Origin of the sequence: Knoellia locipacati (assembly GCF_044791685.1) — a bacterium.
In the GTDB taxonomy this organism is placed as follows: Bacteria; Actinomycetota; Actinomycetes; order Actinomycetales; family Dermatophilaceae; genus Knoellia; species Knoellia locipacati_A.
Window position 1 is genome coordinate 2,287,537 of sequence record NZ_CP087730.1, and the last position, 57,671, is coordinate 2,345,207.

The 57,671-nt window shown below is 67.3% G+C and carries 44 protein-coding genes and 4 pseudogenes (2 of these 48 only partly in view); 22 read left to right on the forward strand and 26 right to left on the reverse strand.

All coding sequences use genetic code 11. From position 1 onward, the window contains the following. From LL946_RS10570 to LL946_RS10585, 4 genes and pseudogenes are all read left to right on the forward strand, one after another. Positions 1-158, forward strand: a pseudogene (locus LL946_RS10570) (transposase); its annotated part reaches 352 nt to the left of the window's first position; the annotation flags it as partial. A 78-nt stretch (positions 159-236) separates the two neighbouring features. After that, positions 237-1,634 carry an SIR2 family protein gene (locus LL946_RS10575; RefSeq protein ID WP_404380417.1) on the forward strand — a complete coding sequence of 466 codons (1,398 nt, stop codon included), beginning with the start codon at positions 237-239 and terminating at the stop codon, positions 1,632-1,634. A 119-nt stretch (positions 1,635-1,753) separates the two neighbouring features. Then, on the forward strand, positions 1,754-2,734 hold the full coding sequence (locus LL946_RS10580; RefSeq protein ID WP_404380419.1) for a DNA-processing protein DprA: 981 nt from the start codon (positions 1,754-1,756) through the stop codon (positions 2,732-2,734). Positions 2,735-3,556: 822 nt separating this feature from the next. Beyond that, positions 3,557-4,327 carry a hypothetical protein gene (locus tag LL946_RS10585; protein WP_404380421.1) on the forward strand — a complete coding sequence of 257 codons (771 nt, stop codon included), beginning with the start codon at positions 3,557-3,559 and terminating at the stop codon, positions 4,325-4,327. Positions 4,328-4,978: 651 nt separating this feature from the next. Here the strand turns inward: LL946_RS10585 and LL946_RS10590 are convergent. Then, positions 4,979-6,733: a recombinase family protein gene (locus tag LL946_RS10590; protein WP_404380423.1), complete on the reverse strand. Its 1,755-nt coding sequence runs from the start codon at positions 6,731-6,733 to the stop codon at positions 4,979-4,981. A gap of 606 nt (positions 6,734-7,339) precedes the next feature. Here LL946_RS10590 and LL946_RS10595 point away from each other — a divergent pair. After that, positions 7,340-8,086: pseudogene (locus LL946_RS10595) on the forward strand (ZIP family metal transporter). Positions 8,087-8,327: 241 nt separating this feature from the next. On the opposite strand, the pseudogene LL946_RS10600 reads toward LL946_RS10595, so the two are convergent. After that, positions 8,328-9,441 (reverse strand): annotated as a pseudogene (locus tag LL946_RS10600) (IS1380 family transposase); the annotation flags it as partial. Between the two features lie 1,387 nt (positions 9,442-10,828). Here LL946_RS10600 and LL946_RS10605 point away from each other — a divergent pair. Beyond that, complete coding sequence (locus LL946_RS10605; protein ID WP_404380425.1) at positions 10,829-11,185, forward strand: response regulator transcription factor; 357 nt, start codon at positions 10,829-10,831, stop codon at positions 11,183-11,185. On the opposite strand, the gene LL946_RS10610 is transcribed toward LL946_RS10605, so the two are convergent. The 3 genes from LL946_RS10610 to LL946_RS10620 form a co-directional block, all read right to left on the reverse strand. After that, a complete protein-coding gene (locus LL946_RS10610) occupies positions 11,119-13,260 on the reverse strand; it encodes a sensor histidine kinase (protein ID WP_404380427.1) in 2,142 nt (713 codons plus the stop codon). The genes LL946_RS10605 and LL946_RS10610 overlap by 67 nt on opposite strands. A gap of 1 nt (position 13,261) precedes the next feature. Continuing rightward, positions 13,262-14,629 carry a sensor histidine kinase gene (locus LL946_RS10615; RefSeq protein ID WP_404380429.1) on the reverse strand — a complete coding sequence of 456 codons (1,368 nt, stop codon included), beginning with the start codon at positions 14,627-14,629 and terminating at the stop codon, positions 13,262-13,264. A 126-nt stretch (positions 14,630-14,755) separates the two neighbouring features. Next, positions 14,756-15,424, reverse strand: coding sequence for a response regulator (locus LL946_RS10620; protein ID WP_404380431.1), 669 nt, complete (start codon positions 15,422-15,424; stop codon positions 14,756-14,758). On the opposite strand from LL946_RS10620, the gene LL946_RS10625 reads away from it, so the two are divergent. The 3 genes from LL946_RS10625 to LL946_RS10635 are packed head-to-tail and all read left to right on the forward strand — an operon-like array spanning position 15,393 to position 19,580. Then, positions 15,393-17,822 (forward strand): MMPL family transporter, encoded by a 2,430-nt coding sequence (locus LL946_RS10625; protein WP_404380433.1) that lies wholly within the window; start codon positions 15,393-15,395, stop codon positions 17,820-17,822. The two genes, LL946_RS10620 and LL946_RS10625, sit on opposite strands and share 32 nt — an antisense overlap. Positions 17,823-17,880: 58 nt before the next feature. Continuing rightward, on the forward strand, positions 17,881-18,780 hold the full coding sequence (locus tag LL946_RS10630) for an ABC transporter ATP-binding protein (protein ID WP_404380435.1): 900 nt from the start codon (positions 17,881-17,883) through the stop codon (positions 18,778-18,780). Further along, positions 18,777-19,580: an ABC transporter permease gene (locus LL946_RS10635; protein ID WP_404380437.1), complete on the forward strand. Its 804-nt coding sequence runs from the start codon at positions 18,777-18,779 to the stop codon at positions 19,578-19,580. Before LL946_RS10630 ends, LL946_RS10635 begins: the two co-directional genes overlap by 4 nt. 47 nt (positions 19,581-19,627) lie before the next feature. On the opposite strand, the gene LL946_RS10640 is transcribed toward LL946_RS10635, so the two are convergent. Continuing rightward, the gene (locus LL946_RS10640; RefSeq protein ID WP_404380439.1) at positions 19,628-20,212 is read right to left on the reverse strand and encodes a helix-turn-helix domain-containing protein; all 585 of its coding nucleotides are present in this window, start codon (positions 20,210-20,212) and stop codon (positions 19,628-19,630) included. Positions 20,213-20,974: 762 nt separating this feature from the next. Beyond that, positions 20,975-21,898, reverse strand: a complete 924-nt coding sequence (locus LL946_RS10645) for an NAD(P)/FAD-dependent oxidoreductase (protein ID WP_404380441.1) — start codon at positions 21,896-21,898, stop codon at positions 20,975-20,977. Positions 21,899-22,101: 203 nt separating this feature from the next. Between LL946_RS10645 and LL946_RS10650 the strand changes: the two genes are divergently transcribed. Continuing rightward, the gene (locus LL946_RS10650) at positions 22,102-23,334 is read left to right on the forward strand and encodes an MFS transporter (RefSeq protein WP_404380443.1); all 1,233 of its coding nucleotides are present in this window, start codon (positions 22,102-22,104) and stop codon (positions 23,332-23,334) included. Positions 23,335-23,505: 171 nt separating this feature from the next. On the opposite strand, the gene LL946_RS10655 is transcribed toward LL946_RS10650, so the two are convergent. Genes LL946_RS10655 through LL946_RS10675 form a run of 5 tightly spaced genes read right to left on the reverse strand, consistent with a single transcriptional unit; the run spans position 23,506 to position 27,074 of the window. After that, a complete protein-coding gene (locus LL946_RS10655; protein WP_404380445.1) occupies positions 23,506-24,369 on the reverse strand; it encodes an SDR family oxidoreductase in 864 nt (287 codons plus the stop codon). Then, positions 24,366-25,331 carry an NAD-dependent epimerase/dehydratase family protein gene (locus LL946_RS10660; protein WP_404380447.1) on the reverse strand — a complete coding sequence of 322 codons (966 nt, stop codon included), beginning with the start codon at positions 25,329-25,331 and terminating at the stop codon, positions 24,366-24,368. The genes LL946_RS10655 and LL946_RS10660 overlap by 4 nt, the downstream gene beginning before the upstream one ends. Then, the gene (locus LL946_RS10665) at positions 25,328-25,954 is read right to left on the reverse strand and encodes a hypothetical protein (protein ID WP_404380449.1); all 627 of its coding nucleotides are present in this window, start codon (positions 25,952-25,954) and stop codon (positions 25,328-25,330) included. Before LL946_RS10665 ends, LL946_RS10660 begins: the two co-directional genes overlap by 4 nt. Positions 25,955-25,959: 5 nt before the next feature. Then, entirely contained in the window at positions 25,960-26,673 is a 714-nt protein-coding gene (locus tag LL946_RS10670) for a DUF4386 domain-containing protein (RefSeq protein WP_404380451.1), read from the reverse strand. Then, complete coding sequence (locus LL946_RS10675; protein ID WP_404380453.1) at positions 26,673-27,074, reverse strand: hypothetical protein; 402 nt, start codon at positions 27,072-27,074, stop codon at positions 26,673-26,675. Before LL946_RS10675 ends, LL946_RS10670 begins: the two co-directional genes overlap by 1 nt. Before the next feature lie 84 nt (positions 27,075-27,158). Here LL946_RS10675 and LL946_RS10680 point away from each other — a divergent pair, with 84 nt between their 5' ends. Next, positions 27,159-30,251, forward strand: coding sequence for a BTAD domain-containing putative transcriptional regulator (locus tag LL946_RS10680; protein ID WP_404380455.1), 3,093 nt, complete (start codon positions 27,159-27,161; stop codon positions 30,249-30,251). A 183-nt stretch (positions 30,252-30,434) separates the two neighbouring features. On the opposite strand, the gene LL946_RS10685 is transcribed toward LL946_RS10680, so the two are convergent. From LL946_RS10685 to LL946_RS10710, 6 genes are all read right to left on the reverse strand, one after another. Further along, a complete protein-coding gene (locus tag LL946_RS10685) occupies positions 30,435-31,394 on the reverse strand; it encodes a lysostaphin resistance A-like protein (RefSeq protein ID WP_404380457.1) in 960 nt (319 codons plus the stop codon). Further along, positions 31,391-31,594, reverse strand: coding sequence for a hypothetical protein (locus LL946_RS10690; protein WP_404380459.1), 204 nt, complete (start codon positions 31,592-31,594; stop codon positions 31,391-31,393). Before LL946_RS10690 ends, LL946_RS10685 begins: the two co-directional genes overlap by 4 nt. 35 nt (positions 31,595-31,629) lie before the next feature. Continuing rightward, a complete protein-coding gene (locus tag LL946_RS10695) occupies positions 31,630-32,316 on the reverse strand; it encodes a DUF2306 domain-containing protein (RefSeq protein ID WP_404380461.1) in 687 nt (228 codons plus the stop codon). After that, positions 32,313-33,002, reverse strand: coding sequence for a hypothetical protein (locus LL946_RS10700; protein WP_404380463.1), 690 nt, complete (start codon positions 33,000-33,002; stop codon positions 32,313-32,315). The genes LL946_RS10695 and LL946_RS10700 overlap by 4 nt, the downstream gene beginning before the upstream one ends. A 113-nt stretch (positions 33,003-33,115) precedes the next feature. Next, positions 33,116-35,827 (reverse strand): LuxR C-terminal-related transcriptional regulator, encoded by a 2,712-nt coding sequence (locus tag LL946_RS10705; RefSeq protein WP_404380465.1) that lies wholly within the window; start codon positions 35,825-35,827, stop codon positions 33,116-33,118. A 443-nt stretch (positions 35,828-36,270) separates the two neighbouring features. After that, positions 36,271-37,230, reverse strand: coding sequence for a GlxA family transcriptional regulator (locus LL946_RS10710; protein WP_404380466.1), 960 nt, complete (start codon positions 37,228-37,230; stop codon positions 36,271-36,273). A 166-nt stretch (positions 37,231-37,396) separates the two neighbouring features. Between LL946_RS10710 and LL946_RS10715 the strand changes: the two genes are divergently transcribed. The 3 genes from LL946_RS10715 to LL946_RS10725 all read left to right on the forward strand — a co-directional run bounded on the left by LL946_RS10715 (position 37,397) and on the right by LL946_RS10725 (position 40,870). Continuing rightward, positions 37,397-38,026, forward strand: coding sequence for a DJ-1/PfpI family protein (locus LL946_RS10715; protein WP_404380468.1), 630 nt, complete (start codon positions 37,397-37,399; stop codon positions 38,024-38,026). A 98-nt stretch (positions 38,027-38,124) separates the two neighbouring features. Next, a complete protein-coding gene (locus LL946_RS10720; protein WP_404380470.1) occupies positions 38,125-39,528 on the forward strand; it encodes a serine hydrolase domain-containing protein in 1,404 nt (467 codons plus the stop codon). A 988-nt stretch (positions 39,529-40,516) separates the two neighbouring features. Next, positions 40,517-40,870: an alpha/beta fold hydrolase gene (locus LL946_RS10725; RefSeq protein ID WP_404380472.1), complete on the forward strand. Its 354-nt coding sequence runs from the start codon at positions 40,517-40,519 to the stop codon at positions 40,868-40,870. 304 nt (positions 40,871-41,174) lie between these two features. Here the strand turns inward: LL946_RS10725 and LL946_RS10730 are convergent, their stop codons facing one another. The 7 genes from LL946_RS10730 to LL946_RS10760 form a co-directional block, all read right to left on the reverse strand. Beyond that, on the reverse strand, positions 41,175-42,266 hold the full coding sequence (locus tag LL946_RS10730; RefSeq protein WP_404380474.1) for an IS110 family transposase: 1,092 nt from the start codon (positions 42,264-42,266) through the stop codon (positions 41,175-41,177). Between the two features lie 108 nt (positions 42,267-42,374). After that, complete coding sequence (locus tag LL946_RS10735) at positions 42,375-43,031, reverse strand: MFS transporter (protein WP_404380476.1); 657 nt, start codon at positions 43,029-43,031, stop codon at positions 42,375-42,377. Positions 43,032-43,256: 225 nt separating this feature from the next. Further along, entirely contained in the window at positions 43,257-44,144 is an 888-nt protein-coding gene (locus LL946_RS10740; RefSeq protein ID WP_404380478.1) for a hypothetical protein, read from the reverse strand. A gap of 103 nt (positions 44,145-44,247) precedes the next feature. Next, positions 44,248-44,586 (reverse strand): FAD-dependent oxidoreductase, encoded by a 339-nt coding sequence (locus LL946_RS10745; RefSeq protein WP_404386861.1) that lies wholly within the window; start codon positions 44,584-44,586, stop codon positions 44,248-44,250. A 572-nt stretch (positions 44,587-45,158) separates the two neighbouring features. Continuing rightward, on the reverse strand, positions 45,159-45,749 hold the full coding sequence (locus LL946_RS10750) for a YceI family protein (RefSeq protein WP_404380480.1): 591 nt from the start codon (positions 45,747-45,749) through the stop codon (positions 45,159-45,161). A 36-nt stretch (positions 45,750-45,785) separates the two neighbouring features. After that, entirely contained in the window at positions 45,786-46,121 is a 336-nt protein-coding gene (locus LL946_RS10755) for a rhodanese-like domain-containing protein (RefSeq protein ID WP_404380482.1), read from the reverse strand. Between the two features lie 275 nt (positions 46,122-46,396). Next, the gene (locus tag LL946_RS10760) at positions 46,397-46,843 is read right to left on the reverse strand and encodes a MarR family winged helix-turn-helix transcriptional regulator (RefSeq protein WP_404380484.1); all 447 of its coding nucleotides are present in this window, start codon (positions 46,841-46,843) and stop codon (positions 46,397-46,399) included. Between the two features lie 465 nt (positions 46,844-47,308). On the opposite strand from LL946_RS10760, the gene LL946_RS10765 reads away from it, so the two are divergent. The 7 genes from LL946_RS10765 to LL946_RS10795 all read left to right on the forward strand — a co-directional run bounded on the left by LL946_RS10765 (position 47,309) and on the right by LL946_RS10795 (position 54,304). Next, entirely contained in the window at positions 47,309-50,089 is a 2,781-nt protein-coding gene (locus LL946_RS10765) for a LuxR C-terminal-related transcriptional regulator (RefSeq protein ID WP_404380486.1), read from the forward strand. 187 nt (positions 50,090-50,276) lie between these two features. Further along, on the forward strand, positions 50,277-50,966 hold the full coding sequence (locus LL946_RS10770; RefSeq protein WP_404380488.1) for a hypothetical protein: 690 nt from the start codon (positions 50,277-50,279) through the stop codon (positions 50,964-50,966). 152 nt (positions 50,967-51,118) lie between these two features. Then, complete coding sequence (locus tag LL946_RS10775; RefSeq protein ID WP_404380490.1) at positions 51,119-51,700, forward strand: DUF2306 domain-containing protein; 582 nt, start codon at positions 51,119-51,121, stop codon at positions 51,698-51,700. A 20-nt stretch (positions 51,701-51,720) separates the two neighbouring features. Next, on the forward strand, positions 51,721-51,957 hold the full coding sequence (locus LL946_RS10780; protein ID WP_404380492.1) for a hypothetical protein: 237 nt from the start codon (positions 51,721-51,723) through the stop codon (positions 51,955-51,957). A 72-nt stretch (positions 51,958-52,029) separates the two neighbouring features. After that, positions 52,030-53,502, forward strand: a complete 1,473-nt coding sequence (locus LL946_RS10785; RefSeq protein WP_404380494.1) for an MFS transporter — start codon at positions 52,030-52,032, stop codon at positions 53,500-53,502. Positions 53,503-53,537: 35 nt separating this feature from the next. Then, the gene (locus tag LL946_RS10790; protein ID WP_404380496.1) at positions 53,538-53,672 is read left to right on the forward strand and encodes a hypothetical protein; all 135 of its coding nucleotides are present in this window, start codon (positions 53,538-53,540) and stop codon (positions 53,670-53,672) included. 179 nt (positions 53,673-53,851) lie between these two features. Then, complete coding sequence (locus LL946_RS10795; RefSeq protein ID WP_404386961.1) at positions 53,852-54,304, forward strand: hypothetical protein; 453 nt, start codon at positions 53,852-53,854, stop codon at positions 54,302-54,304. A gap of 474 nt (positions 54,305-54,778) precedes the next feature. Here the strand turns inward: LL946_RS10795 and LL946_RS10800 are convergent. Continuing rightward, positions 54,779-55,999 (reverse strand): annotated as a pseudogene (locus tag LL946_RS10800) (transposase). Positions 56,000-56,339: 340 nt separating this feature from the next. Here LL946_RS10800 and LL946_RS10805 point away from each other — a divergent pair. Next, on the forward strand, positions 56,340-57,671 hold the 5' portion of the coding sequence (locus LL946_RS10805; protein WP_404380498.1) for a translation initiation factor IF-2 N-terminal domain-containing protein. Its footprint extends 468 nt past the window's final position; 1,332 of the gene's 1,800 nt are visible here — the first part of the coding sequence; its start codon is at positions 56,340-56,342; the stop codon falls past the right edge of the window.

Sequence of the window (57,671 nt, forward strand, 5' to 3'; positions counted from 1 at the left end):
TTGCCACCGGGGTCAACACCGACGGCTACCGTGAAGTTCTGGGAATCAACTGCGCGACAACCGAATCCGGTGCGGGCTGGCTCGGCTTCTTCCGCGACATGGTCGCCCGCGGCCTGTCGGGGGTCGTCCTGGTCACCTCCGACGCGCACGCCGGCCTGGTCGCGATCGGCGCGACGTTCCGGATGGGACCGTCCAAGGCGCCTCGGAGTTGACGGTGGCCGTGGCAGGATTCGTCCGTGCCCATCGGTCGACGTGAACTAATCGAAGGCTTCGGGGGCGCGTGCGACCTGGGCAGCGCTGGCATCTTCGTCGGCGCGGGGCTGTCAGTAGGCGCCGGGTTGCCCGGGTGGGAAAGCCTGCTCGAGGAGCCGCGTGCGGCATCTGATGTCCCGCTCCTGAAGCACGACCTTCCGCTGATGGCTGAGTACATCCTCCTGGAGACGAGCTACTCGCGCGAACGCCTCAAGCAACACATCCTCGACAGCACGCTCGCGGCAGGCGTCGAGGCCACTGACAGCCACCAGTCGCTTGCTCGGCTGGGCGTGGATCAAGTCTGGACGACCAACTATGACCCGCTTATCGAGCGGGCTGATGATGCCGCGCTCGTCATCTCCGGCGACGACGACGTTCGGCTGATGGGGGCTACACGGAAGACCATCATCAAGATGCACGGGAGCATAAACCCCTTCGGGTCAACGCCTGTATGGGACGAACCGCCGGTGATCACACGTTCTGACTTTGAGGCTTACGAGGACCGGCATCCTCGCCTTTGGGCGCTGCTGCGTGCCGCATACCTATCCAAGACCGTGCTGTTCCTCGGCTTCAGTTTCGCTGACCCGAATATCGAGATCCTGCAACGCCTTGCCCGTAGGTACGGAACGACGTCTGGAGATCGACACCTCACCGTCATGAAGCGGCCCGATGGCTCCAGCGCGGACGACCTGAGGCGCCACACACTCAAGGTCCGCGACCTCGAGGACAGCGGTGTGCGCGTATACGAGGTCGCGCAACACGACGAGCTGCCGGGGCTCTTGACCGAGTTGGTCAGACGCACTAGGTCGCCGCGGCTGTTCATCAGTGGCAGCGAGACCGATGACACGTATCGCAGATCCTGCGAGGAGATGGCGCTGGCGCTCGCTGACCGAGTCGAGTGGGAGATCTGCTCGCTTGCAGGGCACGCGGGCTGGATCACTACGCGCGAAGTTGCCCGGATTCGACGAGCCGAGGGTACATACGACGCGTCACGACTCGTCTTCCACTCACGTCGTAAGGACGGCCCTCCGCCCGTGGAGATGGACGAGCGGATCGGGACGTCGGTCTTTGATGACCTTGAGCGAGAGCCGCTTGTCCGAGGGCTGCTCGATGAGAGCCGCGCCCTCCTTGTGCTCGGTGGGGGCAACCGGACGAAGGAGGAGATCGAGTGGGCGACCGAGTTTGGCCTAGGCGTGGTGCCGCTTGCAGCCTCCGGCGGCACCGCCAGGGAGCACTGGGAGACCCATAGAGCGAGTCCCCCTGACCTAGGCGGGCGGGCTACAGACCCGGCGATCTGGGAGAGGTTGGGAGCAGATCTAGATGTGGCTGCCCGTGCCGCTGCAACCCTGCTAGCCCAAGCGATGTACGCAACCGGAGCCTGATCCAGCCACTGGGAAGGCAGCGCTCATTCCACCCGGAGCTGCCTGGGTGGACCTGCTCTTTCGACTCGGAGTGACGCCCCCGATGATCACTGTCAGTGCTCGGCTCTACGGTGCTTGACATGGACGACATCCGGACGGCAGGTGTGATTCTTGCGGCCCTCGAGTTGACGCCCGCAGAGCCGTCGGACGTGACCGCAATACTCTTGCGGGCGTCCGATCGGCAGGTACTCCTCCGCGGCGACGGGGAGGGCTGCGCATGGAGCCCGACCGCCACATCGCGCATCACCCCGCGTGATGTCACCCCCTTGGCTCGCTACCTAGCCGATCACATGGACCGGGGTCGTATCGAGCACTGGACAAAGATCATCGATCGAGGAGCGAGTGAGGGCCGGTACCGCCCTCTCGCCGTCATGGACGTCGACTACCCCTCCCGCCTGCGTGCAGCATGGGATGCGCCGCCACTCCTCTTCTGCAGTCTCGCCGAGACCGACGACCCCCTTGGCGCCGCGTCAGGTGCCTCGACGATGCACGGGGGGCTCAATGCACGACTGTCACTTGCGATCGTGGGCTCCCGCCAGACCAGCCCACAGCTCCAAGAATCGACGGAACGCGTCGCCGCGGATCTCGCCGTAGCCGGGGTGGGGATCGTCTCAGGGCTGGCTGCGGGTATCGATGCTGCCGCCCATCGCGGCGCCTTAGCTGTTGGCGGCTATACGGTCGCCGTCATGGGAACAGGCATCGACCTCGTGTTTCCAGAATCGAACCGGCACCTCGCAACCGAGATCCGACGCGTTGGAACTCTAGTGTCACAATTCGCCCCGCCGGCTCCTCGGACGCGCACCTCGTTCCTTCGTCGCAATCACGTCATCGCCGCCATGAGCGATGCCTCCCTACTAATGGATGCGAACGAGCGCAGTGGGAGCCGGTACGAGGTGGAGCAAGCTCTTGACTACGGCCGACCAGTCCTGGCCTGGGCGCCGGCTCTCGGCCATCAAGGATGGGTGCAGGAACTGGTCAAGACACGTGGCGTACGCCTCGTAGAGTCGGCCGCTGAAGTCAGCCAATACATGGCACGCTCGGGGCATGAGGGTGGGGCGTGACGATGAGGACCGAGCGCAGATCCGTGATCTCTCGCAGCGACTGACCGCTGATTTGACGGCTCCGCTCAAGGAGGGCTCAGGCATCTGCCAAAGCTGTAGCACCTGGACCACGAACGAGGGCACGCGCAAGTCCACATTAGGTGCGGTGGAGGCGGAACCCCGCCACAGCACCGACTCCTCAGCCGGTATCTCTTCCGTCTGCTGTGAGAACTGCGACGAGGTGCGCGACGCTCTTGAGCGCGAGCCACTCGCATTGTCGATCGTCTCGCTGTATCGCAAGCCGTCCACCCTTCGAGACATACTGACTCAATACAAAGGTCGTGACCATGAGGATGACCCATTCGATCCAAGGTGTGCGACCGCAGTCCGAGCGATACTAGGCCGGTACCTTCTCGAGCAGGGCGAGCGACTGTGCCAGGTCGCCGGAGGGGTAGACGGCATCGTCGTGGTCCCATCGACGCAACGCCGCCCAACTCATCCGCTGGAAGCCGTAGCGGACTCACTGAACCTCGACTTGCCGCGCTGGTCCATGCTGGAACGTACCGACGCCCCCTTGGGCTTTCGACAGCCCAATCGCGACGGATACCGGGTGGTTATGACTCGGGAGCCCTCGCGACTCCTTCTTCTTGATGACGTTTACACCACCGGTGCTCGCCTCAACAGCGCGGCGGCGGCCCTCAGCCACGACGGACACCAGGTCGCCGCTGCGTTGGTCCTCGCAAGGCGCATCAACACCGACTACACATCCGAAGCGGCACAGCTGTGGGCTACTGCTGCGGCCGAGCCCTTTGCTTGGCACGACGGTCCTAGGACAGTGGCGTCATGAGCACACACGAGCCCGTCCCTGGACTAGCCGTCGCCAAGGATGCGGCGGAGCCGGCGCCACGCGGGCTCGCCGATCATTTGCCGGCCCTACTGCGACAAGCCCAGATTGGGACGGTCGAACTCGATCTAGTGCATAGGCGACCGTCCTTTCACGGCAGCGAGGTGTCTACTGACGCACGATCCATAACCAGCCCGGCTCGCGACGAGCACAGACGCCGCGGCTTCGGCTTCTGGGAGTTCGTGCTCGCCGAAGCCGTAGGTAGTGACCCTGAGACAAGGCGAGGCCTGCTTACGGGAGCCCTGCGACACAACAGCGACGGGGCGATTCGAGTTCGGTTAGAGCGCGAAACCTTCATCGATCGGCTGCGTGATGGGCAGTACGAGAACCTGCCGCCCCGCGATCTGGTGTCGTTCTGCTCATCGGTTTCGGTCACCGGTGATGAGCGCCAGCTACACCTCCCACTGCTCGACCTGGGCGTGAAACCCACTGCTGACGGTCAGGTGGCTGCAGTGGACGCGATGGCTTCGCTCGGACTCAATGGTTTGTTGTTTTTGAGTGGACGCTCGTACCACTTCTACGGTGCGAAGCCCGTGACGCAGCCCCAACTGGTCGCGTTGCTGGCCCGAGCGCAGCTTCTTTCACCCATCGTCGACTCTCGCTGGGCATCACACCAGTTGATTGATGGCCGTTGCGGCCTGCGGATCTCGACAGACTCAGAGAAGACCCCCTTCCAGCCGGAGTTTGTCGCACAAGTTGGTTCAGGGTAGGAACCCGGGGCTGCGGGGACGAGGGCAGTGGCCGCGTTCGGGGGATTGCCGCGCGCAGCATGCGAGAGTCAGCTCAGTTGCTCACCGTTCTGCCCGAGCTGATCACGACGTTCTGTCGTGATCAGCCAAGCGTCATAGGGCTCCACGAATTTCGGTGCTTCTCTGGCCGAATCGCCCCAGTTCAAGAGGCACTAGCAAGGTAGTCGTCCTCGACCGGCTCCTGCACCACGCCACCAGCGTCGTCACTAGCGGCCAGTCCTACCGGATACGCGAGGCCAGAACCCGGACAAGTGACAGCCCACCACGAACTGAAGAACCGCGAGGAGTGGGGACTTTTACTTGGCACCAGCGGGGACCTCAACTTGGCCATTGACACAGCCGCTGTGTCGTCGTCGGCACCGGCTGGCTTGTCGACGGCGACACAGCACCTGCCATGGAGGCCGCCGCTCATGCACGCAAACACGCCCGGTGCTTGGGGTCGGACGTGAAACGTGTTGGGAATCAATTGAATTGAGCAGTCGCGCACATTCGCGGGGGCGAATGAGCTGCCGACGCCGGGTCGGGATGCCGAATGAGTGTGACCCGGAAACGGCTCGGCTGTTGGGACAATCGAGCCGACCTTGCGCCCGGCGAAGGGGTCTCGCCGTAAGGTTATTTGGGGCTGGGCAGCTTGCCGATCCGGTTGGCGATGACGAAGGCCATGATGTTGTCGAGTTCGATGGTGAGGTCGGGGGTTTGACCTTTGAGGCATGTGGGGCAACGAAGGGGCCATCGCCGACCGTCGCCTGAGCCAAGGGGCAGGAATCCGGTTCCTTGGCATTGCTTGCAGGTGGTGTAGCCGTCAATGGTCACGATTGCGTGCAGGACGCTCAGCAGGGGGCGCCACGTGCCGACCGTGTTTTGGTTCAGTGCCTGTCGGGCGGTAGCGACGAGCTGGGCGAGCTGGACATCGTTGCGAACGTGCGCGGTCGTGGCCGCGCGTCGGTGAAGAGAGCGCAGTTCTCGCACGATGTCCTGCTGTTGACGATGCAGAGGAACCAGAGCTGCGCCGAGGGCGCGACCGCTCAGGCCTTCGGCTCGCAGAGCGGCCGAGTCTGCGCTGATTTGCTGGTCAAGGTCCAGGAGCTGGGCTTCGAGCGCGTCTGCTTCACCTTCGGGTTGGGCTGGACCCAGCAGGCAGCGTTTGGCGGCGTGTTCGAGCACCTGCGGCGCCGCAAGTACGTGTCTGACGTGTTCCAGGACGGCAGCGTCGACAACGTCGACCGGGACGTTGAGGCAGGACCCGTGCCGGTGGGGATCTGCGGTTGGTAGGTAGTGGTCCCGGCATGAGTAGGTCGGGCGTTGGGTTCCCGCGGTTCGCCCCATGGCCCCGCGCCCGCACGGCATCCGCAGAACGCCCGACAAGAGGTAGGGCCCCCGGGACTGCTGTTGCGGCCCGGTACGGGCCTGTTGCCAAGCTGACCATTGCGCAGACTCCGCTTGGGTGAGGATCGCTGGGATCGAGACGGAGATGCCATCGAAGATCCAGATTCCGGAGGCCGCTCGAAGTGGCGGTTCCCTGAGGGTCCAGCGACGCAGAGAGGCAGCGGACCAGGAAGACGCCCGCGCAGGCTTCATACCCGCCGAGTTCAGCTCTGCCGCAACGGTGGTCGCGTTCGAGCCGTCCACGATCAGTCGTTGGAAGATGGTTCGGATGGTGTCCGCTTGCGCGTCGTGTGTGACCAAGCGTTTACCTCGCTTGGAGGGCGCTGACACGACTCGATACCCGAACGGTGGCGTGGAAGAAACGAATCGTCCTTCATTTTGGGCGGCAGCGCGGCGGCCCTGTTGTGTGCGTTCCGAGATGCGGCGCCGCTCCCACCCGCCAATGACACCCAACACGCCAGAAGTCAGATCGCCGGCGGGAGTGGAGGTGTCCAGGCCTTCGTCGATGAGGACGACATGACACCCGTGTTCACGTAGCTTCTCTACAAGGTTGAGCAGGCCGACCGCCGAGCGGGAGATGCGATCGATTTTGGTGGCCATGACGGCATCCACACCACCGGCTCCGACTCTGGCAAGTAGCCGGTCAAGGCCCGGTCGGGAGTCCAGCACGCCTGAGACACCAGCATCATCAAAGTGCTCAACCAGGACCGCGGCTCGGGCTGTCACAGCTGCGGCCAGGCGGCGCCGCTGGTCGGGCAACGAGGTGCCCGTCTCGACCTGCTCGGCTGTCGAGACCCTCGCGTAGGTCACGACCCGCACCCGGTCGCTCACGACGCCCTGCGGCTCACCTTCAGTGAAAGAACCCGCTGCTCGGGAGGCAAGAGGGCTTCGATCAGACGGGTGAGGACTTGGGGATCCACCTGATCCCGAAACCTCACCCGAACCCGCACCCCGCCCACTGGTGGAAGACGCCGCTGCCATTCGCTCATACCCCCCGAAGGCCGACGAGGCACTGCGGGCGGTCAACCCGCAGCAGGCAGGGGTTTCCCTTGCGACGGACAAGTAGGCAACAAACAGGGAGCGCTCGGCGACGCTGCATCAGTACGAGTCAGCCCCGCCACCGGAAAACGGATGCGGGCCGCGCGAATCCTCGATGACGACCGCGGCGGAGCCCTTGGACGACCGAACCCGGATGAGTACACCGTAGAAGTCCCGGGCAGAACCGTCGAGAAGCGTATTGAGGATTGCCGTCCGTTCCGTTTTGATGAACCGGAAGGTGATCCGCCAGTTTCCATTCACCCTGACCGAGGCGGAGGTATATAACCCCCAGTAAGGGCTCGTTATAGCGAGTTAGGAACTTTTATAAGCGGCTTCGCACGACCGCACCCTCAGGACCGAGGTGCGAGGTGTGGCGCCGTCTCCCGGCCCGGAGTGCTGACCGTCTTCGGGTCGCCGGGCGATCACCCAGCGTGCCGGTGAGCAGCCAGCCGACCTCAACTAACTGCCGGGTGAATTTTCTGCGCTGCTAGGTCGGGGTCTGTCAGACTTTCTGCGGTAGACCTGCCATGACACGGTAGAAGGATTCTCATGCCCGTTTGGGCCGAAGCCGGACTATGGGGACTCCTCGCGGGTGGGGCGCTGGTCCTCGGCGCCGGCATCGCCTGGTTCGTCAAGGTGCCACAGCGTCGTAGCCGTCGTCATGGCGTTCGGGGCAGGGGTGCTGATCTCGGCGCTGTCCTTCGACCTCGATGACGAGGCCGAGGCTACCGGCGGGCTGGTACCCACCGCAGCCGGATTCATGGGCGGCGCCGTCATTCATGTTGCGGTCAACGTCGCGCTGGCCAAGCGCGGGGCCAGGCATCGCAAGCGTTCGCGTGGGATCCAAGGATCGGAGAAGGCAATGCGGGCAGCGGCGCGGCCATCGCGATCGGTGCCTTGCTCGATGGCATCCCGGAGTCCATCGTCTTGGGGCTGAGCTTGCTCGGCGGGGGTGGCGTCGGGGTCCCGGTCTTCGCCGCGATTTTCTTGACCGACCTGCCCGAGGGCCTTTCCAGCGCGGCAGGGATGAAGGAGTCGGGACGCGCGGCCCGCTACGTCTTCGGGGTGTGGGTGGCGATTGCTGTCACCACTGGACTGGCCGGGCTACTCGGCGTCCTTTTGTTCGAGGGCGCAAACCCAGAGACCATCGCTGCCATTACGGCCCTCGCAGCCGGGGCCATCCTCGCCATGGTCGCCGACACGATGATCCCAGAAGCGTTCGAGAAGACGCACCTGTATGCCGGCCTCGCGGCGACCGTAGGCTTTCTCGCCGCGTTTGTCCTAAGCCACGCCTAAGCGTCAGTGCTCACCCCCTCGCCGAGCGGGCGGGCGTGTCTGTGACGATCGTTAAGCCTCGATCCACCGATGGGCTGGTGGAAGACGGCGCGATCGGGCTCGCTGGGTGAGCTTTGGGTGAGGGCGCGGGTGATCGCCCCGGCCTTGCTGCCGGGGTGTCCGTGGGGTGTCGTTCGTGCCGTTGCCGGCGGGGTGGTCAGGTCCGTGCGGTCGCGGTTGGTGCTCCGCAGCCGAGGGTGAACAGGTGGGTCCAGGCGTTCTTGGCGTGGACCTGCTCGATGATTGCGTGGTGCCGGTGGACCTTGTCCGCGGTCACGGTGTCCAGCACGGCCGGGTCGGTGGTGGTGAAGAACGCGTGGAAGCGCCACACGTCGAATAGGGTGCCTTGCCCTGCGGCCTTGTTCCGTTCGGCGTTGGCGTCGGGGATGCGGCGCACGACAAGCCGGCCCGGGACCTGGTTGGCCTTCTTCTTCTGCGCTGCGAACGCGGTGAACGGGATGTCGGCGACTTCGGCGCGGGAGATCCACGTCCCGGTGGCTTCGTCGCGGATCGCGTCGGTGTAGTCGATCCTGGTCCACTCGTCGTCGTCGATGCCGGCGATCGCGGTTTTGATCGCGGCGGTCAGGCGCACGGTGACGGACACGTCCGCGCCGCCGGCCAGTGCGGCTCGAACGGCGGGGCCGCCGAAGAACGCGGAGTCCATCCGGACCAGGACGACCCGGTCCTTGCCGAGCAGGCGGCGGGCTTGTTTGACCGGCGTCACCGATCAGGCGGGCCGCGCCGCGCGGGAAACCGCACGAGCTCTTGCGGAGCCGCTGCGCCACGATGACGGGTGCGTGCCCGGTGGTGGTGAGGGTGGCCAGGATGGCGTTGAGCCCTCGCACCCGGGTGTAGCCGAACCCGGCGCCCTGCTTCTGGTGGCCGTGGACCTCGATGATCGTGTCGTCGACATCGACCAATGCCTACCCGCCGACTTCGCCGGTTGTACTGGTCGCGGGTGCCTGCGGCCCGGCGACCGGACTGAGCAGGTGCGTGCGTGCGGCCAGGGCGCGCGGGAACCGAGCAGCCACCGCGTCGAGTTGCCGTACGTGCCCGAAGGTGAACGCCCGCAGGAACGACCCCAGCGTCGAGGGCGCGTACACCGAGCTGAAGACCTTGCTCATCCCGCCGTGGCGCAGCACCGCCATGTCATCGATGCTGTCCGCGCCGGCAAGCATCCCACCGACGATCGAGGCGACCTTCAGGCCGGCGTTCGCGCCCTTGTCCGTGGCCACCGTCAGCCGCTCGTCGGTTAGCGTGCGTAGGCCAGCGGCATCCGCCAGGGCCATCACCGGTACGAGTCCGGCGGACGACACGAGGTTGGGGTCATCAAAGACCGCGGAGGTGCGGGTCCGGGTGTGAGAGAGTTTCTCTTACGAGATGCCCCTTGCGCGCGGCGTGAATTTTTGTCTGAAGAACTCCAATTCTGTTGCAGCACAGGGGCATTCTCGTGTTCCGGCGCGCCGGATCACCTCACCGCTCCGGACCTATCGGTGGATCGAGGCCAAGGTTCTAGAGCGACCTGCCTGCAGATGCCGCATTACCAGCGGGAGCGTGTCTAGGCGCTCCAGCGTCCGTAGTGCTCTTCCGTCGTCGCAATTCCTCTCACCACGGCTGATGGGAGGTGTCCAACATGCCACGCCCCGCACGAAGTGCATCGGTAAGGGCGAAGGTGCTCCCCGCGCAGGCTCTTGGCATGGGCTTTGGCCGAACTGCGGTCGGGATGCTCTCGCTTCCCTGTCGGACAGCGTCCCGTAGTCCAACGCATTGAGGTTGCGGCGCTCACAGGCAGCACTTCCGGCACCCGAGACGGTAACTGCGCATCCCGGGGTAGGCGGGCGGAGATGCCTGCCTACACTCGCGGCACACTCTCCGAAGCGTCGAAGCGCCCCACCCGAAGGCGACGACCCAAACATCTTCGAGGTCGACACGCGCTTGAGCGCGTGCCCAGGATTCGATCTGTAGGGGGATGACCGAATCAAGGTGCTGCCCGAGGCAGTGAGCGCAAAACTCTGGCTCGAGGTCGGATCTGGGACACAGCATGGAGGGCTCCTTCGGGCAACGAAAGAGCCCCCGACAAGGCGTCGGGGGCTCGCGAGGACCATGCAGAAATACAAAGGCCCTCATTAATAGGGTCCGGCAGGCCTACTAACGGACGGTCGTTACCGATTCGTGATCAGATGAACTGGGTCCTCGCAGGGTGCGCGAGCACCGCGGACGGCGATGGGCCGGTTGAGGCCGTCGTCCTCGCCCTACAAAGCAGGCGCATGTCGGCGAAGGTGTGCAGGCCGCGAGCCTTGAACTGGGTCAGGTTGCTCAACGGCGGAAGCACAAGACCTTATGCATGGATCGAGATCGCGGCGCAGATTGGATTGCTGGACGGTGCAGAGTTGCGCGCCACGAACGTGACGGTCGGCAACATGCCAAAACAAGTACTCGATCGGCGTCAGCTGGCGAGCCTTCCCCTACGCGCGCAGCCATCGTTTACGCATAGGAAAGGACGATATCCATCGCCTTGCAACGCTCGGTATCGCCACGGAAACTCTGGGCGGAGTGGAGATCCACCAGCCACGATGCGATGCATATCGTGGCGGCATCTGAGGCCAACCGGTACCAAGGAAGTGCGGCTCGCCCCATCCCATCCCACGCCCCTATGACGGCACACTCTGCTGAGGAGGTGTGCCGGAGATGACTGTCGTACGGGTGCTGCTGGTCGACGACCAACCACCGTTTCTGCGGGCCATGAGCTCAGTGGTTGAGGAGACCGCCGGGTTCGAGGTCGTCGGCGAGGCCTCCTCCGGAGAGGAATCCATCCTCGCGGCGGCTGTGCTGCTCCCAGACTTGGTGCTCATGGATGTGAACCTTCCGGGCGTCGACGGGATGGAGGCCACGAGGCGGATACGGAGGGCACAGTCTCCGCCGGTGGTGTTGTTGCTGTCGACGCATGACGAGGGTGCGGGTGCGCCCTTCGTCGCTGAGTGTGGAGCGGCGGCCTATGTCACCAAGTCGGCGCTCGGGCCAGACCGGCTCGTCGAAGTCTGGACCTCCGCGTCCGCGTGATCCCCCGGTGCCAGGCGCCGCGACTCGTCCCACGACCCGGCCAGCATCCGCGAGGTCGGCGCTCGGACCTCGACGAAGGTGCGGCCGTCTCGGCTTGTCGCTGAGACGGACCCTCCCGCCGCTTCCATCCGGTCACGCATGTGGTCCAAGGACAAGCCACCACCATCGGTGCCGCTCACGTTCAGGAGCACCTGGTCACGGTGCACGGACAAGACGACGGCAACGGGGTACTCAAACGCACGCACCGCCTCGGCGACGCAGAAGTAGCTTGCCGCCTCCACGCGTGCATCGAAGCGGAGGTCAGTCGCGGAGTCCTCGACCGTCAGGCGCGGTGGTCCAGGGACGCCGGGTCGAACCAAGAGTGACCCGAGTGCGGTGGGGAGTCCTGCGCGAGCGAGCTGGGCTGGGAACACCCCACGCGTGATCTCACGGAGCGACTGCATCGCGGTGTTCATTGATGTGAGTAGCGGCGCCAGCTGTGTGGTACCCAGCGACGTGGGAGCGTGCGGATCCGGCTCTGACAGCTGGCGAAGCCTGTCCGGGAGCGGCGCGAGGTGCGGTATCACCTGTCGCGCGATCGCCCCTTCGACCCGGCGACGTTCGGCGTCGCCCGCAGTGATCAATCGCTCCCGGGACTGGGCGACCTGGTTGGTGTGCCTGCGGAGCTGCTCCACCTCGACGGAGAGTTCGGCTGTGAGCTGCGCGTTGCGAAAGGCCATACCCGCCTGCTCTGCCAGGTCAGCGAGCAACCTGCGATCACGCGCACGCAGAGCGCGTCCGGCCGGCATCTCCACGACAAGACTGCCCAGCCGTTCCCCGTGTTCGATGACCGGTATCGCGACCCGCGCGATGACCTCCTCGTCTTGGAGCAGCGGTGGCCAGGCGGCCACCTGGTCCGGCCCGGCTTCCACATGGACGGACACGATTGCACGGCGTGCATTCACCGCACGCGCGGCAGCTTCGGCCACTGCGGGCAACAGGGCATCCGGGTCTGCCTGTTCCCCGAGTCGCCCGCTGAAGTCAGAAAGTGCCTCGTACGGCGCGGCCGCGGCACCGAAGGCCAGACTGTCCGCCAACCGCACCACTCGGCGCCGCAGCGGCTGGAAGGCTATCGCCACCACAGCCGTCGCGATCAACGACGGCCAGAAACCACCGGCCCCTCCGCTCACCGCGGATCCGATGACCACCACATTCCCATCGTAGCCGAGCGCGGCCAGCCCCGTGGCCAGGGCCAGTATCAGTGCCCGGTTCGCGATCAGGTCGATCTCCAACAACCGGTGGCGCAGCACCGCGACCGCCACGCAAAGGGGCACTGCCAGTTGTGCCAGACGCATGGGCAGACCCGCCAGCCAAGTTCCCTGCTCACCCGTCAGGCGTGGGAGGACGAGGATGATCACCACCCCAAGAGCCAGGAATACGGCCGAGGATGCGATCCACAGGATCTGGCGGCGCTCGTCGTCCATCGCTCCACGCAGACGCAGGGCCATGGAGACGGCTGACGCGATCAGACCGCTTGCCACAAGCAGGTATCCGAGGGTGAGCAGCACAGTCGACACAGTGAGTCCGTCGTACTGGTCGGCGTAGACGAAGTCCCCGGCACTCGTCGTCAGTGTCCCGAGTGTGCGCAGGACGAGACCGGCAAGCGTGGCCCAGACGGCCCAGCGCCAACCGGGAGAGGCCAGGTGCCCGGTGGGGGAGATGAGGAAGACCATGATCAGCGCAGCGAAAGCCGGCCAGCCCAGCAACGGCGATGACCAGGCGATCACGTGAGCCCAGTAGGGGGAACCGGGACCGTCACCTTCCAGAACCCAGAGGCTGTATGCGTCGGCAGCCAGGGTCACCGTGAGGAGGCTGGCAGCGCTCAGCAGCCATCCCAACATGTGCCTCGGGTAGCGCGAGATGATCAAGGCCCCCATCAGCGCGCAGCCCACGCCGGCCATGGGGGCCAGTGGCCAACCATGGTCGGCCCACGTCACCTCGCTCAGAAGCGGACGATGATTGGCGGTGAAAATGGTGTCGAGGGTGGCGGCGATCGTGGTCAGTCCGACGATGCACCAAGCGATTCGGGCTCGCATGTCACCCGACCCACTGAGGGACCAGCGCCGGGTCGCAAGCAGCCACGACGTCTCCGGTCCGGGGCACCAGGGCAGTCACGGTCGTGCCAGTGCCCCCCGACGACTCCACCTTGACCGTTCCACCGACCGCGTCCAGGCGGTCGAGCATGTTGGCCAGGCCCGCCCCGGATGCCCCTGCCGCCCGTGTCTGGTCGAAGCCGGTGCCGTTGTCGGTGACGGTGAGCTGCCAGCTGTCTGGGCCCTCGTCCACCCGCACCGATACCGCACTTGCCGCAGAGTGCTTCGCGGCGTTCTGCACGGCTTCCATGCAACAGAAGTAGAGCGCGGCCTCCACCTGTGCCGGTGGGCGCGACAAGCCGTCGGTGTAAATGTTGACCGGCATGACGCCACCCGCGACAGCGGCCCGAAGCGCCACGCCCAAGCCGTGGTCGGCCAGTTGGCGTGGGTAGATCCCGCGGGACAGCGCCGAGAGCGTCTCGATCGCCACCTGCGCGGCGACGGCCTGCTCGGAGAGCAGCGCAGCAGCACGCGTCGGCGAACGGTTGACGATGGTGTGCGCGAGACGAAGGTTCACAGTCAGGGCCACCAGATGCTGCTGCGCGCCATCATGGAGGTCGCGCTCAAGGCGAATCCTCTCGGCATCCTGGGTCTCGATCAGACGCTCTCGAGAAGCCTTGAGCTCCTCGGAGCGAACCAGCAGCTCCGCCCGACGGTTGTCGAGCTCGGCCCGAAGCCCGACCCATTTGAGCACCAGGCCGGCCTGGGCAGCGAGACCGGCGAAGAGCCGTTCCTCAACGAGAGTGAGGGCCAGACCAGGGCGCTCCTGGAGCCGGAGCACCCCCAGGAGCTGGCTGCCGTGACGCACCGGCAGGGTACGCACACCCTCGCTGGTCACGGCGAGGTTCTCGAGTCCCAGGGACGGCGGCGTCCGATCCTCGTCGACATCGGGAGGCCAGGTGGCGGCCAGGGTCACGCGCCCGGCGACATTCACCCACACCTGCGCCCACTTCGCCCCGGTTCCTTGTGCGAGCAGCATCGCCATCGTGGCCGGTAGCTCCTCGCTCGCCGACGCGCTGGAGACGGAGTTCGAGAAGTGGCTCAGCACGTCGTAAGGCGATGAGACTCCCAGCCCCCACCTGACCGTGGCACGTTCGAGCGCAGCCTGCACACGCGCGAACGACAACGCGACGACGGTGGTTGCCAGCACTGACAGCGGCACGCTCGGGGAGGCGGTGTGGCCTGTCAGGGCCCCACCGCCCAGCACGACGACCACGTAGACCCAGACCACGAACCCGGCCACGCCGAGGAGGACGAGCAGCTCGCCCGCAACGCCACGGTGCAGTCCTCGGAGCAGACGGCGCGGCCTCATGGTTCAGTGTGCTCCTCCTCGCGCAGCGCGAGCAGGGGTTTCTCCGCACCCTGAGGGTGGGGACAGCCGTAATGATCTGACCTGCCTGAACGCCTGAACGCCTGAACGCCTGAACGCCTGAACTCCTCAGCGACTCGCGCCGCTGGCCTCGAGGTAGGCCAGAACGGCCATCACCCGCCTGCTGACCTCGTGCTCGTCACCCAGACCCAGCTTCTGGAAGACCGAGCCGATGTGCTTTTCCACGGCGCGGTCACTGAGGAAGAGGGTCTTCGCGATGGTCGCGTTGTTGCGACCGGTGGCCATCGCGTGAAGCACCGCACGCTCGCGGTCGGTCAGGCCGAGCAGGGGACCGTCGGCTGCCCGCCGGGCCAAGAGGGCTTCGACGACCAGCGGGTCGAGCACCGACCCGCCGCGAGCCACTTCGTGCAGGGCATGCGCAATCTCGTCGAGATCGCCGACCCTCTCCTTGAGCAGGTAGCCGAGGCCTGCAGCTCCGTGGGCCAGCAGTGAGAAGGCGTAGTCCTCCTCGACATACTGCGAGAGCACCACCACCCCCACGCTGGGGTGTGCTTCCCGGATGCGTTTGGCCGCCGTGATTCCTTCGACGGTGTGAGTGGGAGGCATGCGGATGTCGGTGAGGACGACGTCGGGTAGGTGCTCCGCCACTGCTCTCATGAGGGAGTCCAAGTCGGTCGCGGTTCCGACCATCTCGATGTCTTCGACCTCGGCCAGCAGTGCCGATACGCCCTCTCGAACGAGGTAGTTGTCGTCGGCGACGACGACGCGAAGCGGCATGCCTTCGACTGTAGCGACCACTCGCACTGCGGTGGGCCAGTCCGCATTTGCGGTGGGGTCAGGCCCCGGCGTTGTGCTGCTCACCTCATCGTGGTGGAGCCGCCCGGTTCGTAGCGTCGATCTTGAACCGCGGGACCTACCCGACCGGGTGTGTCTGGACGGTCAAGTGAAGGAGTCCGACATGTTGGTACAGCTAGCCGACTGGTGCTACCGACAGCGCCGTCTGGTTGTCGTCCTGTGGATCGCCGCGGTGGCCGCAGCCTTCGCGCTCGCGAGCTCGTTCGGCGGAGAGGCCAGGGCGGACTACCTCCACCCCGGCTCCGAGTCGCAGACCGCCTCACAGACACTGCAAGCCAAATTCCCCGAGAGGTCCGGCGACACCCTGCAGGTCGTGCTCCACTCCGAAGGCGGCTTCGCCTCGGCCGCGGTCCGCACGCGGGCCGAGGACATCCTCGCCGACGTCGCCACTGACCCCCACGTGACGGGCGTCGCCAGCCCCTTCAGCCAAGGCGGCGCCAGCCAGATCTCGCGCGACGGCACCACGGCATACGCCCTCGTTGCGCTCGACAAGACCGCAGACGAGTACACCCCCGCGGAGGCGAAGGCGCTCGTCGAACCAGTCGTCGCCGCCGGCGACGACACCCTCAGGGTCGAGGCAGGCGGCCCGGTCGCAACTCGGTCCCAGACCCCGCCCGCCGGAGGGGAAGGCATCGGTCTCGGCGCCGCGGCCCTGATCCTGCTGTTCATCTTCGGCTCTGCGGTGGCGATGGGGCTGCCGCTCCTCACCGCAGTGTTCGGCCTTGGCATGTCCGTCGCGCTGGGAGAACTGCTCCGCCGTGTGCTGGACGTCCCCGACTGGGCGACCTACACCGCGGCCATGGTCGGCCTCGGAGTCGGCATCGACTACGCGCTCCTCATCGTCACGCGGTACCGCAGCAGCCTCGCCGAAGGACGAGACCCACGCCGGGCGACCCTGAACGCCATCGCGACGGCCGGCCGAGCGGTCGTCTTCGCCGGCCTCACCGTCGTGGTCGCGATGCTGGGCATCCTCCTGGTCGGACAACCGGCCCTGGTTGGCTTCGCCTTCACCGCGTCGCTGTTCGTGCTGGTCACCATGACCGCGTCGCTGACACTGCTGCCTGCACTGCTGGGCTTCACCGGACGCAACATCGAACGACTGCACGTGCCGTTCGTGGCCAGGAACCAGCACGCCTACGACACCACACGCTGGTACCGCTGGAGCCGGTTCGTCCAGCGCCGGCCATGGATCGCCGCTATCGGTGGCCTGGCTGTCCTCCTGTCGCTGGCGGCTCCCTTGCTCGGCATACACCTCGGCACCCCCGATGCCCAGAACGACCCGAAGTCCTCCACGACGCACCAGGCCTACAACCTGATCGCGAAGGGGTTCGGCCCCGGCTTCTCCGCACCGATGGTGCTCACCGTCCAAGGGGCGGCCGGCACCGAACTGCGCGCGGCGACCGACACGGTGGCCAAGGAGCTGGCCGAGGTTGATGGCGTGGCGGCGGTCTCCCCGGCCCTGGTGAACGCTGCCGGTGACACCGCCGTACTGACGGTGGTGCCCACCACCTCCCCCCAGGACAAGGCCACTGAGGACCTGATCGACACTCTGCGCGACACGGCCATCCCGGACATCACCTCGGGCACCGGGCTCACCGTCGCCGTCGGCGGAATGGTGGCATCGGACCTCGACGTCACCCGTGGCGTCGCAGAACGGCTGCCCCTCTTCTTCGGCGGCGTGCTGCTCGTCTCGTTCCTGCTGCTGATGATGGTGTTCCGGTCCGTCGTGGTCCCCCTCAAGGCCGTGATCATGAACCTGCTGGCGAGTGCGGCGGCGTTCGGCGTCCTCACGCTCGCGGTCAGCGGGGGACCGCTCGGGAACCTGGTCGGCATCCCGGAGGCCACGCCGGTCCCGATCCTGCTGCCTGTCGGGATCTTCGCGATCCTCTTCGGGCTCTCGATGGACTACGAGGTGTTCCTGCTGTCCCGGATCAAGGAGGAGTACGACCGGACCGGCGACAACGCTGTCGCCGTGGCCGATGGACTCGCCAAGTCCGCCCGGGTCATCACCGCCGGGGCCGCCGTGATGATCACCGTGTTCGTCTCCTTCGTCCTCGGCCAGGACGTCTTCAGCAAGATGTTCGGAATCGGACTGGCCGCAGCAGTCTTCGTCGACGCCACCATCGTCCGCATGGTGCTGGTGCCGGCCACGATGGAACTGCTCGGCGACCGCAACTGGTGGCTGCCGGGCTGGCTCGACCGCCTGCTGCCGAACATCCACGTCGAGGGCTCTGAGGTCACTCCCGACGATGACACCACACCGCCCGAGCCCCTCGTCCCGACGGCCCCGGTGCCGGCGGGCGCTGGCGCCGGCGCGTAGGGGACGTGAGCGACATGCGCAGTCCTCAACGCACCGCGTCTCAGCAGGAGGTCAGCCCGTGATCACCGTCGAAGGAGTCACCAAGGAGTACGGAAGCTTCACCGCGGTCGATGACGTCACCTTCACTGCCCGAACAGGGCGCGTGACCGGATTCCTGGGTCCCAACGGCGCCGGAAAGTCGACCACGATGCGGATCATGGTCGGCCTCACCCGTGCAACATCGGGGACCGTCACCATCTCCGGACGCCGCTACGTCGACCTGCCCAATCCCGGCCTCGAGGTCGGCGTGCTCCTGGACGCCTCCGCTCAGCATGCCGGGCGCACGGGCCGCGAGATCCTCGCCCTGGCCCAGCGGTTCATGGGCCTGCCCCGGACCAGGGTCGAGGAGATGCTGGAGATCGTCAGCCTCACCCCGCACGAGGCTTCTCGGCGGGTCGGCGACTACTCGCTAGGGATGCGGCAACGCCTCGGCATCGCGACCGCGCTGATGGGCGACCCGGAGGTTCTCATCCTTGACGAACCCGCCAACGGGCTGGACCCCGCTGGCATCCGATGGATGCGTGACCTGCTGCGTGGGTATGCCGACCGCGGCGGCACCGTCCTGCTCTCCTCGCACCTGCTCCACGAGATCGAGGTCATCGCTGACGACATCGTCATGATCGGTCACGGTCGGATCGTGTCCCAGGGAACCAAGGCAGTGCTCCTGCACGAAGCCGGGACGATCGTCCGTGCCGAGGACATCTTCCATCTCGAGCTGGCCATGACCGAGTGGGGACTCACCACACACCCCACCGGCGACGGCGGCCTCCGCACCGAAGCCGACACCAGCCTGGTCGGCAAGGTCGCCCTCCAAGCCGGGGTCGCGCTCACCGAACTGCGTGCCGCCGAAGGCGCCGGCCTCGAGGAGATGTTCCTCGAGCTCACCTCCACCACCCAGCGAGAAGGAGTCCCGAAATGACCGCCATCGTCGCTGACACCGTCCACCTCCCACGAACCGTCGCCCGACCGATCCCCCTCACTCGGATCACCGCCGTCGAACTGCGCAAGATGTTCGACACCCGGTCCGGCTTCTGGCTCATCGCCAGCATCGCCATCTCTGCAGTCCTGGCCACGGCCGGTGTCATCCTGTGGGCCCCGAACGACGAGCTCACCTACTCCACCTTTGCCACCGCCATCCGCTTCCCCGTCGCGATCATCCTGCCGCTCATCGCGATCCTCGCGGTCACCAGCGAATGGAGCCAGCGCACTGGACTCACAACGTTCACCCTGATCCCACACCGCGGCCGGATCATCGCAGCCCAGTCGATCTCCTCCGTCCTCATCGCCATTGCCGCAATGGTGCTGACCTTCGCCGTCGGGGCGCTCGGGAACCTGATGAGCGCCGCCGTGACCGGGACCGCCCTCGTGTGGGACGTGACGTTCACGCAGTGTCTGTACTACGTCCTCGGCATGGTCCTCAGCCTCCTGGTCGGGTTCATGCTCGGTGTGCTCATCCGCTCATCGACGGCAGCTCTGGTGGCCTACTTCATCCTGACGTTCGTGCTCCCGACGATGAGCGGCCTGTTGGCTACCAGCCAGCAGTGGTTCCACGACCTGCAGCCCTGGGTCGACATCCAGTTCGCGCAAAGCGGACTGTTCGTCTTCGACCAAGCCCTGACCGGCGAGCAGTGGGCCAACATCGCCGTCACCGGCATCACGTGGCTGCTCATCCCCATGGCCGTGGGGCTGGGGTTCGTGATGAGAGCCGAGGTGAAGTAGTCGGCCTGCGCCGCGTAGTGCATGCCGAAGTCAAATGACTCCGGGTGTCAGCGCTTGCGCGGCGCGGCGCGGACGTGAATGCGCTCACCCTGCCTACCGAGCAGGCTCAGGACCTCCACGGGTTGGTCACCGGCCGCACCGAACCAGTGAGGCAGATGGGTGTCGAACTCTGCAACTTCGCCCGGTCCCATCGTGATGTCGTGGTCGGCCAGGATGAGGCGCACCTGCCCGGCGAGGACGTACAGCCACTCGTAGCCTTCGTGGCTACGCAGCTCCGGTTCGCCTGCCTCCGGCGGGATGACGGCCTTCCATGCCTGTATGCCGCCGGGCTGGCGGGTGAGCGGAACCACGGTGCGGCCGTTGCGCTTGCGAGGTGTGAAGCGAACCCGGGGGTCGCCGACCTCGGGGGCGCCGACCAGTTCGTCCAACGGGATCCTGTGCGCGGCGGCAATAGGCAGGAGCAACTCGAGGCTGGGCTTGCGCTGCCCAGTCTCCAGCCGCGACAGAGTGCTCTTGGAGATGCCGGTTGCGGTCGCCAACTCCGTCAAGGTGATGTCCCGCTGAGCTCGGACCCGCCGGAGTCGGGGGCCGACGTCGGCCAGTGCAGCATTGATTGCCGACGCGCTGTCCATGCGGTCAGTTCACCATGGGTTCCGTTCCTGGCAACGTGCATTGCCATTAACGGGACCGGGCGCCGGAGTGCGATCGCTCTATTTCACCTCGGATCGGACCAGTGATCGGACGCCGACGCCCAGCGGCACAACCAGCCAGACCAAGGTCGTGAGGGCGATCCGGGCCCACTGCTCGCCCCTGAAGCCGCCCCGGAACAGGGCGTCCTGACTGAAGTTGGGTCAAGCCACGGTTCCAGGTCGACGAATCACTTCTGGTTGATGGCGAGGAAGGTCAGGAGCGTGGGGCGACGAAGGCGTAGATGAGATGTGCGACGAGGGCCGCAGTGGAACTTCGGATGAGGACCCCGAGCATGAAGCCGACATGACCACTCCCGTCGTGAGCCCTTGATGAGGGATGCGCACGAGACTTGGGCACAGGGTCACCGCCGAAGATCTATCCCGCGGACGGGGCCAGTGATGAGGCGCATTCGCACCTTGTGCAGTTGGGGCATCAGCCCATAGATCACGATGGGTACTGCAAGGGTGGCCAGGACGAGAGTGCGAACGACTGATGGCACGCCCGCCAGCCAACTGCCCAGCGCCAGGTTGAGGACGCTCAAGGTGGGAAAGACGGCCACCCAGATCATCAGTGCGAGCTGGTGCTTTGTGGGCGGCCCGACCCGCGGCGGCGTTTGCGGGTCGGGTGCCGGGGCGGACGGGGGTGTGGGGTTGGGCATGGTTGCTCCTTGGGATCGGTGGGGATGGGACGTGTGGTCAGTGAGATCAGAGGTGGAAGGCGCGGACTGCTTCTTGGACGTCCTCGTCGACCAGGTCGGCGTTGATGGCGATGCCGGCTGCGGAACCTTCGCCAGCGGCGGTGATGACCTGCGCGCGGGGGTTGGTGATGTTGCCCGCCACCCAGAGGCCGGACACGCTGGTGGCGCCGTAGGCACCGGTGACCACGAAGCCCTGCGCGTCCATGTCGGCGCCCAGTCCGAGCAGTAGCTCATTGTTCGGGAGGAACCGGGGTGGCACGAAAAGCGCGTCACGCGCAACGGACCGAGCGTCGGTGAGCCGGACAGCAGTGAGGCGGTCGTCCTCTACCTGGATCTCGGCAACCTCTCCTTCGACCATGCCGATGGCTCGCGCCACCAATTGCGAACGGTTCAGTGTGGTCAGGGTGTTGGCGGGTACGAACAGGACGACGTCGTCGGCCCACTGCCGCACGATCTGGGTGTAGCGGACAGTCTCCGGGCCGTTCCACAGAACGCCGAGCCGACGATCGCGGACCTCCCACCCGTGGCAGTACGGGCAGTGCAGGACATCGCGTGCCCACCGATCGGCTAGGCCAGGGATAGCGGGGAGCTCGTCGCGCAGCCCGGTGGCCACGAGCAGACGCCGAGCGAGGACCCTGGTGCCGTCCTCGAGCAGGACCCAGAACCCGGTCTTGCCGCACGGAACGACACCCGTCACGACGCCGTCGCGCAGCTGCCCGCCATACCCAGCCACCTCCTTGCGGCCGGCCTCCACCAACTCGCCAGGCGGCATACCGTCCCGCGAGAGATACCCCTGCATGTGGGCCGCCGGCGCGTTGCGAGGGGTGCCGGAGTCGATCACAAGGACCTTGCGGCCGGCTCTAGACAGAACCAGGGCTGCGGACAGTCCGGCGGCACCGCCACCGATCACTACTACGTCGAAATCGCTCATGCCGCAAGGGTGTACCGACGAACGCGAACTGGCGCGAATCGTTGCCGTTTCCGGGAAATCGCTCCGTTGCGGTGCGCGGTGGCACCCTTTCGTTCGCACTTCGAGCGGGCGAGGACACTACTGCGAAACGGCCCGGCAGGGCAGCGGGGTCGGAGCACACTGGGTGCATCGTCCCGACCCAATCCGACAGCACCGCCATTGGCGTGGCCACGGCGGAGCCGGACCGCGCCACGATGCCCGACGTTGGATGGCGTTTCCTCCTGCTCTACACGTTGGCCTACACAAGTACCTGCTTGGTGTTCCTCGCACCGCTGTTGGTGACCTTGGCCCTGAAGGTGAACTCGCTCGTCGGGCTCGACCGTGCGCCAAACAGCCTTGCGCTCGTCGCCGGTATCGGTGCCGCCGTGGCAGTGGTCGCCAACCCTTTCTTCGGCAAGCTCAGTGACCGGACCACCTCGCACCTCGGCATGCGCCGGCCGTGGATCGTGGCCGGACTCGTAGCCGGCTCCGTCGGTGTCCTCATCGTCGCGTTGGCACCCTCCATCCCCTTGGTGCTGCTGGGATGGTGCGTGGCACAACTGGGGTTCAACGCATTGCTGGCGACGATGGTCGCGGTGCTGCCGGACCGGGTGCCGGTCACCCAGCGCGGCATGGTGGCGGGCGTTCTCGGAGTGTGCCTTCCGGTCGCGTCCGTGGCGGGCACGTTCCTCGTCAAGCTGTTCAGCGGCTACATGCTCGCGATGTTCCTTGTGCCCTGCGCCCTCGGCGGTTTCTTCATCGTGCTCTTCGCGATCACAATGCCGGACCGTCGACTGGACCGGGCGGACAGGCCGCCGTGGTCGGTGCGGGAGCTGGCCATCACCTTCTGGGTCGACCCGCCGCAGCCCGGACTTCGCGTGGGCTTTCGCCAGCCGGTTCATGTTCGTCCTGGCCTTCGCCTTCCTGGTCACCTATCAGGCGTACTACCTGTTGGACCACCTCGGGAACGCCGAGGACGCTGTGCCGCATCAGGTCTTCCTGGGAACCCTGGTCCAGTCCGTCGTGCTGGTTGCTCCTTCTTTGCTCGCCGGGAAGCTGTCAGACCGAACGGGACGGCGGAAGGCCTTCGTCGTCATCGCCTCCGCCATCTACGGCGCGGCGACGTTCTTCATCGCCGCGGCCAGCAGCTTCAACGGCTTCCTCGTCGGCATGGAATGTACATGTACATGGCCGTCGACCTCGCCCTCGTCGTGGACGTGCTTCCCGACCCCGATACCGCCGCGAAGGATCTCGGTGTACTGAACATCGCAGGTGCTCTCCCCAGCGCTGTCGCGCCGGCCGTCGCGCCGGCCATCCTCGCCATGAGTGGGGGCAGCTACGCGATGTTATATGCCGTCGCCGGGGTCTGCGCGTTGCTCGCCGCAGCGGCGATCTTCCCTGTCAAAGGCGTGCGCTGAGGCTCGTCCGGGTCGCAGCAACAGTGCAAGGGGCGGCACTGACACCCGCTGCAGGCATCGCATGCCGGCCGGAACCACGGAGGCGATGAACCGGTCCTTCCGCCGCCGCACGGCACCACACCAGGCCAGCACCGCAGCGACTTTCGACCAGATGACCGCGCCATCCGGACCTCAGAGCGGGGCCACAAGCTCCGCGCTGGTTCGCCAGAGTCGGGCAGCCACGTCCTGGTCGTAGCTGGACTTCGAGGAGCGTTTCGGTTTGCCGTTGCGGAAGAACTGCCCCTGGACACCGTTCAGGTCCGGGCTGGAGGCGAGCAGCACCGACGTTGCTGCGCCCCGCTCGGGTGTCCGCATGAACGGGCGGACGAGGGGGACGAACACGCGTTGGGCGCGACCGGGGTCGTCGACGCCGAACGCGGTGCGAACCACCCCGGGGTGCAACGCGTTCGCGGTGACGGAAGTCCCTTGGAGCCTGCGAGCGAGCTCGTGGGTGAACAGGACGTTGGCGAGCTTGGACTGGTTGTAGGCGCGGGCACCGGAGTAGCTCCGTTCGCCCTGGAGGTCGTCGAAGTCGATGCTCCCCATGGACTCCGCGTTGGAGGAGACCGTGACGACCCGACCGTCAGAGCTGTCCTTCAGCCGTTCCAGGAGAAGGGAGGTGAGCAGGAAGGGAGCGAGGTGGTTGATGGCGAAGGTGCGCTCGAGGCCGTCGTCGGTGACGTGCCGGGTGTTCCAGTAGCCACCGGCGTTGTTGATGAGGACGTCGATGCGGGGGAGGGTGTCGAGGAGCTCGGTGGCCAGCCGTCGGACCTGGGTCTGAGAGGACAGATCCGCGGTGTACGCGTGCACGTTGCTCCGCGTCGCGCCACGTATCTGGCCTGCGGCGTCCTCGGTCCGGATCCGGTCCCGCCCGACCACAGCGACGGTGGCGCCCATCTGTGCCAGGCGCTGGGCCGTGGCCCTGCCGATGCCGCCGCTGCTGCCCGTGACCACCACGGTGCGCCCAGCCATGCGGTCGGTACCGGTGTGCGTCATGGCGTGGTCCTGGCTGTCGGGTGCAGGTAGGTCGCGAGGGTTTTCCCAAGGGCGTCCTCGACCAGCGTGGCACGGGCACCCAGCCGAGTGAGGATGCGGGTGCTGTCCACGATGAACGGCTCGTCGAACTGGTACTGCATCTCCAACAGGGAGCGCACAGTCGAGTTGGTCACGGCGGCGGCGCGCAGCAGCAATGGGTGCACCTGCCGCACCCGGGCTCGCGGCCGTCCCGCCAGCCGGTGCACCACGTCGACGAGCTCGCGTGTCGTGCGGGTGGCGGGGTCATTGGGCAGGTGCCACACCTGCCCCGGCGCCTCCGGGTGCTCACCGAGCACGGCCAGGCCCTCGCCGATGTCGGGGATGAATGTGTAGGTGTGCGGCTGGTCCGGGTCGCCCAGCACGGTCGCGGCACGACCCGTCAGCACGGCGCGGAAGACGCGGTCCCCGAGGTTTGACTGCGCTCCACCGCGCGGGCCGAAGTAGTCCGACGCTCGGCCGATGGTCACCTCGACCCTGCCCGCGGCGTGGGCTTCGAGGAGAGCGAGAGACATTCGCGAGCGGAGCAGACCCTTGCGGGTGTGGGCGTCGTGGGTGCGGTCCTCGGTCAAGGGTCGGCCATGGGGTCGCCCGTACATGTAGACGTTCTCCATGCTGACCAGGCGCGCTCCGTGGGCCTGGGCCGCGGCCAGCACCCCGGCCTGCAGGGCGGGGAAAAGGCGCGCCCACTGGTCATAGGGCGGGTTCAAGGTCTGGTAGACCACGTGCGCACCGTCGGCCACGGCGGTGGTGAAGGCAGGGTCGCTGGCGTCGCCGCCGACGACCTCCACCCCTTCTGGGACAGGTGCGTGGCCGCTGCGGTTGACCATGCGGACGGACTCACCGCGGGCATGCAGGGCCTCCATGGTGGCCTGGCCGATGGCGCCGGTGCCGAAGATCAGGTGTCGGGGGGAGGTGGGGCTCATGACGGGTCTCCGGTCGTGGGGGTGGCACGTGGGGTGGGGGTCCGGCCCGTGGTCGACACCGGGAGGAGGAGGTGCAGCAGCACTCCGAGGAGGGCGCTGACGGTGATGGCTCCGCTGGCGCCGTAGAGGGTGAACTGCTCGTGGACGGCGTCGCCGATGACGAGGGTGCTCACCGACCAGCCGATTGCCCAGAGTGCCGGCATGGCCACGGCCCAGACCCATCGCGACCGGGTTCGGTGAGGCAGCGTGACGGCCTGGGCGACGCCCAGCACCGCGCCGCTCAGGGCGCCCATGACGGCAAGGTCACCGATCGACGTCCCGTAGTCGACGGTTGCTGCACCTAGGAGCAGCCCAGCGCCCATGCCCGTGCTTGTGACTGCCGTCCACCGCGCCATCGGTAGGCGACCTGAGCTGAGCAAGGACTGACCCAGGCCGAGCACTGCGCCGGCGCCCAACCCGCCGAGCAGCGCAGCCCAGGGGCTGTCGACGCGGCCGGCGACTGCGGTTCCGGCGAGGCCGGCGAGGGGGAAGGCGAGAAACCCGAACGTCCACCGCAGCCAGGCGCTCAGTGCCCTGCTCCGCGACGCTGTGTGATCGGGTGAGCTGGTCGTCATGGTGGTCATGGCGATCAGCCCTGGACCTGGACGAGGTCGGCGTCACGCGACAGCTCGGCCGTGCGGCGGGGCTCTCGCAGGAGGAGCAGCACGGCGAAGGCGACGAGCCAGACGCTCCACAGGACGTAGCCGACGAAGTTGGCGGTGTCGATGAGGGGCAGGTTGGCAGGAGACAGGACGCCGGCGGCGATCAGGATCGCGGACACGGCTCCCAGCGCGGTGAACCAGCGACCGGCAAGGGTCCGGTGCAGCGCCACCAGGACAAGCACGGTCCACGTCGCGGTGAACAGGTACCCGAGGGTCTCGCCGATGACGTTGCCCAGGATGAAGTGGGCGGTTTCGAAGGCGTCGCGTCCGTGGGCAGCCACGGTCGGGTCGGTGCTGGCCGCGTCGTTGGCGAAGCCCGGGACCAGGACCGGCCATCTGGACAGGCCGAGGACCTGGACGACAGCGGCGGCGATGCCGATCGGGACGGACCAGCGCATGGCTCGGTGGGTGGACAGACGGGCGACGCCGACGGCGATGGGGGCGAAAAGGGCTGCGGACACGGCCATCACGGCGAACCAGAACGTGACCGGGCCTTGGTGGGTGCGGAAGTTGGCCAGGATGTCGGCGGTGGGTTCCTTGAGCACGTCGGGGTAGTTGAACACAGTTCCGAGGACGGTGAAAGCGGCGTTGGTCATGACGGCGGCCGCGATGAGCAGGGCGGCGGTGAGCTTGCGGTTCATCAGGTTTCCTCCGAGGTGGGGGCCGGTGCTGTTCCGGCGGTGAGCGGGTTTGCGGACGGGATGGAGCTGTGGTCGGCGTGCGTGGTGGCGCCTGCGGCGATCCAGGCGGCAAGGACGCTGCCGGGGTGGTCGAGCAGGTGCTCGCGGGCCAGCGCGGTCACCCGGTCCCGGTCGCCGGCCAGGTGGGCGGCGGCTAGGGCGGTCAGCTGTCGGTCCAGCCGGTCGGTGGCAGCAGCGACCGCCCGGTCCAGCAGTTCGGGCGTGGCGGGCGCCAGTAGCGCGGCGGCGGTCAGTACGAGCGGTTCGGTTGAGGTGGTGGCGCGGGCGAGGATGGCCGCAACTGCCGCGGGGTCGCCGCTGATGAGCTGTCGGACCAGGGTGTCGGTCTCTGCGGGGGTCATGGGAGCAGCGTTGCTGGGGTCGCTGACGCGGTGCTGTCACTTCGCTGACACGCTCCGGCAAGGGCCTGGCCGTATGCTCCGAAGATGTTGACCCTGGCGGTTCTGGGTCCGGTCGAGGTGCGCCGGGATGGCGTTGTCACGAGGGTTCCGGGGGGCAAGGCGAGGGAGCTGCTGGTTCGGCTGGCGTTGGAGGCTGGGGCTCCGGTGCGCGCCGAACGGTTGCTCGGGGACCTGTGGCCGGCGCAGGTGCACGCTGCAGCGCCGAATACGTTGCAGTCAAAGGTGTCCAGGTTGCGGCGCGCTCTGGGCGACCCGTCGGTGTTGCACGGTGATGACGCCGGGTACACGCTGATGGTGGATCCGCTGAACGTCGACGCGATTCAGGTTCTGGGGTTGGCCGAACAGGCGGTGGGCCTGCGCGCATCAGCTGATCCGCAAGGGGCGCTCGAGGTGTGTGAGCAGGGACTGGCCCTGTTTCACGGCGACGTCCTGCCAGCGGCCGCCGATGCCGTCTGGGCCAATCCGTACCGGGTTCGGTTGGAGGCGACCCGGCTGCGCCTGGTCGAGGAGCATCTGAGTGCGAAGGTGGATCTGGGCGCCGCCGAGGAGCTCGTGGCCGATCTGGAGGACTTGGTGGTCGCGTACCCGCTGCGCGAACGAGGGTGGACCCTGCTCGTGACGGCGCTTTACCGGGCGGGGCGTCAGGGGGACGCCTTGGCTGCCTTCAGGAGGGTGCGCCTCCTCCTGGCCGACGAGCTCGGCATCGACCCGGGCCCTGAGCTCCAGCGCCTGGAGCAGATGGTCCTGGCACAGGACCCGGCCCTTGCGGTCGCTCGGCGGCAAGCGACGGCATCGCGTGCGCGTCCTGGGGTCGGCAACGTCACGCCGCCGATGACCTCGCTCGTCGGACGTCAAGGCGAGCTGGAGCGGGTGGAAGATTCGCTGCGCGAGCGTCGTCTCGTCACGCTCACCGGCCCTGCCGGAGTGGGCAAGACGCGACTCGCGGTGGAGGTGGCCAGCCGGTCGGACCTTCCCGGGGGTGCATGGCTGGCCCATCTCGAGACCGCCACGGATGCGGTGAGCGTGTGGCGCAGCATCGGCGAGGCGCTGGCCATCGACGCCCCCACCCAAGGGGCCGTCACCGAACGACTGGCAGCCACCGAGGTGCTGATGGTGCTGGACAACTGCGAGCACGTCATCGAAGCCGTGGCCGAAACCGTCGGCACCATACTTTCGGCGGCCCCCAGCGCGCGTGTCCTCGCCACGAGCCAAGTTCCCCTGCACTCCGCCGCCGAGTCCGTCATCGACCTGGAGCCGCTCACCTTGAGCGACTCGGTTGCCCTGTTCACCGACCGGGCCGCAGCCCAGCGCCCCGAACAACCCGACGAGGACAGCCCCGCCACAGTCGAAGCGGTGTGCCGCTCCCTGGACGGGCTGCCCCTGGCCATTGAGCTGGCCGCCGCCCGAACCAAGGTCCTGCCCATCCACGAGATTGCGCGCCGCCTGGAAGACCGGTTCGCACTGCTTCGTGACCCGACGAGTCGCCTGCCCCCGCGGCATACCACCCTGCGAGCAGCGGTGGAGTGGAGCTACAGCCTGCTCTTCCCCGACGACCAGCGCGGTCTGTGGGCGTTGGCCGCGTTTACCGGGGGCGCGCCGCTGACCGCCCTTGAGGCTGTCTTGGAGGCCCTGCAGGTTCCTCGGGACGCCGGGCTGGACATCATCTCCCGTCTGGTGGATCGCTCCTTGGCCACCGCCGACATCCGCTCCCGCGGTCCGGCCCGCTACCACCTGCTGGACAGCGTCCGCGCCTTCAGCCGTGAACGCCTGCACGAAGAAGGACTAGCCGAAGCGGCTGCCGCCGCTCACGCCGACTGGTTGGCCGCCGCCGCGGACCGCGCCAACATCGGGGTGCGCGGCCCGGCGCAACCCGAACACCTCGACCTCGCCCGGACCGAGCGCGCCAACATCGACTCAGCGCTGGCCTGGTGCGCAGCGCATGACCCTCATCAGGGTGTGCAAATCGCCCTTGGCTTCGGATGGACCTGGGCGGTCCTGGGCGCCGGTGTCGAGGGCGCAGACAGGGTGCGCGCCGCCTTGGCGGCAGCCTCACCCAGTGCCCAAGAGCAGGCGGCCGGGCTCACGCTCTGTGGCTGGTTCGAGGCGTCCGGGGGCAACCTTGAGCGCGCCGCCTCTGACCTCCAGGACGCCATCCGTGTTGGGGACGACCGGGCCGGCGCCGTCGCGCGGCTCTACTTGGCGTTCGTCCATACCCAGGGTGGTCGTGCGGCGGACGCGTTGGCGCTCCTCGATGCGTGCCGAGGCGACCTGACCCGTTTGACCCTGGCCTGGGAAGAGGGCGTCAGCTGGCTCTTGTCGGCGTGGGCGCACATCGCCACCGGGGACATCGTCGCCGGAGAGGCTGCCTGCGACCGAGCGTTCGCCCTGCTTCGTCCACTGGGGGACAACTGGGCGCTGGGGCACGCAGCAGGACTCCTCGGGGAGCTGGCGCAGGCTCAGGGTCGATATGCCGAGGCGGCCGTGCACCTCGCTGGCGCGGCGGAAGCGGCCGCCGCGTCGGGGTTCGACGCCGCGCAGGCGCATCACCGGCTGAACCTCGGGCGGGTTCAGCAACAGTCCGGTGACCCGACCGGCAGTACCAACAGCCTGTTGAAGGCGATCGCCCTGGGGCAGGGGTGTGGTGACGCCCGCACCGTGGCACTGGCTCGCACCCGACTCGCGCAGGTGTCGCGGGATGCGGGGGATCTCGCCACCGCCCGGGAGCAGGTCGCCAGGGCCGTGGCCTGGTTCACGACGGCCGGGGGTGGTGACGGTGCCCTTCTTGCCGACTTCCTCATGATCACCCTGCTTGTCGGCGGTGACGCGTCAGGCACCCATGGAGAGCTGGTGGGGCTGCTGCACCGTGCTCGCTCGGCCGCAGATCCGGTGGTGGAGGTACTGACTCTCGACGCACTGGCTGCGGCGGATGTGCGCGACGGACATCCGGACGAGGCGCGCTCACGGCTCGAGGAGGCGGACACGGTGGCCGCATCGGTGCGCACCGTGTGGCCCGGCGACCGGGTCGATGGTCAGCAGGTCCGCCATGCGCTCAGCGCCGTGGCCCCTGTGACCCGCGGCGTCCCACGCGAGAACCGAGCCTCTCCGCCCTCAGCTTGAGCTGTGACATGGGCCGAGGAGCCCGTGGACGATGATGGCTGTCAGCGGGACTGGATCGCGATCGAGTCGGTGATCCCACTGGGTTTGCGGCGTCGACAGCACGCACACCCCAGCCGCAGAAGGGGTGGTGACCCACTGCGGCCCGGAGTGAGGTTCCTTGGGTGGCGTCTGAGCGGGCACGCCTCATAAAGGCAAGTTCTCGCTTCCGGCCCGCAGTTCGGGGCCGGGCACGTCCTGTGTGAGGCGGGCGAGACGGCGAACCTGCATCCACGCCATGACCGTCACTGCGGTGATGAGTGCGAGTGCGACCGCTGATGCCTCGGGTCCGAAGGCTCCGCCGGTCAGCCAGGTCGGCGCCCCTGCGCGGACGGTGCTGACAGCGACCGAGCCGCCCAGGTCGCCGCCCGAGACGGCTGCGCCGAACAGGTAGCCCTGGGTGAAGTTCCAGGCGGCGTGTACGCCGATCGGGACCCACAACCGGCCGGTGAGGGCGTACAGGGCGCAGAACATGACGCCCGCCATCGTCACGGTGGCGCCTGCGAGGGCGTTGGCTCCAGGGTTTGCCAGGTGCAGGGCGCCGAAGACCACGGCGACGACGACAAGGGCCGGAAGGGGGCCGAAGGCTCGCCAGATCAGCCGGAAGAGCAGGGCGCGCATCCACAGTTCTTCGGTGACGGCGGCCTGCAGGGCCAGGCCGGCCCCGGTCCCTGCCGGTGCGGACCCGACGATGGTGACGTCGTAGGCGTGGGTGGCGGCCAGGACGCCCATGAGTGCCGTCATCATGAGCAGTCCTAGGAGCGCCCCTGAGAGGAGGCCGACGGGTGCGGGCCGCAGCGCCAGCTCACGTGCGCGGCGACCCTCGCCGAGCCGGACGGCGAGGGCGTAGCAGCACAATGCCGCCACGCACGCGCCGACCCGACCGAGGAGCTGCAGCGGCTCGTCGTCCGGCGGGAGGTGGTCGACGGCCCACTGCAGCGGTAGCCCGAACGCGACGGAGGTGAGGAAGAACACCAGCACGAGCCAGACCATCGCGCGCAACCAGCGCCAGCGGCCGGGGTGAAGAATCCGACGGTCGCCCAGCTGCACCGGCGCGATCTCGAAAGCCGTCGCGGGCGCGCTGGTGGCAGTACCGGTGGTGCTCACGGCGAGACCGTCGCGGAGGTCGTGTCCACGGAGATGAGGGTGACCCCGAGGTCGCGAATCTTGGTGAGTATGCCGTGCAGTTCGGCCTGGTCTGCCACGGCACCGGTGAGGGTGGTCGTGCCGTCCGTGCCGTGGCTCAGGTCCAGACCGGCGAACGAGGCAGACCAGTGCGGATCGAGGTGGCCGTCGACCCGCAGCACGTAGCCAGCAGGCCATCGACGTGGTGCCCGCGTGCTCATGGCGAGCCGACCACGGCGAGCGTCTTCGACATCCGTCGCCGTGGGCTCCGGGAGATGACAACCTCGGCGACGGCCAGGTTGACAACCCATGCTGCGCCCAGGCTGAGGTCCTTGGTGAGGGTGCCGGAGCCGAAGATCGCCGGTCCCACGGCCAAGGTCAGGGTCTGGGTGCCGGCGGAGAGGGCGATGGCGTACCCGCGCATCATCCACGCCCGGTGGGTGGTCACGTCCCCGCGGCGGATCGCGGCGAACCCGAGCACGATGCAGGCGGCCATCGCCGACCCGAACGCCAGCCGGAACAGGAAGGACAGCTCGCCGGTGCCGGGCTGGCGCGCATAGAACAGCGCCATCCACAGCCCGGACAGGGCCACAGCCATGCCGAGTCCCACCGCGGTCCGACCGCTGGCCCGGTGCCAGCCGGGATGGCGGCGCCGGAGGCGGGTGGAGAACTGGAAGGCGCCGAGCACGGCATACGGCACGGCACAGGTGATGTGTACCACGACGGGTAGTGGGGAGGACGTCATCCGGGGGTTCGCGGGGAGGAGCAGCGGCCCGCCGGCCAGCTCGACCAGGCGGAGCGAGCCGGCGACAGCGGGGAGCAGAACCAGGGCGACGAGGGCGAAGGGCACCCACTCCGTCGACCGGGTCGCTCGAGCGGTGGCGGCCGTGGTGCCGGTGCTCACCGGGCACCGGACGGGTCGAGCTGTGCACGGGCGCTGCTGGGCAGGACATCGGCTGCTGTGGAACGCTGCTCGCGCCACAGCGACCAGCCCAAGCCGATCATCGCGATGCCGTTCGGCACGGCGAACAGGCGTTGGTTGACCATCGTCACGAAAAGGGGCCCCAACGTCGCGACGGCGGCGACGGCGAGCAGGGCTCCGGCCCAGCGTGCGAGGATGCCGGCGCGGTACAACGCGATGCCGAACACGAGGCCGCCGACGATGTATCCGCCGGCCACGCACATGTTGAGTGCCGTGAACAGGCCGAGGTCCGCATCCGAGCTGGCGTTGGTGGCCACAGCGACGATCCCGCCGACGTACTCGGGGGAGGTGGACGCGATCATGGGTGTGACGACCAGAGCGATCGTCTCGACACAGAGCATGGCCAGATACCCCAAGCTGAAGAGCAGGTAGCCGACGAGTCCGAGGATGCCGATCTGACGCACCTGGCGCAGGTACATCCCCGCGATGCCGACGAGCGCCAAGGTGGCCATGGCGACCTTCATGCCCTGGCGAACCTTCCACTGTGTGGTGGTGATGAAGTCGAGGGTGATCTCCGGGTGCTTGACCTGGACGGCGGTGAACAGCAGTCCGGAGGCGACGGCGGCCAGGCCGGCCGCTCGGGTGAGATTGGTGCTGGTGATCTGCATGAGGGCCTCCGTGGTTTCAAGTCCACGGCGAACGCCGCGGTACTGGTCGAAACCTACGAATGCACGGGGTGTCCCGGCATCACCCGATGATGTGACTGGGTGGGTGAGATCGCTCAGTCGGACCCCGGCGTCAGTCCGCGCTGGCGGGCCCTGACCACCGCGGCTCTTCGACTGGTGACGCCGAGCTTGGTGAAGATGTGCTTGGTGTGGGTGCGCAGGGTGTTGGCAGAGATGAACAGGGCAGCTGCGATCTGGGGACCGCTCAACTCGCTCTCGAGCAGGCCGAGCACCTGCAGCTCGCGCCCGCTCAGCGGGTCCGTCAGCGGTGCTCCGCCCCCGTGCCGCACACCCAGACGGTAGGCCTTGTGGTTGGCCGCGAAGGCCAAGAGGCGATGGGCGTGAGGGCTCGCCAGTTTGGCCTGGTCGGCGGCGCGCAGGAGCCCCATCATCGGTTCACCCTCGTCCAGGAAAAGCCGGACGTAAGCGTCAGGCTCGAGTGCGCCTGCAAAGGTCTCGGCCAAAGAGCCCAGTGCCTGCGACCTTCGTCCCTGCGCGTCGTGGTTCAGGGCAGTCAGCATGTGGATCTCGACGAGGCTTCCGGCTCGTCCGGACGACTCCGCAGCCTCCCGCAACCGGTCGAGCATGCCGACCAATTCGTGCACGGTGCCGTCCTCGGGGTGGGTGCGGTGCTCGGCGAGGAGCAGGCGGACAAGGGTGAGATGGTCGAATTCGCGCAGGTACTCGGACGGGTCGTTGGTGGCCACCCTGCGCTCACGCGCCCAGTCGAACGCTGGCTCGAGCAGGCCCTGCCTGACTCGGATCCGGGCCCGGATGGCCGGGATTGGTCGGACGTCGGGAAAGAACCCCGGGCGGTGGAGCTGCTCTGCCCGGTCGAGCTGGAGGACCGCATCCGCCAGGTCGCCTTCCGCCGCGGCCAGCAGACCAGTGGCAACGAAGTATCGAAAGTGGCTCTCAGTCACCGCGGCCCGACCGGCGAGATCGTCGGCGGACGCGAGGTGCCGTCCTGCGGCTTCGAGGTCCCCGGCTTCAGTGTCGAGCTCACTCAGCATGACGTGCAGCTCGGCCGTCGCCCTGGTCCCTCGCTCGCCGAGGGCCTTGGCTTCGGTCAGCGCCAGGGCACCCAGCTCTCGCGCCCTCGCCGGTCGACCGGAGGTGCGCCACAGATCGGCCAGGACCACCGTGCCGCCCAGCCCATCGACATGGTTGCCGGCGGCATTCAGGCTCGCCACGGCGTTTCCGAATGTCTCGAGCGCCCGTGAAACGTCGCCGTCCGCCCAGGCCGCGAGGCCCAGGAAGCCGGCCGCACCACCTCGGGCCAGATGGTCCTGCGGCCCGGCGAGTGCCAGGGCGACCCGGGCGTGCCGAACGGTGCCCGCAACGTCGCCCTGTGCCTGCGCCATCGAAGCCCGGTAGATGGCGATGGTCGCCGGCAGGGTGCGCAGTTCGTCGGTGTCGGCCCACAGGTGGGCTTCGTCGGCCGCCGCGAGCGCGCGCTCGGCGTCGTCGAGGCGCGAGCCGACCGCACCGAGGTCCCCGGTCACCATAGACACGGCGGCCGAGAAGACACTGAGCACCGGGCGGCGCCGTACGGTGGCGTCGGGCAGGGCGGAGAGCCAGCCATGCACCTTGGACTCCTGCCGATTGCGACGAACCTCGGGCACCACCGTCTCAACGAGGAACGCGGCGCGGTCGAAGTCCTTTGACGCCAAAGCATGCGCGATGGCCGAGTCGGTCAGGTCGTGCTCTTCGTGCCACTGGCTGGCGCGCCGGTGCAGGACAGGTACGAGGTCGGGTCGTTCCGCGAGCAGGCGCGCCCGCAGCACGTCGGAGAACAGCTGGTGGTAGCGGTACCACTCTCGTCGGTTGTCCAGCGGGACGAGGAAGAGGTTGGCGCGGTCTATGGCTTGCAGCACCCCGCCCGCGTCGTCAGTGCCGACGACCGCGTCGCAGAGCGAACCGCACAGCCGGTCGAGCACCGCCGACTGCAGCAGGAAGTCACGCACCGAAGCCGACTGGTGGGCGAGCACTTCTTCTACGAGGTAGTCCACGACGTATCGGTCGTCCCCGGCGAACCCGTCGATGAAACCGGCGACGTCGGCGTGACCGTCGAGCGAGATCGCGGCGAGCTGCAGGGCGACAATCCACCCCTCGGTGCGGTCCTCCAGGGCTTGCACCTGTTCAGTGGTGAGCTGTCGGCTCGTGGCCCTGCCGAGGTACGTCGCAGTCTCGTCGGAGGTGAACCGCAGGTCGACGGCACGGATCTCGACCAGTTCGCCGCCGGCCCGCCAGCGCGCCAGGGGGAGGTTAGGGTCGGCGCGGGTGCTCAACACGACGTGTGCCTGCGGCGGCAGATGCTCCAGCAGGAAGGCCATTTCCTGGGCCACGCGGTCGTCAACCAGGTGATAGTCGTCCAGCACGAGACATACTTCACCCGCCTCGGACAACTCGTTCAACAGCGCGGGGAGCACGAGGTGCATCGAGGCTGGCGAGGTGGTGAGAAGTTCTGCTGTCCGATCGCCGATCCCCGGAAGCGCGCTCCGCAGGGCGGTCACAACGCCGGTCCAGAAGGCGGTGGGGTCGCTGTCCGCTGCGTCGAGGGAGAACCATGCCACGGCGTGGTCGTCGCCATGCCGGGCGAGCCATGAGGCCAACAGCGTGGTCTTGCCGAACCCGGCCGGAGCCGAGACTAGGGTCAATTTCCCGCGAACCGCGCGCGCGAGCCGGGCGAGAAGCCGGGGGCGTGCCACCAACCCGGGTCGCTCGGGCGGGACATGCAGCTTCGTCGCAACAAGTGGGAGAGTCACACGTCCTCATTCCACCAGGCGCCGTCCGGTCAGGGCGAGCCCCACGTTACGCCTGGGCAACGCTCAGGACGCCCTACTTGCTCGCTGGGGTGCAGGGGAAGCCTCGGTGCTCGAGAGGGAGCGAACCGGGCCCGCCGAGTGCGTGAACACGCTTCTCACGCAACGGATCCGGAGGAAGTGGAAGCACTTCACCCGTGCAATGGGCCGAGGGAGGGCAACTCAGTCGTGACGATTGGGAACAGTTGTCAGCCGTGTCCATTCAACTGTGGCGGTCTCCGGGAGGGTCCAGCTCAGCGACGAATTGGCCTGTGACACAGCGGCGCTGACGAGCCCAGGCAATCGATGGGTGGAGCGTGCGCCAGCGAAGATGCCCACCGGGCAGGCCCTTCGTCCAGCAAACGGAGCCCTGGCATCGCTGGAATTGGCAAGGCCTCCGTTTCCTCTCATCCCTGATGAGAGTGCACGGAGTTGTCTCCCCGGAAGTGGTGGCGGTGATCGCCTGGGGTGGTGTTGAGCCGCCTGCGGAATGCTCGATTCATGGTTTCCGGCGTGCCGAAGCCGCAAGTTCTGGCGATCTGTTCGATGGTCCTGTTGGTCGTTTCCAGAAGTCGGCAGGCGGAGTCGAGCCGGACGGCTTCGACGTGGTCTGCTGCGGTGGCTCCTACCTCGGCTTTGAAGACGCGGGTGAACTGGCGCTCGGAGAGGTTGATCTGCCGGGCGAGTGCTGCGACGGACAGGTCGTCGGTGAGGTGGTCGCGCAGCCAGGAGAGCAGGTCGAGAACCGGTGCGGTGTCGGCTGCTTGCCCGGCAAGGAGTGCGGAGAACTGGGCTTGGCCGCCGGAGCGCTGCAAATAGACCACGAGTTGGCGCGCGACGGTGGCGGCGGCTTGGCGTCCGTGGTCGTCGGCGACGAGGGCGAGGGTGAGGTCGATGCCGGCAGTGACTCCTGCGGAGGTCCACACGTTGCCGTCGTGGACGTAGATGGCGTCTGGGTCGACGGTCACATCGGCGTAGGTGTCGGCAAGGCGTCCACAGTCGGCCCAGTGCGTGGTGGCACGGCGTCCGTCGAGAAGCCCGGCCGCGCCAAGCAGGAACGCGCCCGAGCAGACCGAAGTCACGCGCCGTGCATCAGCCGCGAGCCGCCGTATCTGTGCCAGCAGCTCGGTGTCCGCGACGGCGGCGTCGATACCGGCGCCACCGGCCAGGATCAACGTGTCGACCCGACCGGTGACTTCACTGATCGGTGAGGAGGTGAACTCCAAACCACAACTGGCGACGACCTGGCCGCCCCTCTTGGTCACGACCTGCGAGCGGTAGCGGACAGCGGGCAGGAATCGGGAGGCGTGGGACAGGACCTCGAGAGGCCCGGTGACGTCGAGGATCTGTCCCGAGTCGAAGGTCACGACGACAACGCGCCGTTCGCCGGGCTCCTCGAAGCTCGGCTCGGTCGCGAGCGACGTCCTCGCTCCGCTCATGGGGAGTCCATGCACTGACGGTACGCCGGACGGCCGCCGACATCGTCAACAACGTGTCCTTGTGGCCGGAGCGGGTCGGCCACACGCTGAAGTCATGAAGGTTGCCTATCTGCTTTACCCCCGGTTCACCGCACTCGACGTGGTGGGCACCTTCCAGGTGCTCAATGCCGCGCCTGGCATCGAGAGCGTGTTCGTGGCAGCCACGTCCGGTGCCGTCATCGACCACACCGGCCTCTGTGCGCTGCAAGCGGGGGCGTGCCTCGCTGATGTCTCGTCCGTCGATGTTGTGGTCGTCCCCGGCAGCGAGTGTTCGTGCGACCCGGACCCCGCGCTGGTCGAGTGGCTCCGTGCGGTGCACCTGACGACGATGTTCACCATCAGCGTTGGCACCGGGTCCAGCTACCTCGCCGCCGCGGGGGTCCTGGACGGTTGCGCCGCCGCCACCCACTGGGCCTCGGCGCAGCGCCTGACCGACGCGGGCATCACCTACAGCGCGCAGCGGGTCGTGCGGGCCGGGAAGGTGCTGACCTCCGCCGGCGCCTCAGCCGGGATCGACCTGGCGCTGACGTTGCTGGGCCTGAGCCACGGGCCGGCTGTTGCCCAGGCGGTACAGCTGGCCCTCGAGTACGACCCCCAACCCCCCTACGACGCCGGCTCTCCGGCGAAGGCGCCCGCCGACATCGGCGAGCTCGTACGTTCCTTCTATGCACAGAGGTGCATCTGATGTCCCCCACACAGAACCTTCTCCTCGACACGCCTACGCAACACTCGTCCCCCCAGTCACCACAGTCCGGCCGCTTCGCCTCTTGTCGGTACCGCATCGTGCCGGTGGTCGCAGGGGTCGGTCTGGTGGCTGTCTGGTTGCTCTCCGGGCCGCTCCTAGGTCTGGGGTTCGTGCAGGTACTACTGCTGGGGGTGCTGCTACTTGCGTCGTTCCAGACCCTGCTTCTGCGCCGGTCCCCGCGATCGTTGCTGACGAGAGACAGTGCCTCGTTCGCCCACGGCTGGGTCGGGAAACTGTTGGTCGCCGCGGTCCTGATCGGCATTCCCGCGACGATGGTGCTTCTGTCGGTGAGCGGCGGTCGGTACGGGCATTACGAGGACGACAGCTGGAAGGCGCTCCTCATGCTCGTCGTGCTGGCTGGGGCCTACCTGGCCTCCCGCCGTCTCGTCCTAACCGTACTCATCGGTGCGGTGACGGTTGGGGTCGTGGCCGCGCTGGCGTCCCCGAACCTGGCAACCGACCGGAACGGTAACCCCACGGTGCTGGCGCACCTGGACCGGCAATCCAGCCGGGGCACCCTCGCCGGCTATCAGAACGTGGCGGTCGCCGAGGTCAACCTCGATGGGGCCCAGCCGGTACAGCTGGCGGGAATCGGTGCCGACGACACGACCCCGATGGAGGTCGGGTCGGTGACCAAAGCCATGACCGGTCTGGTCATCGCCGACGCAGTGCGCCGCGGCGAAATCCGAATGGACGCCCCCGTGGCCACCTACCTTCCTCAGCTGGCGGGCTCACCCGCGGGCGCCGTCACGATGCACGAGCTCGTCACCCACACCTCCGGATACGACGAGTTCGGTACTGCAACCCTGCGACGCGGCGCGTGGAAGGCCCCGCTGGGGCAGAACTTCTTCACGGCCGGGATGAACCAGATGACCGAGGAGACCCGGGATCAGGCCTTGAGTGGTCGAGGCAGCTATGCCTACTCCACTCTTGGTTCGGCCGTTGCCGGTCAGGCCGTGGCTGCGGCAGCCAACATGAGTTATCCGGACCTGATGCGTACCCGCCTGTTCGAGCCGATCGGCATGTCACACACCGCCATCCAGGTCGACCAGGCGCTCGTCACCGGCGGAAGGTCCCGTACCGGTCTTCCGGTGCAGCCCTGGGTCATGGATGCCGATGCCTACAGCCCCGGCGCCGCCGCAGTATCCACCACCGGGGACCTCGCGAAACTCGCTACCGCGCTCCTCGAGGGCACAGCCCCCGGCATGGCCGCCCTGGAGCCTACGACCGCCACCGACACGTCAAACAAGCGCATCGGCAACTTCTGGTGGACCTCCACCTGGGGGACCGGTCAGACCATCACCCACCATGCCGGGCAGACCAGCGGCTACGCCGCTTACCTCGGTCTGGACCGGGCCGGACGCAAGGCCGTCATCGTCCTGGGGGACGTCGGCAACGACGCCCGCGAGCTCGGTTCCCAGATGCTCGCCGACCGCAAGTAGGACCAGCAGCGATCACACCAAGAAGCCGCGGAGCCGGAAATGTCCACCGGGATCCGTCCACGCCCTGACCGGCCGCACGTATTGACCCCAGGTGCTCCCAGCCGGCCCACGCAAATGCAGCGAGCGAGGACGCGAACTGCCGTACGGCATACCCCAAAAAGGAAGCTTGCCATGACCCCCACCCGCATGGACCAGACCGTCGCCCCACCGTCGGTCAGCACATCGCCCGGCGCGCCATCAGTAGGCTCGCCGCCCCGTCGAAGCGCCCCTGTGCCCTTGGTGGTCTTCGGATCACTGGCCACCGGGGTGGTAGCCGCAGCAGTTTTGGTCGCTGCACCGGTCGTGCCGGTCACCGAAAGCGCCCTCACGGGGGCCGCCCTCTGCGGCTTCGCGATCGGATGGGCGGCCCTGGCGGGGCTTACCACGCAGTTCACCGCGCAACCGCAACGTTGGGCTGTGGTACCCGCCGGCGTGGTGGGCGCAGGCGGCCTCATCCTGCTGGCTCTCGGGTCCTCAGCCCACCCCGCCGTCGACTGGGTCTGGCCGCCGGTGCTACTCGTACTCGCGCTCTGGATGGCGGTCCGCATGCGACGCGACCTCGACAGCGGAGCCGCGCGCTGGCTGCTCTACCCGGTCATCAGTGCCGTGGGCCTGGCCGCCGTTGGCGGCGCCTACCAGACCGTCGCCGCCGCCACCGACGCGTCTTCAGCCTTGATGCCGGGTCGATTGATCGACGTAGGTGGGCACCGCCTGCACCTGAACTGCACGGGAACCGGCACCCCCACGGTGGTTCTCGAGGCCGGAGGCGGCAACATGGCCGCACAGCTCGGCTGGGTGACTCCGGCCGTGGCTCGCGAAACGACGATCTGCGTATACGACCGTGCCGGTCGAGGTTGGAGGGAGGACGCCAACACCCCCAGGACGCCGCTGCCATCTCTACCGACCTGCACACCATGCTCCACCGAGCCGGCGTGCCCGCCCCTACCTCATGGCCGGCCACTCCTTCGGCGGCCTCTACGCACTGACCTTCGCAGCGCAGCACCCCGACGAGGTCGCAGGCATGGCACTCATCGACTCCACCTCACCCGACTACGGCAATCCGGTCGGCGCGACGATGCACCCGCCATCGCCGGGGTCATACGACCCGGTGGGTCGCGTGGCGGCGCTGACCTCCTCGCTCGCCCGGTTGGGCCCGGGCCGGCTCTACACCATGCTCGCCTCAGCCGACCTCCCCCGACGAGAAGGCACAGGTGCAAGCCACCACCATCACGCCAGCGACCTTACGCAGCACCACAGCGCGCTCGGAGGCAAGCCGCCGACCAGCCGACTGCTACCAACCTGATGGCCGGGTACAGCTGATATGTAAGGGACTCCTGTCAAGTGGCAGGGTGAGGCGCCCGTCCCGGGTGATCGGGGCGGGCGCCTCCTGCTGTCGTCGTGGACGGGGCTGGTGAGCGTGTCGTTGGCGACGCGCGTCAGGCTGATATGCGCGGGTTGGTTACCGCAGGACGGTGCTTTCGGCAGGAGCGGGATCGCGTGTCTAGGAGCGAGCGTCGCCGTCGTGACGGTTGCTCATAGCTGAATCGCGGGTCGCTCCGAGCGCTGCCACCAGGCCCGGTTGATCGACGAAGCAGATCGTGGGGTCGCTACTCCTCAAGCACGGCCAGTGACCAGCACCAGCCGGCGAGCTCACGGGCGATCGCCACGTTGGCGATCGTCATCTTCTTGTTGCGCGCGTCGAACTTCATCCATCGCTGGTGCAGTCGCCGGTTACCCTCATCGCCGCGGGCTCGGGAAGCCGCGGCAGCCAACTCCCACCGGTCGCGCATGATCTTCCCGACGGTGTAGCGAGGCCGGTGGTGCCAAGCTGCTTCGACCAGGAGTCGGCGAACGTGCCCGTTGCCGGTCTTGGTGATCGAGCCCTGCACTCGCGAGGACCCTGAGGAGTATTCGGACGGCACCAAGCCGACGAACGAGCCAATGGTGTTGCCGGTGAAGCGGTGCCAGTCGCCGATCTCGACGGCCAGCGCGAAACCGGTCAATGTGCTGACCCCACGCAGACAGCCCAGTCTGTGAACTGTCGCGGTGAACTCGCTGTCGGCGGCCATCTGCTCGATCGCTACGTCAAGCCGGTCCCGACGCGCCTTGGTCGACAGCACGGTCTCGTAGTCGTTGTCGAAGGTCAGCCGGGTCGCTCGAGTGGTCAGATGCGGGAGGGCCTCGACGCGCAGCCACAGATCGTGCTGTCCCGTCCACGCCCTGCCCCCGTAATAGACGATCCCCTGACGCAACAACAGTTTGGACAACCGGTGCCGAGCGCGCATCAAGTCACCACGGCAGTCCTCACGAGCGCGAACAAGGTCACGGGCAGCCTCCTGGTCGACGGTCGGGATCGACACCGGAGTGATCTCGTCCAAGCGCAGGAGCTTGGCGAGGTGTATCGCGTCCTTCGCGTCGGTCTTGACCCGCTCCCCGGAGGGCTTCTGCAGCTTCGAGGGCGCCGCGACCTCGCACCGGATCCCCGCCGCGGATAGTGCCCGATGCAGCCCAAAGCCCGTGGGCCCGGCCTCGTAGGCCACCGCCACCGGACCCGGCAGACTCGCGATCCAGGACGTTATTTGGTCATACGACGGAGTCAGCTTGGATTGGAACAGCTGACCCGTGACGCCATCGATCGCGGCCGCAGCAACAGAACGAGCGTGCACGTCGAGCCCAACACTCGTACGCTCGGTAAACACCGGGGCCTCCCACCATTGTCGGATAGGCCGGGCAGGCAGCCCCTGCTCGGTAACCCACGAATCTTGTGAGTGAGGCCCCGGCCCGTGACCCCGCTCACGCGCGCGGGGTCACGTCATACCGTCTAGCAGCCCCAGGACGACGGCACCGCGGGAGACGGGGGAGAGGCGCAGGGCAAGCGGTGCGTAGCCGATCCGTCCGGCCACCTGGCCCAGGCCACCGAGCGCGAGGACGGTGCTGGCCGCCTGCAGCCCCACTCCCTGCTCACGCAGCAGGGGGATGAGGTTGACCACCACCGCCGTGGAACAGAGTCCGGTGATCGTCAGTGCCGCGGTGAGGGCGAGGAAGCTCCGGCTCGCCACGATGGCGGTCGGGACCTCCTGGCTGGGCTGAGACCGCCGTCGGCCCTCCGCCGCCTCGCTTGCCTGCCACGCGCCGCGCAAGCCCCACCAGTGCACCGGGATCGTCGTTGCCAGCCCGAGTCCGAGGACCAGGTACGTCGCGCGCCAATCCAGTCCGCCCTGCAGCCACGCTGTGAGCGGGGCGAAGGCGGTGCTGGCCAGGCCGCCGGCGACGGTGAGGACTGTCAATGCCTGCAGCCTGGTCTCACCGGCGAACCAGCCGGTGATCGCGGCGAACGCGGGCCCGTAGAGCGCTGCGGCCATCGCGATGCCCGCGACCAGCCAGGCCGCCGCGAAACCGACCGTCGAGTCGGCGGTCGCGATCAGCACGCACGAGATCACCGCGAGGGCCGAACCGGCGGTCATCAGCAGTCGCGGCCCGTACCGGTCGAGGACCGGGCCGAGGCCTACGCCACCAGGGCAGCTACGACCTGGCCGATTGTGAACGCACCGGACACTGACGGGGTCGACCAGCCGGTGTCGGCCGCGATGCTGCCGTGAAGCACCGGAAAGGCGTAGAACAGCACACCCCATCCGGTGACCTGGGTCAGGCACAAGGTGACCAGCACCCGGCGCCGGCCGGCCGGCGACTCATGCCATCGGGACCCGGCCGATGCTGAGCACCTCCGGTGCTGCGGCCGGGGCGCAGCAGCCGCCCACGGATCCGGCGTCGTCGAACTGGCCCGACCCGCCGCACACGCCGGACTCGGGCAGCACCAGTTCGACCCGCTCCGCGGCCTCATGGTCCCCGGCGATCGCGGCGACGATGCTGCGGGTCTGCTCGAAGCCGGTCAGGGTCAAGAACGAGGGCGCCCGGCCGTAGGACTTCATCCCTGCGATGTAGAACCCGGCCTCGGGGTGGCCCAACTGCTTGGCGCCGTGCGGGTAGACAGTGCCGCACGAGTGCACGTTCGGGTCAATCAGCGGAGCCAGCTCACGCGGCGCCTGCAGCACCGAGTCAAGGTCCAGCCGCACCTCACTCAACATCGTCAGGTCCGGGCGGAACCCGGTGGCCACGATGACCTCGTCCACACCCTCGACGACCTGGCCATCGAGGGACTCAAGGCGCAGGCGGCCGTCGATCCCATCGGAGACCTCGACGGTCCGGAAGCTGGTGAGCGTGCGGACGACGCTGGACTCGGCGACAGCCCGAGCGCGGGTCCCCAGGGCTCCCCGCTCGACCAACTGGTCGTTGTCGCCCCCGCCGAAGCTCGTCCCGGGGCGGCGGACCAGCCAGCTGACCTGGGTCGCGGGCTCCTGCTCAGCCAGCTGTGCCAGGGCCACCAAGACGTTCTGCGCTGAGGCGCCGGTGCCGGCCACGGCGACGTGCTTTCCGGCGTATCGCGAATGCATGCGCGGTGCCGTCAAGTCGGGCATGCCGTAGGAGATTCGATCTGCGTGCTCGGCCTCGCCGAGCGCCGGGTAGCCCTCGGAGCCCAGCGGGTTCGGCTTGCCCCAGGTGCCCGATGCGTCGATCACGGCCGCAGCGATAGCCGCTCCGGGCCCGTCGGCGTCTGGACATGGACCACGAACGCCTGGGTGTCGCGACCTGCGTCGACCAGCGCGTCGCGCCCCAGTCGAGCTACCCCGGTGACCCGATGGTCGAACCGCACTGAAACCACTTCTGTCGCCGCAAGAAGCTGTGCGAGGGGTGAAGATAGCTCCTCACCCACTCGGCACCGGTCGGGTACGACGAAGGTGAGGGGGAGACCCAGCCCCCTTCGGTCAGCAGCTTGTCCGCGATCGGGTCAATGAGCTCCGACCAGGGCGAGAACAGGCGCACATGGCCCCACTCGCGTACCGATGCGCCGGCGGCCGGTCCGGCTTCAAGCATGATCGCCTCCAGCCCGCGGTGGTGGGCGTGGCTGGCAGCGGCGAGCCCGATCGGGCCGGCGCCGATGATGACGAGTGGGTGTTGCAGAGTAGCTCCTTATATAGATGAGTATCGATGTCTGAAAGATGTCGATGTGGGTCGATGAATAAAAGGAATTGATCAGTGTCTATATGTATGGGAGATCTCACACCGGCTGCCCCCGCGACCGGCTGCGGGGCCATATACGACGATGGCGACCCCGACCCGGCAGACGACCGCGCAGGTGACGGCGAGGCGTGCCGCAGTGGCTGGGCCGACACAAGCGGTTTTCCCTGAACTTCTGGCCGAAGTTCCTTGGCCGGTTGAATCTGGTCGAGCGCTGGTTCCGAGAGCTCACCGACAAGGCCCTCGAGCGCGGGAGCCTCCACTCGGTTCCGACACGGATCGCCGCGACAGAAGTAATCCTGTCCACGCACGACGACGACCCCAAGCCGCTGGTCTGGCCCGCGACGGCCGATCCTGGGCAAGTCACCGCCGCTGGCGACGCTTTCCTGCCAGGTAGTCAATCAATGACGAGATAGACCACTGAAGAACGCGCCGTTGAGCCTGACCGGGGCCCGGCGCCACGAGTGCGGCGGGTGGCGGGGATTGCACAAGTCACCCCGTCACCCGCCGAGAGGTCAAGCGCCGTTGAGAACGGTCTCGAAGTCGATCTCGATCTGGATGTCTTTGGAGACCAGGAGGCCGCCGGCCTCGAGGGCGACGTTCCAGGTGATGCCGAAGTCTTCACGGTTGACCTTGGTCTTGGCGGAGAAGATGGCACGTTCGCCACCCCACGGGTCTCGGACGTGTCCCTCGAAGGTCACTGCAAGGGGAACCGGGCGGGTCACTCCGTGGATGGTGAGGTCGCCGTGGACTACGCCGCCGGTTCCCCGCCAGTCGACCGTGGTGCTGCGGAAAGTGGCGGTGGGGAACTGCTCGACGTCGAACAGCTCAGTGGACTTGATGTGGGCGTCGCGGTCGACGTTGCCGGACTCGACGCTGCCCATGTTGATGGATACCTCGACCCTGGAGTCGTTGATGTCTGGGGCGATGACGACCGTGCCGGTGACGTCGGTGAACCTGCCGCGAACCTTGGTGACCATGAAGTGGCGGCCGATGAAGGCCACGTCGGTGTGTCCCGGGTCGATCGCCCAGTCTCCTGGTGCCGGCAGGACGTGCCCGTCGACGGTGTGGGTCGGGGAGACCTCGTGGGTGGTGGTGTCGGACATGGTGGTGCTCCTAACGTGGTGTGATGAGTGATGGGGTCAGGCGGCCTGGGTCGACTCGGTCGGGTTTCCGGCCGCGACCCAGTCCTGGATGCCTTCGCGGTACGTGCGCACCGCGGTGTAGCCAAGTCGTTCGAGACGGTTTGCGACCGCCTGGCTGTTACCGCAGGCCTCGTTGGAGCAGTACGTGACGATCGTGGCGTTCCTGTCGGGCAGGAGGCGCGGAGCCTCGGTGTCGACGTCGGACTCCACGAGATTGAGGGCCGCGGGCAGGTGAAGCTGGTCGTAGTAGGACGCGGGGAGTGCGTCAACGAGGACCAAAGCGCCACTGGCGACCAGGGCCTCGAGGTCGGTGCGCGTGATGTATTCGGTCATGTGAGTGCTTCTCTCGATAGTGATTGCGGGTGCACGCACATAATTCCGCGAGGAGCATCCCTTGTCAAGGTGCGTGCGGACGCACATACAAGTTTTGGCGCCCGCTTTGGATACCGATCCCCTCGCTGCTCGACCCGGTGCCCGGCAGCAGAGAGGCTCGCCAGCGTCGGCGAGTTAGTTGGGCGCCTTCGCGAACGCGGCTCGCGGCTGACGGGTCGGAGGGACTCCGGGCAGTGTGTGGCGCTGGGCTCGAGAACCAGAGCAGGAGGGTCGCCTCAGGAGGCGGAGTTGTCCTCCGCGGAGACGACGCGGCCCAGTGCTTGGGCGATCACACGGGTCTCTTCGGCGGTCAGCCGAGAGAGAAAGTGGTCCTCGATGGCTTTGAGATAGACCGGAGCGCTCGCTCGCAGGCGCTTTCGGCCCTCAGAGGTGATGACCGTGTAGGACGACCTTTTGTCGTCGGGGTTGGCTTCCCGGACGACCAGGCCCGCTCGCTCGAGCTCGGTGACAACCCTGCTGACGCGCTCGCGGCTCACCACAGCTTGTTGGCCGAGCTCGGTCATGCGCAGGCGGCGCGCAGGTGCCGCGTTCACGACCAGCAGCACGTCGTACCAGGTCAGCGGCAAGCCGGTGGGTGCCAGCGCTCGCTCGACCTTCGGCAGGACGGCAGCGTGGGTGCGCAGCAGGCCCGCCCACGCGCTGACGGGGTCGAACTGAGTCATGTGCTGATGCTATCAAGCACGTGCGCACGCACCTACTTTCGGACGCGCGTCTCGGCGTCCAAGGGTCGTGGGTCCGCCCGGCCGGGGTTGCCAGCTCTGAGGAAGGGCAAGTGTCGGACCGCTTGACACGGTGGTATCCGGCCGGCACCGGACCACGTGGACGAAGTCAACGCCGCGACACGCGCAGTCTCCCGCGAGTGTGATTGCCAGGGGTATGCAAGGAAGCGGTGCGCGCTCGGTCGGCTGCTCTCGAAGGGCGAAGTTCGGTCGGACGTCGGTGGACGATTGCCGCGGCGGAATGCCGGCGCCGGGTCTTGCTCTTCTGCGGCAGAGAATGCGAGGTGAACACTCAGCCCATGACAATCAGGCCCGCTCAAGGAATCACAGGCCGCGCACCGTGGGCGGACTACCTCATGGCACATCCGCGGCAAGCCCTGTGAGCACGACCGGCCCTATAATCCACAAGTGTCAACTACGGTCCTCGCGACCAAACTGTTCGCGCCGGCCCGGCGCCCGCAACTCGTCGCGCGCCCAAGACTCACCGGGCGACTGGACGCCACCCTTGATGCTGGCAACCGGTTGACTCTCGTATCCGCACCCGCTGGGTTCGGGAAGACCACCGTGCTCAGCGACTGGCTCGCACACTTGGCTCAACGCCAGCCGCACACCCGGGCCGGGTGGCTCTCCCTGGACGACGCGGACAACGACCTGACTCGCTTCATGACGCATGTGGTGGCGTCCCTCAACAGTGTCGGTCTGGGTGTCGACCCGACTGTCCTCGAGTCCCTGCACACCGCTTCCACCTCCAATGCGCTAACCGTGGTCCTCAACGACGTCACCCGCGCCGGTGAACACGCGCCGGGGGAACAATGGATTCTGGTGCTCGATGACTATCACGTTATCGCGGCATCCGAAGTACACGAGGCGGTGACCTTCCTCCTCGACCACCTGCCCGATCACCTGCAACTGGTGATGGCGACTCGCTCCGATCCGCCGCTGAGCCTGGCCCGGCTGCGTAGTCGCGGGCAGCTCATTGAGGTCCGCACCGCCGACCTGCGATTCACCCCAGCCGAGGCGCGGGAATTCCTCAACCACGCCATGGGACTGGATCTCACCACGGCTGACGTCGACGCGCTCGAGGAGCGGACCGAAGGATGGATCGCCGGCCTGCAGCTCGCTGCACTCTCCCTGCGCGGCATCCCCGAGCGTGGTGAGGTCGCCGGCTTCATCGAGGCGTTCACGGGCAGCAACCGCTTCGTCATCGACTACCTCGCCGACGAGGTGCTGGCCCGGCAACCCGCCCAGGTTCGCGACTTCCTGCTCGCCACCGCCGTACTCGACCGGCTCGCCGGCCCCTTGTGCGACGCCCTCACAGGCCGCGCCGACGGCACCCGGATGCTGGAGGATCTGGAGCGAGATAATCTCTTCCTCGTTCCGCTCGACACCGAGCGATCCTGGTACCGCTACCACCACCTGTTCGCCGACGTCCTCCGAGCACGCCTGCGCGCCGAGGCCCCCGAACGCGTGCCGAGCCTGCACCAACGGGCCAGCGAATGGTTCGCCTCTCACGGCCTCGTCGAGGATGCGGTCCGGCACGCGCTCGCCTCCGAAGACTTCGATCGCGCCGCCCACATGATGGAGGAAGCGCTGCCCGAGCTGCGCCGCACTCGCTACGACAGCCTGATGTTGGCCTGGGCGCGGTCGTTGCCAGACCCCGTCGTCCGTCGCAGCCCCGTCCTCAGCATCCTTTCCGGCTGGTCGCTGATGATGTCCGGTGACCTCGACGGACTCGAGTCCCGGCTCGACGACGCAGCAGCGGCGCTGGCCGCCGGTGCCCGCGACGATGACCTCGCGGCGGCGTGGACGGACACCGATGACCTGCGCACCGCGCCAGCGACGATCGCGATCTACCGCGCATCGCTGGCCCAGGCACGTGGCGACGTCGCCGGCACCGTGCGCCATGCCCGAGACGCGGTGGAACTGGCCGGGCCCGAGGACCATTTCGTGCGCGGTGCCGGATCGGGGTTTCTCGGTCTGGCCGCCTGGGCGGAGGGGAACATCAAGGAAGCACTGTCCACGTTCTCCGAGGCGCTCCGCAGTCTGCACGCCGCGGGAAACTTCGCCGACGAGCTGGGCAGCACAATCGTGCTCGCCGACATGTGGGTCGCCTCGGGCAGACCCAGCCGCGCCCGCCGGCTGTGCGAGCAAGCCCTGCACGCGGCAAGCAACGGAGGTTATCCGTACCAGCGGGCAACCGCCGACCTGCACGTCGCCCTGGCCGAGCTTGACTGCGAACTCGGCGAACTCGCCAGCGCCGAGGCCCATCTCGAGACGGCGCGGGTCCTGGGGGAGCGGACATCGATCACCGAGAACCGGCACCGGTGGTTCGTGGCCATGTCGCAGGTGCGCGCCGCTGGCGGTGACTACGACGCCGCGAACGGTCTGCTCGACCAGGCCGAGTCTCTGTACCGGCACGGCTTCTACCCCGACATCCGTCCGATCGCCGCCATGAAGGCGCGCGTCCAGATCGCCGCAGGGGTCCTGGTGTCGGCGGTTGGATGGGCCGATGTCCGAGGAATCGGCGTCGCTGACGAGGCGGACTACCTGCGTGAGTACGAGCACCTGACGCTCGCGCGGCTCCAGCTCGCTCAGCACCGCGACGTACCCCGCAGCGACCCTGCGCGCGGTGCGTCCTTGGTTGCCCTGCTGGGGTTCCTCGGCCGGTTGCACGCCGCCGCCACCGATGCCGGGCGTGACGGCAGCGTGCATGAGATCCGGGTGCTGCAGGCTCTCGCCCAGCACGCCCACGGTGACCTGCCCGCGGCACTGGCCGCGCTGAACCGCGCCCTCAGTGAAGCGCCCGAGCCGGACAGCAACGTGCGGCTCTACCTAGACGAGGGCCCCCCGATGCTGACCCTTCTGAACCACCTCGCCAGCACCACGGACCCCGTCACCGGTGCCGAACGCGGCGACGGTGTGCGGGAACGCGCCCTTCGACTACTCAAGCGGGCGCAGCCGGTCAACGGCACCCAGGGGCCCCAGCAGGCCACGGCGGAAACCTTGAGCCAACGCGAACTCGAGGTAATCCGGTTGCTCGGCAGCAAACTGACCGGACCCGAGATCGCCCGCGAGCTCTACGTATCGATCAACACCCTGCGCACCCACACCAAGCGCATCTTCACCAAACTTGACGCCAACACACGAGCGGCCGCCGTGCACCGCGCCCGCGAACGAGGGCTGCTCTAGGCCCGATCGACACTTCATGTCTCTCTGGCCACGAGGCCCCGCTCACGGACGAGGCCAGTTGCTCTGTCGCGTGTCGGTGTCACAACGTCAGTCACATCATGTGGTGACGCCACGTCACCCTGTCGACTCCTAGGTTCCAGTCATCCCCGCGGCACCCGTCACGGACCGAGCCGAACAGGAACCGGACATGACCATCACCTCCTCCAGCCTCATCCGGTCAGCCGCCGTCGCCGCCGTCGCCGCCGGAGTGATCTTCATCGGCGTCCAGATCAACCACCCTCACTCGGACGCCGCCGCCGCCGTCACCACAGAGTGGGCCGTCCGCAACTCGCTGAAAATCGTGATGGCGGCCCTCGCCCTGGCCGGCATCACCGGCATGTACCTGCGCCAGGTAAAGGAGATCGGACTGCTGGGCCTGATCGGCTACCTGGTCTTCGGCGCCGGCTACATCATCCTCGTTGGCGTAACCTTCGTCAGCGCGTTCGTCCTTCCCTCCATCGCTGAGACCGACCCCGGCTACGTCAACGACGTCCTCGCCGCAGCCACCAACGGCACGGCCACCGGCGACATCGGCCTGATGCAGGCCGTGCTCGCTGTCTCCGGCATCACCTTTCTGGGCGGCGGCCTCATCTTCGGTGTCGCGTTGTACCGAGCACGCGTCCTCGCCCGCTGGGCGTCCGCGCTCCTCGCCGTCGCCAGCCTCCTGACCGTCACGCTCGCCGTCCTGCCCGACGCCTTCTACCGGTTCCTGGCCTTCCCCAACTCCATCGCCATGATCGGCCTGGGCTACTCGCTGTGGCTCACCACGCGCACCGAGACCACAACGGTGCCGACCGGTGCCGATGACCGGCCCCTCACCGCGGCGAGCTCTCAATGACCTCGCCCACCGGCTCGGTCGACACGCCGCGGCACGAGACCCACCACTCCGGGAAGGGGACCGGGAATGTATCTGCGGCTAGGACCAGATGGGTCGTCCCCGCCGCGCTGATCGTTCTCAGTCTGATCCCGGTCATCGCCGGGTCCCTCCGGGTGATTGAGATCGCCGGCGGCCCGCACATACTGCCCGCCAACCCGCGCATCGACGCCGTCCCGGCTCCCGTGGTGGTGCACATCATCGCGGCGGCCGTCTATGCCTTCCTCGGGTCGCTCCAGTTCTCCGCTCGGCTACGGCGAGGCCGGCCCAGCTGGCACCGCCGCTCCGGTCGCCTGCTGGTGGGGGCCGGCATGCTGGTCGCGGTCTCCGGGCTCTGGATGACGTTGTTCTACACCGGCGCCCCCGGCGGGGACCTGCTCTGGGCAGTCCGGCTCCTCGTCGCTACCGCGATGGCCGCCAGCATCGTCCTCGGATTCACCGCGATCCGACGCCGCGACATCACCGCCCACCGTGCCTGGATGGTTCGCGCCTACGCCCTTGCGGTCGCCGCCGGCACCCAGGTGTTCACTCAGGGCATCGGCGAAGGGCTCTTCGGGGTCAGTGAGTTGAGCACTTCTCTCTCGGTCAGCTCAGGATGGGTCATCAACGCCGCCGTCGCCGAATGGATGATCCGCCGCCCCACCACACGCCGTACACGCCGAGCTGCCACGCGCACAACGCTGACGGGTTCGCGATGAGCCGACCCCCCAATGCGCCCGTGTACACCGAGCTCCGAGTCGAGGGCCACCTCGACGAACACTGGTCAACCTGGTTCGACCAGATGGCCCTCATTCGCGAAGACGACGGCACGACCACCCTGCGCGGACTGGTGACCGACCAAGCCGCGTTGCACGGCCTGCTTGCGAAGGTGCGCGATATCGGCGCCACCCTCATCTCGGTCGTGACCATTGACCCACCCGACAACTCCGACGGGGTAGCTCGACCTTCGCCGTGACACGGCTTCTTGGGTGAAAGTGTGCTTCACTAGTTCAGACAACAGTGTCTGACTTAAGAAAGGCTTGCCATCATGACCCCGTACCCCCGATCGCATGTCGACGTACTCGGTGTGCCCATCGGGACCCCTCACAGCGCACGTTCACGTCGAACATTGTTGTCGCTGATGCTTGTCGCACAGTTGATGGTGATCTTGGACATCTCGGCAGTGAACGTTGCCCTGCCTTCGATGGCCGCAGACCTGGGTATCGGTTCTTCCGACATCGGGTGGGTGATCACCAGCTACTCCTTGGTGTTCGGGAGTCTTCTGCTGCTGGGGGGTCGCGCGGCCGATCTCCTTGGGCGCCGGCGAACGTTGCTCACGGGCCTGGCGATCTTCACCGCTTCGTCGTTCGCCGCCGCGATGGTCGCCACCGGCTCAGGTCTGTTTGTTGCCCGCGCAGGCCAAGGCCTGGGAGCGGCGCTGGTGTCCCCGGCCGCGCTCTCCGTCATCATGGCCACGTTCCGGGAAGGTCAGGCTCGAGCGTCCGCTCTTGCGGCATGGGGTGCTGTCAGCGGAGCCGGCGCGGCTGTCGGGGTGCTCTTCGGTGGCGTGCTGACGCAGTACATCGACTGGCGGGCCATCTTCTTCATCAACCTTCCGGTCGGTTTGGTCCTCGCTGTCGGGGCACAGCGCCTCGTAGCGCAGGACGATCGGGAAGCGCGTTGGCGTGGCCTGGACCTACCGGGCGCTATCTTGGCTTCAGCGAGCTTGGGAACGCTGGTCTACGCCGTCTCCCAAGCCGACAGTGTGGGATGGACTTCGGCTCAGACCTGGGGACTGGGACTGGCAAGTCTGCTGGGGCTGGCGGGCTTCGCCGCGGTGGAGACTCGCACCTCGCGGCCGTTGCTCCGCATCGCGACCCTCGCGGACCGGGCGGTCTCAGCCGGATTCCTGCTGATGCTCACTGCCTCCGCCCTGCTCTTCGGCAGTTTCTTGCTGGTCTCGTTGTACTTGCAGAGCGTGCTTGACACAGACCCGCTCGGCACCGGTCTTGCGTTCCTGCCCATGGCCGCCACGCTGGCCATAGGTGTGCATCTCGCGGGACAACTCATCGGCAGCCGCGGCATCCGCGTTCCCATGGTCGTCGGCTTCGCGGTCGCTTCGGCAGGGATGCTCTTCCTGTCCAACGTGGGTGCGCAAGCTGCCTATCTGCCCGACATTCTGCCGGGAATGGCTGTTCTCGGCCTTGGACTGGGGATCGTCCTGGTCTCTGTGTCCGTCGCTGTCATGACCGGAGCCCATGACGACGAGGTCGGCATGCTGTCCGGGTTGAACACAACCGGCCACGAGATCGGCGGCTCCCTGGGCGTCGCGGTGCTTGTAACGATCGCGACCACCTCGATAGGCGCATCCCAAGACGGACTCGCGGACGGCATCGGCCAGGCGTTCTTCGTCGCCGCCGTCGCAAGCCTCCTCGCTGCCGCACTGGCGGTGTTCCTGCTTCCCCCAGCCCGCGCCTTCTTGCCCAAATTCCGCAGCTCTCCGCGGGTCTCACTCCACTGACAAGCCAACATCGTCCACATCGAGAGGAAACCATCATGTCCAACGCCACTAACGTCCACGCCCGGGTGGCAACCCATCTTCGCGCGGCTGTGCGCAGCCCGATGGGGCTCGCCATGCTCATCCTCATGCTGCTCGCGATGGCCGTCGCGATGTTCTTCCTCATGGGCTGAGGCGACCCATGGCAACAAGGCCGAACGAGCCAACGAACCAAAGCCCCCGCCGCCGATCGGATGCCGAGCGAAGCATCACAGCAATCCTGGACGCGGCCATCGAGGTCCTACCAACTGACCCGCACGCCAGCATGGCTGCGATAGCTCGTGCGGCAGGGGTCGTCAGGGCCACGATTTACATGCACTTCCCAACCCGCGAGGCCCTCCTCGAGGCAGTAACGAAGCGTGCCGTGGAAGAAGTGACACGCAAGGTGGCTGCGCAAGCCCCAGAACAAGGAGCTGCCGACGAAGCGCTCGTCAGGGTCCTTACCGCAGCCTGGGAGACGCTGGGACGGTTCCACGTCCTCGTGGCCCTCAACTCACAACTCCCATCCGCGGAGCTCAACACCCGGCTCGCCCTTCTCACCTCCCAGATCACCCCACTCATCACCCGCGGCCAGCGTGATGGGGTGTTCCGAGCCGACGTCCCCGCGTCTTGGCACCGCGCCGTCATCATCGCCCTGGTACACGCAGCCAGCGCTGAACTCCAGGCCGGCCGCCTCACAGAGTCAGATGTCCCCAGTGCGCTCACAGTGACAGTCCTGGCCGCCCTCGCCCCCCAGGACAGGAGCCCAGCGACGATCCACCAGTGACCGGTGAACCTGTGCATGGGCCTCTGGGCAGTGGCACCGCGTAGCGACCTCCTGCCACCTGGAGCCTTGCCGAGATGACCCGGTCCCCGACCCCCACTTCCCATTGACTTTAGGCAATCCCGATGCTGACCCAGACGACGCAAAGACACACCAACGACTAACCCGTTCGTTCCCGAATGGTCGCCGTGTTGACCGCCGGCCTGCTGACCGTGACGGCATTCCGGGCCGCCCTCACCTTCGGTGCGCCAGCCGACGCCAGTGTCTTGGGAGGAACCGACACCGGGCGACTCCCGGGCGCCCTACCGTTCGTGACCGGCCTCTCCGCTGGCGCATGCTCGTCGCCGCGCTGGTCGGGCTCGCCAATAGTGGCCGCGCCCTCCTCTCCTTCCCAAAGGCTGTCACTCGGGTCGAATGCTGGCGGCTCGGAGAGGTTGTCCCGAGTTCCGTGGAACTTCGGTGGCGGTCCGGTGAGCATCAGGCTGCGCTCACGTCTTGAGTGTTGCAGTCGGCACCGACAGTCTGCTCGGCGATTTGGCGTTCCAACGCGGTACGGAGAGCGGCGAGGTGGAGGTGGCCGTTCACGCGCCGGGACTGGCTCGATGCTTCGACCATACCCGCGGCGCACCAACGCAGGGGCCATCTGCCCGTCTCGCCAGCGCTTGACGTTCTTGGCGTGCTCTCGGCAGATCCCGATCATCGACTCGATCGCGTTGGTCGATCTCAACGTCCGGGCCAAGGTCGGCGGGAGGTCGAGGCGAAGCACGGTCAGCGTCTCGACGAGGCCCTCGCGCAGGCTTCCGGCCGGCGGCACCGGGATGGGTCTTGTCCAGCTCGCGGGCCAGTGCCTCGAGCAGCGCCTGGGCCTCGAGGGCGGAGTCGGCGTGATAGGCCGCACGCATCCGCTCCGCCACCGGGCCGCGCATCTTCTCGGGCAGGTGGTCACGAACGTTGCGCAACTTGTGGATCTGACACCGAGCGATCACCGGTGCGTCGAAGACCTCGTTGATCGCCGCGGCCAACGCCTTGGCTCCGTCCAGCACGACCAGGATCGGCCGGGTGACGTCGAGGCCTCGCTCGCGCAGCCCGACCAGCAGGCCACGGACCAGTGTGGTGTTCTCCGTGGATCCCTCGACCAGCGCGAGGGGATGCTTGGTGCCGTCGATGTCGATACCGAGGGCGACCACACACAGGTGGTCGGCGAAGTGGACCCCGTCGATTATCAACGCGACCAGGTTCAGCTCACTGAGGTCGGCGGCGAGCAGGTCGCCCAGCGCGTGCTCGGTCATCGCCACGAACTTCCGCGAGACCGCCGAGCATCCGCTCCATCGCCATCTTGCCGAGCAGCTCGGTGGAGTTGAACAACTCGTAGGCGGGCACCGGCACCTCGCCGGACCCGTCGGTGGCACGGACCCGCGGTCGGGTCACCGGCACCCGCCGGCCGCCCAGGGTCACCGAGCCAGCCTCGGCGCCGTGCCGGGTCGCCGCAGGGTGCGGGTAGTGCTTGCCACGCGGCCCACACACCGCGGTGACGTCGGCCTCCATCAGCTGGCCCCTCACCTGCAACCCTGCGCCGACCGCGAGGGCCAGCAGCCCCTCGCGTATGTCGGCCGTGATCTCCTCCATCGCCACGCTCACGTGTTCGGGCACGGCGAGCGCACTCGTGTCGGACGTCTTGGTCTGGTACTTCTTGGTCATAGCGGTCCCCTGTCTTTGGGTCGTCTTGGCGGACGCCCAACACCTACCGCAAGGCAGGCATCAGGCGGGGGACCGCCACCTCAAGTTCCACGAGACCCGGGACAACCTCGGAACGGGCAGGCCAAGGTTGCTTGATGCCCGAGTGGATCGCGCTGGTGTGGGTGTGCCCCCGGTGGCCGTTTGCTCAGTGGTCCATTCCGCCCACATAGAGCCATGGGGTCCCGACCATCGGGAGGGAGCACTCGGCCGGGTTCCCCTCGTCAGTCGGAACTGCTGGGTACGGTGCAACAAGCAGTCGCATGACATGCCGGAGCGGACGATTGCCCAGTGCGGAGGATGAATGGCCAAGGTGCGAGTCAGCGCGCTTGCCAAAGAGCTTGGAGTCACCTCCAAGGTCCTTCTCGAGCGGCTGAACAGCATGGGTGAGTACGTGAAGAGCGCGTCATCGACGCTCCAGCCCCCGGCGGTGCGACGAGTGAGGCAGTCCTATGGACTGAACCCGGATCCCACACCGTCTCACTCCCGGTCACCGCGGTTGGACACTCCTGGAAGGCCCGTTTCGGTCTCACCGCCCACTCCTGCCTCACGGTTAGGAGGATGGCGTGCAGGAGCAATCCCCCTGCCTCAGAACCCAGAGCTGAAGGCCGGGATCACGCGCCTCGGAGATCGCTTTCCGGCCTTCCGCGATCACCTGGATGCCCTCCGGGCACTCGGTTCTCAGGTGGTCTTCGCCGGGATGTGCCAGGAGAGGGGCTTCACAGGCTGTGGCGTCGCACTCGCCCGGTTCTCTGGGGCCATCGAGGCAGGTTTCGGCTTCACACGAGAGGTGATGCTCTTCTACAGCCCGCACCAAGACCTTCAAGGCCGCATCTTCGAGGTCGCCGTCCGAGAGCTGAGCCGCTCGGCGAGGTCTGTGACACCAGACACGTTCTTCATGTGGTCTCCAGATGAACGCTTACGTATCAAACTGAACGACTGGTCGAGACCCAATCGCTTGGCGATCCCGCTTGAGATCGACCCAGTAGACGAACTCTCCTTCATTACCCTGCTCCGTGACTACGTGTACGCGCGAGACCTCTTCTACGCGACCACCCCGGTGTACGGAGCCAACTTCTTCGGTCGGCGCACTCTCCTTCAGTCGCTTCGGGATGACGTGTTCAACCAGCGAGTCAGCGGCGTGTTCGGGCTCAGGAAGTCCGGTAAGACGAGCATTCTGATGCAACTTAAGGAAGAGCTGCGAGACGATCAGGTCGTCACGGTTCTTATGGACCTTGAGACCTTCCCTTCGCCCCCCGAGGACCCGACCGACGACATCGTTGCCGAGCTTCGCCAGCGGCTTATTGCCGAACTTAAGACGCACAAGCTCCGAACTCAGGAGCTGTCAGAACTCTCGGATCGTCCGTCGATCCTGGATCTCAAGAACGCGCTCCAGAAGCTCCTCAAACGGTTGGCTCGGGACGGTGATCGCATCCTCCTTCTCCTTGATGAGATCGAGTATTTGGCGCCCTCAGACCGCATCGACATAGCCGAGGGTGACATGCCCCGCATTTCACAGTTCTTGGCGGCGCTCCGCAGCGTGGTCCAGGAGAGCGATAACTTCACGTTCGTCTTGTCGGGCCTCACGAGTGCCATCGTCGAAGGCGGCAGACTGTACGGCCGCCCAAACCCCTTA

What these genes read in the sequence shown, in the direction of transcription:
- LL946_RS10580 (WP_404380419.1), top strand. Translation starts at nt 1,754, where the DNA reads ATGGACGACATCCGGACGGCAGGTGTGATTCTTGCGGCCCTCGAGTTG.
- LL946_RS10585 (WP_404380421.1), top strand. Translation starts at nt 3,557, where the DNA reads ATGAGCACACACGAGCCCGTCCCTGGACTAGCCGTCGCCAAGGATGCG.
- LL946_RS10590 (WP_404380423.1), bottom strand. Translation starts at nt 6,733, where the DNA reads ATGGCAGCGGCGTCTTCCACCAGTGGGCGGGGTGCGGGTTCGGGTGAG.
- LL946_RS10610 (WP_404380427.1), bottom strand. Translation starts at nt 13,260, where the DNA reads ATGCGAGCCCGAATCGCTTGGTGCATCGTCGGACTGACCACGATCGCC.
- LL946_RS10615 (WP_404380429.1), bottom strand. Translation starts at nt 14,629, where the DNA reads ATGAGGCCGCGCCGTCTGCTCCGAGGACTGCACCGTGGCGTTGCGGGC.
- LL946_RS10620 (WP_404380431.1), bottom strand. Translation starts at nt 15,424, where the DNA reads ATGCCGCTTCGCGTCGTCGTCGCCGACGACAACTACCTCGTTCGAGAG.
- LL946_RS10635 (WP_404380437.1), top strand. Translation starts at nt 18,777, where the DNA reads ATGACCGCCATCGTCGCTGACACCGTCCACCTCCCACGAACCGTCGCC.
- LL946_RS10640 (WP_404380439.1), bottom strand. Translation starts at nt 20,212, where the DNA reads ATGGACAGCGCGTCGGCAATCAATGCTGCACTGGCCGACGTCGGCCCC.
- LL946_RS10645 (WP_404380441.1), bottom strand. Translation starts at nt 21,898, where the DNA reads ATGAGCGATTTCGACGTAGTAGTGATCGGTGGCGGTGCCGCCGGACTG.
- LL946_RS10655 (WP_404380445.1), bottom strand. Translation starts at nt 24,369, where the DNA reads ATGACGCACACCGGTACCGACCGCATGGCTGGGCGCACCGTGGTGGTC.
- LL946_RS10660 (WP_404380447.1), bottom strand. Translation starts at nt 25,331, where the DNA reads ATGAGCCCCACCTCCCCCCGACACCTGATCTTCGGCACCGGCGCCATC.
- LL946_RS10665 (WP_404380449.1), bottom strand. Translation starts at nt 25,954, where the DNA reads ATGACCACCATGACGACCAGCTCACCCGATCACACAGCGTCGCGGAGC.
- LL946_RS10670 (WP_404380451.1), bottom strand. Translation starts at nt 26,673, where the DNA reads ATGAACCGCAAGCTCACCGCCGCCCTGCTCATCGCGGCCGCCGTCATG.
- LL946_RS10675 (WP_404380453.1), bottom strand. Translation starts at nt 27,074, where the DNA reads ATGACCCCCGCAGAGACCGACACCCTGGTCCGACAGCTCATCAGCGGC.
- LL946_RS10680 (WP_404380455.1), top strand. Translation starts at nt 27,159, where the DNA reads ATGTTGACCCTGGCGGTTCTGGGTCCGGTCGAGGTGCGCCGGGATGGC.
- LL946_RS10700 (WP_404380463.1), bottom strand. Translation starts at nt 33,002, where the DNA reads ATGCAGATCACCAGCACCAATCTCACCCGAGCGGCCGGCCTGGCCGCC.
- LL946_RS10715 (WP_404380468.1), top strand. Translation starts at nt 37,397, where the DNA reads ATGAAGGTTGCCTATCTGCTTTACCCCCGGTTCACCGCACTCGACGTG.
- LL946_RS10725 (WP_404380472.1), top strand. Translation starts at nt 40,517, where the DNA reads ATGGCCGGCCACTCCTTCGGCGGCCTCTACGCACTGACCTTCGCAGCG.
- LL946_RS10735 (WP_404380476.1), bottom strand. Translation starts at nt 43,031, where the DNA reads ATGACCGCCGGTTCGGCCCTCGCGGTGATCTCGTGCGTGCTGATCGCG.
- LL946_RS10750 (WP_404380480.1), bottom strand. Translation starts at nt 45,749, where the DNA reads ATGTCCGACACCACCACCCACGAGGTCTCCCCGACCCACACCGTCGAC.
- LL946_RS10755 (WP_404380482.1), bottom strand. Translation starts at nt 46,121, where the DNA reads ATGACCGAATACATCACGCGCACCGACCTCGAGGCCCTGGTCGCCAGT.
- LL946_RS10760 (WP_404380484.1), bottom strand. Translation starts at nt 46,843, where the DNA reads ATGACTCAGTTCGACCCCGTCAGCGCGTGGGCGGGCCTGCTGCGCACC.
- LL946_RS10770 (WP_404380488.1), top strand. Translation starts at nt 50,277, where the DNA reads ATGACCATCACCTCCTCCAGCCTCATCCGGTCAGCCGCCGTCGCCGCC.
- LL946_RS10785 (WP_404380494.1), top strand. Translation starts at nt 52,030, where the DNA reads ATGACCCCGTACCCCCGATCGCATGTCGACGTACTCGGTGTGCCCATC.
- LL946_RS10790 (WP_404380496.1), top strand. Translation starts at nt 53,538, where the DNA reads ATGTCCAACGCCACTAACGTCCACGCCCGGGTGGCAACCCATCTTCGC.
- LL946_RS10795 (WP_404386961.1), top strand. Translation starts at nt 53,852, where the DNA reads ATGCACTTCCCAACCCGCGAGGCCCTCCTCGAGGCAGTAACGAAGCGT.